Origin of the sequence: Mesorhizobium zhangyense, assembly GCF_011045115.1 — a bacterium.
GTDB classification, from domain to species: Bacteria; Pseudomonadota; Alphaproteobacteria; order Rhizobiales; family Rhizobiaceae; genus Mesorhizobium_M; species Mesorhizobium_M zhangyense.
The window spans coordinates 115,343-171,447 of the sequence record NZ_JAAKZG010000007.1; the positions used below are offsets into that span (position 1 = coordinate 115,343).

Here is a 56,105-nt window from a genome sequence, read left to right on the forward strand (position 1 = left end):
CACGAGCAGGTCATCGATTGGGTCTCGTCCGGTCGGGCCGATATCGGCTTTGCCATTCAGGCGGTCGCGAAATCAGACTTGACGGCCGTGGCGCTCGCCTCCCATCAGGCGCATTGCGTCATGCCCCGGGATCACCGGCTGGCGGCCAAGAGCGTGCTCGAACTGAAGGATTTCCATCAGGAGCCCTTTGTCAGCTTTCCGCGCGGTCAGGCTTTGCGTTTCCTCATCGACGGCCTGTTTGACCGTGCCAAAGTCGACCGCAACCTGCATGTCGAGGCCACGTCGCATCATGCGGTCTGTGCCCTTGTAGCCAATGGAATGGGCATTGCCCTTGTTAACCCCTTTGCGCCGCTGGATGACGCCGATGGTCGTCTGATCGCAAGGCCGGTTAAACGTAGCGTCGATATCGAGGTTCAGGCCATCTACAATGAGAGCGCGCTGTCGGTGACGGCCCAACGCTTCCGCGACTACATTCTCGCCGAGGGGCCGGCCATCCTGCGGGCTCGCCTGTAATCATCCAGATCGTCGATCGGACAGATCGACCTTGTCAAGAGAGCGGCAGCCAGCTTCACGCGCCCGTTCGGAGCGGATATTGCCGCGCCTGTCGCCCGCTGCCACGACAGCTTCAGCCCGTAAGACCTCAGAAGTTCACAATAATATTTAAACGATTTTCGTTTGACATTTTCCTATCATATATTATACCAAAATCATGATCCGGATTACCGCGGAGGCGAGTGATCCGAGGTCGGGTTCTTTCATAATTAAAGCGCCCGACGGAAACGGCGTCGCGACCTGGAGGAGGTCATATTGTCCAAATGATTGCCCAGCAGATTTTGAATGGTGTAATCACCGGGTCCATTTACGCGTTGTTCGCGCTGGGCTTCACGCTTGTTTTCAGTGTTCACCGGGTCCTGAACCTCGCCCATGGCGGCGTGTTCATGGTGTCCGCACTCTTTGCCTATTACCTTGTCACCTCGGGTGTCTCGATATGGGTCGCAGCGGTTGCTGCCGCGCTCGCGGGCGGGGTCGTTTCCGGCCTCATCGAGATCGTGGCGCTTCGCCGCCTGCGTCGGTTCCCGCCTCATGTGATGGAGTTCGCCGCGCTGATCACGACACTCGGTGCCGACATCGTCATCATCAATATCGGCCACAAGCTGACCGACGCTCAGACGGTACGCTTTCCCTTTGGAACCTTCCCGAATGTGTTCTTCAATCTGCTCGGGCTGAGAATATCCTTCCTGCAGATCGCGGTGCTGCTGACGGTCGGCGCGATGCTTCTGTTCCTGATGTATTATCTCTACCGGACTCCGGTTGGCCTCAAGCTGCGCGCTGTCGCATCCAGCGAGAAGGCCGCCAGGCTCATGGGCGTCAATCCGGATGCGGTCTATCTCCAGACCTTTTTCATTTCCGGCGTGATGGCGGGGATCGCCGGCGTCCTGATCGCACTGTCGTTCAATTCGATCAGCGCCCACATGGGCGAGCCTTACATGCTTAAGGCTTTCGTCATCATCGTTCTCGGTGGGCTTGGCAGCATTCCCGGCTGCGTCATGGCGGCGATTTTCTTCGGGGTCGCCCAGACCCTCTGTGTCGTCTACCTCCCGCCGGGGGCGCCCGACATTATCCTCTACTCCTTGCTGTTCCTTGTGTTGCTCGTCAAGCCGTCCGGCCTGATGGGAAGTGCCGCAGCGATCAGCATAGTGGGACGTCGCGCATGAACTATTTCAGTCAGTACCTCCCGCTTGCCGACATTTTCCTCCTGGCCCTTGGGTTTGCCTTCAGCCAGCAGGTCGTGCTTCGCGCCGGCGTCTTCTCGGTTGCAACAGCAGGATTTGCGTCGCTCGGCGCCTATTGCTCGGCAATCCTGGTCACGACCTACGGATGGCCGGCCCCCGCGGCGATCGCGGCATCACTGCTGTTCGGAACGGCTGCCGGATGGTGTCTTTCCCTGCCGCTGGCGCGGCTCCGGGGCATCTACCAGGCCATAGCGACGCTTGCCTTCGTACAGGTCGTCATCGCTGTGATGTTGTTCGCAACGTCCATCACCGGCGGGGGGCTCGGGATCAACAGCATTCCGAAGTCCGTCGGAACGGGCACGCTGCTCGCCGCCGCTATCATCACCGGATACGTCATGTTTGCGATGCAGCGATCGGGCATCGGCCGTGCGTTTGATGCGATCCAGCAGGAGGAGACGGTTGCGGCGGTTCTCGGTGTGTCGATCCGTCGCTATCACGCTCTCGCCTTCACGATTTCGGGCGCGATTGCCGGACTGTTCGGCGGACTTCAGTCGCTGAATACCTATACGCTGACGCCCAGCAGCTTTTCCTTCACCTTCGTCATCATGGTTCTCGGCTATATCGTGGTGGGTGGCCGGCGTTCCGCCTGGGGCCCGGTGGTCGGCGTCGCTTTTCTGACGCTTCTTCCCGAGCTTTCGCGGGGACTGGCAGAGTACCGGCCGATCGTTACCGGGATTGTCATGATTGCCGTCATGATCTTCCTTCCGCTCGGCCTTGCCGACACCTTCATCTTGTCCCTCAAGCGCAGGAAGCGGCAGGGCAACTTGGTAGAGGGAGGCACACATGTCCGCTCTGCGTCTTGAGGGGGTCTCCAAATCCTTCGGCGGTCTCCGGGCCGTCTCGGATATCACGCTGTCCACCCCTGTTGGGAAGATCACCGGCCTGATCGGCCCGAATGGCGCCGGCAAGACCACGGTCATCAACCTGATCACTGGCACCCTCAGTCTCACCGACGGTCGGGTCTGTCTCGGGGACAGCGACCTGACTACGGCGGAGCCCGACGCCATCGCCCGTCACGGTATTTCGCGGACGTTCCAGAATATCCGGCTGCTGGCCGAAGCGACGGTCCTCGACAATGTCATGATCGGGTTCCACCGCCACGAGAAGGCCTCGTTCGTCTCGGGTCTTTTGGGCCTTGGGGCCGCGCGTCGCGAGACGGCGGACATTCGTGCGAAGAGCGCGGAGCTGCTCCAGCGGTTCGGGCTGCTGCGTTATGCGGATATGCCCGCAGGCAACCTGTCCTACGGCCACCAGAGGCGCGTGGAAATGGCGAGAGCCGTTGCGACGGACCCGAAGATACTACTTCTCGACGAGCCGGTTGCCGGCATGAACGATGTCGAGGCGGGCGAACTCGGCGACCTTTATCAGGAGCTGGCCGCATCCGGCATAGGCCTCCTTATGATCGAGCACAATGTCCGGTTTGTCACCCGTATGTGCGAGCACGTCTATGTCATGGCGTCGGGCCGGATGATCAGCGAAGGCCGCCCCGGTGCCGTCATGCAGGACCCGAAAGTCGTTGCTGCCTACCTCGGAGACAAGCATGCTCAAGGTTGAGAACCTCGTCGCCGGCTATTCGGGAATCCGGGCGCTGCGCGGGGTCAGCATCGACGTTGCCGGCGGCGAGTTCGTTGCTGTTATAGGCGCGAACGGCGCGGGCAAATCCACTCTGCTCAATGCTATCTCCGGTATCATTCGTCCGACATCGGGAACGGTTGCGCTGGACGGCCATCAGCTCGAGGGGAAGCCGGCCCATGTCATCGCCCGTTCGGGATTGTTGCAGGTTCCGGAAGGCCGACAGATACTGCCCGACCTGACGGTCCACGAGAATCTCCGCCTGGGCGCGCTGGCCAGGCATGGCCGGACGCCGGACTTCGATATCGAAGGCATCTTGAAGCTTTTTCCCCGGCTCGAGGAACGGCTGAAGCAGCCTGCCGGCACCATGTCCGGCGGCGAGCAGCAGATGCTGGCTATCGGCCGGGCCCTGATGGGTGCGCCGAAGGTGCTGCTTCTGGACGAGCCCAGCCTCGGACTTTCCCCGCTGATGGCAGATCACGTGTTTTCGGCTCTTGTGCAGCTTCATTCGCGCGGCCTGTCGATCCTGCTGATCGAGCAGAATGTTCATCGCGCGCTGGAAGTGACCCAGCGCGGCTATGTCATTGACCAGGGACAGGTCGTGCATCAGGGCGCAAGCGCCGATCTCGCGACGGATGACAGCCTGATCCAGCATTATCTCGGCCAGGAGCCTGCAACGGCCTGAACGAGGACGACATGGCCCGTCGGGAGCAAGCGAGCCGAAATGCAACCCTAGTCCCGCAAAGGCGGGAAGGGGCAAATGGGAGGAGTGGACCATGAAATTACCAATGCTTGCCGCTATGACTGTCGTCGCTGGGACGCTTGCGTCCCAGACGGCGACTGCCGCAGAATTTCTGATTACGTCGATTACGGAATTAACCGGTAGCCTCGCTTCGCAGGGCGTTCCCCTTTCGCGCGGCATGAAGCTTGCGGCCGACGAGATCAATGCGTCCGGGTATCTTGGCGAAGACAAGATCAAGCTCGTCCAGCTCGACAACGGCAGTGACCGCGGGCAGGCAGCTCTTCTGGTGAACCAGGCCAATGCATCGGGAAGCATCGCCATAATAGGTACGGCGACCGGTTATGTTTCCCATTCGATCGCACCGCTCGCCAACGAGTTGAAGGTGCCGCTGATGGGCATGGTCTACTCGGTGGACCTCCTGAAGCCGGGGCCGTACTCGGTGAAGATCACATCTTCCGACGACAGCCACACCATCTCGCTGGCCCGGTACGTTACGGATGTTGCAAAGCCGAAGCGCTGTCTGATCATCTATGCCAATGACAATCCGGGCTTTATCGCGCAGTACAAGACATTCCGCGAATATGCCGAGAAGCAGGGCATCGAGTTTATCGGTGAGGAGGCGGTCTCGCTGCAGGATACGGACTTCTCCGCCCTCGCCACGAAAATCACCGCCCTTGCGCCAGATTGCCTCCATATCTCGATGACGGCGCCCGGCGGGGCAAACCTGATCACCCAGGCGCTGCAGGCCGGCATGGACCCGGCTACGCAGATCTTTGCCGGGGCAGGCTTTGCCAACCAGCAGCTTATGAAGGTCGGCGGCGCCGCCGTCGAGAATGTCGTGGTCTCTGCCGATTTCGTGCCGGGTGGCGTGAATGAGGAAGGCAAGAAGTTTTCGACCGACTATGAGGCCGCCTTCGAGTCGCCCGCCGAAAACTGGTCGGCCGTAGGCTATGCCCAGATGAAGCTGATTGCCTATGGCCTGAAGCAAGCGGGTTCGTCTGCGACCCGCGAGATGCTCCTGGATGCGATCCGCAACGTCAAGGATGTACCGACGATCCTCGGTGCAAAAGGCGTCATGTCGATCACCGACCGCCTTCCAGAATACGATGCGGCCATCATCAAGGTCAAAGACGGCAATTTCGTCAACGCGCAGTGATGTTACCGGTCGTCCCACGCCGATCGTTGATCAAATAGGACGGCAGTGCTGAACTGCCGTCCGGGGACACAAGCAGGTTCGAGGCGATGACCGAGTTTTCAGACTACAGTGCCAAATATCCCGAATTCGCGCTTTCTCGCGACGACGGTGTCGTTCATCTCCGCTTTCACACGAATGGCGGTGAGTGGATCTGGTCGGCCGAAGGCCACCGCGCCATCAGCGAGGTCATGCACGACCTCGATACGGACCGCGCCAACCGCGTGCTCGTCCTCAGCGCGACCGGCGACAACTGGATCAACTCGATCGACCTGCCGAGTTTCCGGGGGATCAGCTGGGACGTCATGACCTGGGAAGCGAAACGCTACTTCCGGGCCATGCTCGACCTCGAAATTCCGGTTATCGCTGCGGTTCACGGGCGTTGTACGATCCACGCCGAAATCGCACTGATGAGCGACATCGTCCTCGCCTCGCCGACCGCGACGTTCGGAGATTCCGCCCATCTGCCCCGCAACGTGGTGCCCGGCGACGGCACCCACATCATCTGGTCGGCGCTGCTCGGTCCCAACCGCAGCCGCTACCTTCTTATGGGGGAGCAGATCCTGTCGGCGCAGGAAGCGCTGGACGCCGGCATGGTGGCCGAAATCCATCCGCCGGAAGAACTTCTGGAGCGCGCCTTCGTCCATGCCCGTCGTTTGGCGGCAAAGCCTTCGGTCGTTGCCCGCAACACCCGCACCGCCCTGATCCGGCCCTTGCGCAAGGCGATAGAGGACGGCCTGGCCATGGGGCTGGCCCTTCAGGGCGCCGCCTATTCGAACAGACCTCATCGCGGAGAAGTGCCAGTCGAACTGGACGACAAATGAAAGAGTCCCGATGGGCCGGTGATATGACAAGGATTGAGACATGACAGAAACGATCTCCGTGACCTGGATCGGCAGCGACGGAAACCGAACCACCGCAGATGTGCCGCTTGGTCATTCCCTGATGGAAGCGGCGGTATACAACAGCATCCCCGGCGTGATCGGAGACTGCGGCGGCGCTCTTGCCTGCGCGACCTGTCATGTCGTTGTCGAGGAAACGCCCGTGCCGTTGGAAGAGAAATCCGGCACCGAGGCCGACATGCTGGATTTTGCCGAAGCCCCCGCCGAACCGAGCTCGCGCCTGTCCTGTCAGATCCGGGCGGCGCGTGAACTGGACGGGATCGTATTGCGCGTGCCCACCGTGAGCGCGCTTGCATAGATATTTGAGGAGAGAGCCAATGAACATGGCAGTCAATCAGGCGCCGGGCAATGAAGAGCGTCCCGGCGATCCCCGCATCCCGGTCTTGGACATCGACCCCTATGCGCTCGATGTGATCGACAATCCCTATCCGTTCGATGAGTTCCTGCGGGAAGCCGGGCCGGTCGCATGGCTCCAGAAATACGGATGCTATGCCGTTGGCCGGTTCAGCGAGGCTCAGGAGGCGTTCTCCGACGACAGCCGTTTTCTCTGCACGGCCGGAGTCGGCCTGACGGACATCCGCAAGCCGGAGTCGCTGCGCGACAAGAACCCCCTCATGGAGGTCGAGCCGGAAGTACACCGTCGCGTTCGCTCCAGCATAATGAAGATATTGTCTCCCGCCGCCATGCGAAGCTATCGCGGCCGCTTCGAGGAAAAGGCCAACGCCTATGTAGACAAGGTGATTGCCCAAGGGGTCTTCGACGGCGTTCATGAGCTGGTCGAGCCCTTCATTCTCGACGTGTTTCCTGAAACGGTCGGCATCAAGATCAATCCAGAGACCGTGCTACTGTTCGGTGACCTGAACTTCAACGCGAACGGGCCGATGAACGACCTTTATCGCGGCGCGCTGGAGCGGGTCTCTCCCTATCTCCCGGATTTCGAGAGGTCCTTCCGCAAGGAGAACATGCAGCCGGGCGGCATGGGCGCGCAACTCTACGAGGCTGAGGATGCCGGCATATTCGAGCCGGGAACGGCGCTTGGCTTCGTTCGCGTTCTCTTTCGCGGCGGCTTCGACACGACGATCGCCGGCATCAACGGCGCTCTCATGTCCCTGTCGCAGGACGAGACGGCCTGGAACTACATCAAGCAGAATCCCGACAAGGCGCTGAATGCCTTTGATGAGGCGCTCCGCCACGTTTCACCATTCCGCGTCTCGCACCGGATCACGGTTCCTGACGGTTGCGACTTCGGCGGCTATCGCCTCGATGGCGACCGGAAGGTGGCGATCTTCATGGAGGCCGCGAACCGCGATCCGCGCAAGTGGCCGCAAGCCGATCGCTTCGATCCGTCGCGCGCCGCCGTCAACGAACATCTGGCGTTCGGCCATGGTGCGCACAAATGTATTGGCCTCCTGGTCGCGCGGTACGAGGCCGAGGCCCTGATCCGCGCCGTCGTTACGCGCATGGACCGGCTGGAGTTCGTCGGAAGCGGACCTGTCGAATACCGGCGCATCAACACGTTGCGGACGCTGACGGCGCTTCCGTTGCGGGCAGTCGCTTGAGGCGCCCGCCGGCGTAAACGCGTGGCATGAGGATGGCCGACATGAACGAACAGACTATCGACCTGCCGCTCATTGCGCGTGATGAGCGGTTGAAGGGTAAGGTAGCGGTGGTGACCGGCGCGGGGTCGGCCGGCGCATTGTTTGGCACCGGTGCGGATATCTCCATTCTCTTCGCGGCCAAGGGCGCGAAGGTGGTGCTGGTCGATATCGACGAGGAGCGGGCGTACAATACGTTACGCGTGATCGAGCAACAGGGCGGCACTGCGATCGGCGCTGTTACCGACATCACGAAGGCCGATCAATGTGCCGCGGCTATCCGCCGGGCGACCGAAACGTTCGGCACAGTAGATATTCTCGTCAACAATGCCGCGATCGCTCCCGGCGAGCAGGAGAATCTCGAATCCCTCTGGGACCGGATTATGGACATCAACCTCAAGGGGGCCAAGCTGATGTCGGACGCCGTCGTGCCGGGCATGAAGTCGGCAGGCGCCGGTTCGATTGTGCACGTCTCCTCGGTCGCCGGTATGGCGGCTGGCGGCGGTATCGCCTATTCGGCGTCGAAGGGCGGCATGATCGCGATGACGAAGGCGCAAGCCTTTGAATATGGCCGGTTCGGTATCCGCGTGAACAATGTCGCGCCCGGCCATGTCGCGATCCCGATGGGGCTCAACTTCAAGGGCTGGGACGGGGCTGGAAGCGACGCCATCCGGCAAAAGCGGGCCCGCGCGAGCCTGCTCGGAACGGAAGGCACCGGCTGGCATGTCGCCTATGCCGTGCTGTTCCTTGCCAGCGACGAGGCCGGCTACGTTACCGGCCACACGCTGCCGGTGGACGGTGGCACGACTGCGGTCATGCCGATCGTCATGGCAGAGACCATCGTCGGTCGATGAATGACCGGCGATGGTTGTCCTTCAGAGGGGTTTGCCTTCGCGCGTGTAGACCCGGTTTCTGACGGAACGGAACTCATCCGTCATGGACTTCATTTCTTCTTCGCCGCCCGGAGAGACGATCTCCACTATGTGGTCCCGCACGGCCTCGGGCCCGATACCCTCGATCCGGTCTGCCATCCAGCCTGCATTGAGACCGCGATGCACACGCGCATAGCGTCCGGCCTGCGCGGAGATGCATTCGCCGGTGACGGCGCATTCCTCGCTGGCGAGGTAAAGCGTTGCTGCCGTGACGGTCTGCGGCGGCGAGCGATGTGCGATATCGCGCTGGTAGCCGACATTGGCGGCTGCATCGCGGGCTGCGATGGCCGTCGCCGGATTTTCCTGCGCCATGAGCGAGACAGCGAAAGGCAGGATGCCGTTGACCTTGATGCCGAGCGGCTCACCTTCCATCGCCAGCGCCGGAACCAGTCCAAGCATGGCGGCCTTCGCGGCGACGTAGGCGCTGTTGCCTTCCATCCCAAAGCTCGCGGCTGAACTTGTCATGACGACGCGGCCGTAGCCCGCTTTCGCCATATGCCGCCAGGCTGGCTGGGTCACGTTGAAGGCGGCATTCAGATGCACGTCGATCGTCCAGCGGGCCAGCTCGAGATCTGTGTCGGCGAACATGCTGCGCCGGAGAACCCCGGCATTGTTGATGAGGATGTCGATCCGGCCGAAGTGCTCTATGGCGAGATCGGAAATAGCCGTGGCTGCCAGTGGATCCGTGATGTCGTGCGTCGACGCGATCGCCTGCGCGCCGGCGGCGCGAATTTCGGCGGCAACGTCTTCAGCCCTGGAACTGCCCGCTGTCTCCCCTGGACCGATATCGTTGACGATGACCTGTGCGCCGCGCGCCGCCAGCGTCAGGGCATAGTCCCGGCCAATGCCACGCCCTGCGCCGGTAACGATTGCAACGCGCCCGTCGAACCGGATGTCGCTCATTGTGTTCCTCCTTGATCGCGACGGCCCGGGAAAATCCGGCGCTGTCGATTGCATCTCAGTAACCGGCATTCCGATAGGGTCCGCAGCCGCGCCGGTAAATAAGCAGGTTGCGCGTATAGGCACAGACGAGGCGGTCGCCCGCATAGGCGCGGGTATCGACGGTGGCGATTCCCTGGTCCGGGCGCGAGGACGATCCGCGTACCGCTGTGACGGTCGATTCCGCCTGCAGGCTATCGCCCGGCCGGACAGGCGAGGGCATGGAAATTCCCGTCCAGCCGAGGTTCGCCACCACGCGGCCGAATGTGCGGGTGGTGAGTGCAGTAACAGCGCCGAGAACCAGGGGCTCCCACACCATTTCGGTGAATTCGGGATGGGCAGAGCGATAATTTGGATCATGCCACCGCGGATTGATCTCCAGCGACCTCAGAGCAGCAAGCCGGCTCTCCTCCACGCTGAGACTGCGTGTCGGCCAGTGCTCGAAGGTCTCGCCGGGCACCAGATCTTCGAAAAACAGTCCCGTCTGCTCGACGAGGGCGCCGTCCTCGGCCTCATGGTAGAGGGCGAAACGGTCCTCATCCGCGATCGGCGCGGCGGATCGGTCCTCCGGATGGCGGCCTGTTCGATAGACTTCGATTCGACAGTCGATCTTGGCCGCGACCTTGCCGTCCCGGTTGCGGCCTTCGATGCTCAGTGTCGCTTCGCCGACATCGCCGTCGCAGCCCGGAGACAGGGCGATGACCTCGGATTCGGAATAGAGCGTGTCGTCGCCCCTGATCGGGGCGGTCAGCGCCAGGCTGTCGATGCCGAGGAGGGCGCGGCGGCGATACCAACTGCGCGAAATCATGCCCATGAATCTCTGCACCGTCATTGTGCTGACGGTCAGCGGGTGCTGCCATTCGGTATTGGCGGCGTAGCGGCTGTCATAGTGGAGATGGGCGTTGTTGATCAGATCGACCGCGTCGAGATGATTGTCGCGCTGCGAAACGTCGATGCCGGGCCGATGCCGGATGCGCAGGCCCGGCGTCAAGTCCTCGAAGCTCAGACCGAAGCGCTCCCGGTAACGGTTCGGGGCGATCCTCAGATATCCGCTGCGGCTCATTCTGTCCTGCCCTTCGTATCGGCTGATGTCGCGCGGCGGAGCAGCCGCTCGGCTGCGAGCGCGACCGGGCGATCAATCATGCGGCCGTCAAGGCTGCATGCTCCACCTCCTGATGACTTCCATGCCGCAAGAACAACCTTCGCGCGCATTACTTCCTCTGGAGTGGACGAGAAAGCGGTATTTATTGCCGCCACCTGCTTCGGATGGATCGCCAGCTTGGCGGAAAGACCGAGCGCGCGGGAAGCGCTGGCTTCCCGGGCCAGGGCCTTCTCGTCGGCAAGCGCCAGATGCGGAACATCCCAAGCCGGAACCCCTGCGGCCACCGCCGCCTGAACGATCCGGCTCCGCGAAAAGAGCAGGGGTTCCCAGGAAAAGTCGGCTCCGAGGTCCGCGGCGAGATCCGCGCCGCCCAGCGCGAGACCTGCAACGGCCGGATGGCTGCCGATCGCCGCAGCAGATTCCAGCCCTTTCGCTGTTTCGATGAGCGCGATCACCGGAACCGGTGTATCGCTGTCCGGCAGATGTGCCAGGAGAAGGTCGATCTCCCACACGCTCTCGACCTTCGGGAGCATGATCGCCGACAGACGCGCCGAGGACGTGCGGAGCGCTAGCATGTCGTGCAGCCCGGCCGCCGTTGTTGCGTGGTTGATCCTGACCATGACCGGGATGCCGGAAGGGATGTCCAGCGCCATCACCGTGGACCGCGCTGCGTCCTTGTCTGACGCGCCAACGCCGTCCTCAAGATCAAGGATCACGCAATCCGCGCCGCTGGCCAGAGCCTTGTCCAGGCTGGTCAGACGAGTGGCCGGCGTGAATAGCGCAGTACGGACATAATGAAAGGGCGACCAGATCGTGCTGGTTTTCATGTCAGGCAGCGCCCCGGCGAGCTGTATCGAGATAGGCGGCAATAGTGCAGGTCATTGCCCGTACTTTTTTGCCGCCGTCCAAGGAGAGGATGATATCCCTGACATCGGCCCCAGCCTGCTGTCCGACACGCATGCCGGCGCGCAAGACAAATCGTCTCGCAACGTCCGCCAGGTTAGGGAAAAGCACTGCGGACTTGTCGTCGTCGAGGACGATCTCGCTGCCGTCGGTGAGGAAGATACGGACCGAAACGGGGCCTTCATCCATGGGAACGAGATCGATCCGCCGGGTCAGTTCGACGATCGCCGTATCGGCGTGGTGCCTGTCGAAAAATTCCGGATCGTCGATCGGGTGACCGAGCAGTGCGGAGGCGGCGGTAAAGCGGGCCGACATCTGCGCCGAGAGCATGTTGGCGAACGGCGCCGAGCGCGACACGCCCGGGCTGTTCAGTCCGTTTGTGCCGACTGCTGGCCGGGTGATGGTCACGCGGGCGATGTCTTCTGCCTTGAGCGGCTGCTTCAGTCCGTCGGCGATCAGGGCCAGTGTCTGCTGGTTTTGAAGACAGGCAGCGAAACGCTTCGTGCCGACGGTTTCGATGCCGAAGCTGGGACGATCCGCCAGCATCTCGCCGAGCTTTCCCGCCGCTCCGCCATAGGTCTGGAAGAAGCCGAACTCGCCTTCCAAGGCGGCACGGGGACAGGCGGCACCCGCCATGGCCAGACGGGCCGCGACGACGCCGTTGCGCGCGGCGAAGGCGGCTTCGAAATAGGCGTCCATCGTGCCTTCGAAAATACCTTGTGTGGTACCGCCGGCAAGGTTGGCGGCGATCGCGAGCGCCGCCGCAACCTGCTCTGGCCCAGCGCCCATCAATGTCGCACTGGCCGCGGCCGAGCCGAATGCACCCATGACGCCCAGCGGCCGGAAACGCCGTTGGACGATCTCCGGCGGACCGGCAAAGCCGATGCGGCTGACCGCCTCGTAGCCGACGACCATGGCAGCCAGAAGTGCAGCGCCGTCTGCGTCGAGCTCCTCGGCAACCGCAAGGGCCGCGGGAATGACGAACGTGCCGGGGTGGCTGCCTTCGCGCAGCCCGCCCGGGCCACAGTCCTCCAGGAGGCTGCCGTGGCCGATCGTAGCGTTGATGAAAGCAGCGTCCTCCGCGCCGAGCCGCAGGTTTCGGCCAAAGGCAAAGCTTTCGCCCCGGCTGAATCCCAACGCCTTCCACGCCGTAGCCGCCGCGGGCAGATCGCTGTGGGCAATCGACACGCCGACGGCATGCAGAAGCCTCAGCCGTGCCGCCTCCATGGCTTGGGGGGAGATGCGGCCCATCGGCAGTTTGCAGAGCTTTTGCGAGAGTTGCAGGCTCCAGCCGTCTTCAGTCTCGCTCGTCATGAGCGCCTCCTTCCCCATTGCTAGCTCAGACCGGCGCGAGCGAGCACCAGTTTGGCGACACGGTAGTCCGGATTGGTGATCACCTTGCCGTTGAGAACGGCTGCCGGATCGCCCCTGCCAACGGCTGCATCATAGGCTTCGCAGACCGCCTTTGCGGAGGCAATCTCGCTCTCGCCGGGGCTCATCACGCGGTTGATGATTTCCAGGTGGGCGGGCGACAGGCCGATGCAGGCGGTATAGCCGAGATTGGCCCATATGCGGATGAATGCCTCGACCTTCGTCAGGTCACGGTAATCCGGGATCATCGACCCGCCGGTGGAAAACAGGCCATAAGCCGACGCCGCGACGGCGATCTTCGTGCGGGCGTAATAGTTGGCCGGTGCGTAGAGGTCATCGCCGGCGTCGTTGAATGGGCGAGATCCGACGTCGGCCGCATAGTCGACATAGCCGAAATGCAGGCCGAAGACGCCGTCCGCGCTAGCGATCCGGTCCAGTTCGATCATCGCCCGCGCCGTCTCGATCATGGGATAGACACCGCGGTTGGGTACCTTGCTGCGGAGCGTGCGGACGACCTCGCAGACCTCCTCCGCCGTTTCGACCTTGGGATAGCAGACGATCAGGTCGCCCTTCACGTCGGCCATGGCCTCAAGATCGTCGCGACCCCAAGGGGTCGACAGATTGTTGACCCGGACGATGATCGTCCGGTCTCCGAAATAGTCGCGGTCCTTTAGGGCCTCGAGTATCTTATCTCGGACGAGAACCTTGTTGTCGGGCGTAGCGGAATCTTCGAGGTCCATCATGATGGCGTTGGCCGGGGCGGTCGGCACCTTGGACCAGTATTTCTCGTTCAGCACCGGGACTTCGAGGATGCTCTTCATGGCGGCATAGCGGGTGCGAGGTGTGCTCATTTGCTTTCGTGCTCCGCCAGGAAGGGTTGCAGGCAATCGAGGAACTCCTGTGGCTTCTCGCGCAGGAAGTAATGTCCGCCGTCGAACCAGGTGGCGCGGGCGTTGGGCATGGTCTTCACCATCTTCTCGACAACCTCGGCGTCGATGACATTGCTGTTGCGACCGGCCATGATCTGGGTCGGCATGGACAGCCTGGCGGCCATCTTCCAGAGATATTTGACGTCCGGCAGGCTGATGGAGCCGACGATCCATTGCAGATCCGGATCCTGCTTGGGAACGAGCTTCCCCGCCCAGTTGCGACGCATCTGATACTTCACATGGAGATCGATGAATTCCGGGTCCCACTCGGGGTGGTAGCCGAGATAGAACTTGCGAAGCTCAGCTTCGTCGCGGAAGCTACGCAGGTTCGTGGTCTCGGTGATGAAGTCGCGCATCGCGATCGCGCCGGTGGCGGAATTCTGCGGGCCGGCATCGGAAAGGGCGAGCGTGCGGATCATCTCGGGCCGCTCGCCGGCAACGGCGATGCCAACGCGCACTCCGTTCGAATGCCCGACCAGATGCAGCGGGCCGTTACCCATCGCATCGATGAACTTGTGGACGTCCTGTGCGAACTGGCGGACGCGATAGCCACAGCGGGCCCAGTCGCTGTCGCCGTGACCGCGCAGGTCGAGGCAGAGCACGTGGTAATCGTTCTGCAACACCCGGGCGAAGGGATCCCAGGTGTGGCAGGTGACGTTCAACCCGTGCAGCATCAGCACCGTCGGCTTCGAAGGTGAACCCCACTCCGTGTAGTGGAACCGCAGCCCCTCCAGCGTAATCCATCCATCCTGAAAGGTGTCGTTCATGTAGTCCTCCATCTGTCGGTATTCGGGGATTTCAAAAACCTGATGCTTCGCGCAACGTTGCCGTCAGGGCGTCGCGGTCGTCCGGATGAGCCACTGCGATTAGCGCCGTGGCCCGCTCGCGCATCGAACGCCCGCGCAGATCGGCACTGCCGAACTCCGTGACGACGAAGTCGATGTCCTGCGCTGCCGAGGTAGGGCGATGGCCGTTTGGCAGCGCACCGACGATGCGACTGTCGCCCTTGCCAGTGCGCGAAGGCAGGGCGATGACCGAGGCGCCTCCCGGACTGATATGGCCGGCGCGGACGAAATCGCCTTGACCTCCACCGCTGACCAGTCGCTGCCCCTGGATATATTCGGCATTGGCCTGACCGGTCAGGTCGACTTCCAGCGCGGAGTTGAGCGCCCAGAGGCGCTCCTGCAGCGCAAGCCGCCGGGGGTCGTGGGTTTCCGACAGGGGCCGAAGCGAAAGCGCGTCTCTTATCGGGGCATTGTCCGGATGCACGCCGCCGACAAGGCCGGTAGCCACGATTTTCCCGGAATCCAGGCTCTTCGCCTTGCCGTTTATGACGCCGCTTTCAACCAGCCTTTGTATGGTGGGCGTTACGATTCCCGAGTGAATTCCGAGATCGCGCTTGTCGTCGAGCTCCAGAAGAATGGCTTCCTGGAGCGCGCCCAGACCCAGCTGCAGTGTTGCTTCATCCGGGATCAGGCTGGCGACCCGGCGTCCGATTTCGCGTTGCTGCGCCGAGAGGGATGTCGGTGCGCCCTGTCTGCGCTCCCGTGGCTCGCCTCGGATCACCCGGTCGAAACGTTTCAGGGCAATCGTCGGCGCATCGGCGACATGCGGAGTGCCGGGACGAGTCACGGCGACCGCAGTCGCGTTCGTATCCAGTGCCGCAGCCATGTAGCCGATCATGTCGCCATAGGACAGTTCATCCGGCGAGGTCCCCTCGGCGGCCTCCATGAGGATCAGGTCAAGCTTCAGCTGGCCACCGGCAATCATCCGATCAGCGTCCCATAGCGCATTCGGGAGGAAATCCACGTTACCGGCCCAGAAGCGGGGAATTGCGCCTGCCAAGGGCAGTAGCTGCAGGCGGCCGCTTCGTGCCGCCGCAAGATGTTCCGGACTCAGGAAGGCAAAAGCACCCGTCAGGTCGGCGAATATGAGTGTGAGCGGGACGTCGGCTGCCAGCGACGCATCCACGAGTGTCGTCATCAGCGACGTCGGTTGCGACGGGCCCATCGCCGCGAGCGTCGTCAGGGACGAACGCCCGGCGACAAACGAGCTGGCAAAGGCGGCTTCCTCCCCGATCATAACGCTCCTCTCAACGGACTCTCTCGAATGGCTCTTGCACAAATCTCATAACTTCAGTATTAAATCTTGTAAAGATATCTTCGCAAATGTTATGAGGAAGGCGATCGATATCGTGCTGGAAAGATCTGGGAGAGACCTCTTATGGAGCAGACAGTCACGGGGGCTCGGCGCATCGTCGATTGCGACGTTCACCCCCTGATCAAGAGCGTCAGCGCGCTAAAGCCGTACTTTTCCAAGGAATGGGCGGACTTCTTCGTTCCGAGCAGCGTCGGGCAGAGCAGCACAAACGGATTCGTCTTTGCGCGGGCCAGGGACCGATATCCCCACCCGAATACAACCTATCGGCTCGATGCGTTGCCGCCGGCCGGCGGGCCGGCCGGCTCCGATCCCGCCTTCGTTGTGCAGGACCTGATCGAGCCTTTCGGAATCACCACGGCTCTTCTGCTTCCCCAGGAGCACTACGGGGTTATCCGCTTTGCCAGTTCGGCTGCGGCTGCGGCGTTCGAAAGGGCTAATAACGAGTATCTCATCGACCATTGGCTTGAGGCGGACAGGCGTTTTGCCTTGGCCTTGACGGTTTCGGAGCATGATCCGAAAGCCGCGGCTGAAAGCATCCGCGCCCTGGGCCATCGCAACGGCGTCGTTGGCGTCCAGTTGCTGATCAACAAGAGCATGCTCGGCTCACTGGTCTTCGATCCTATCTACGAGGCAGCGCAGGAAATGGGGCTCGCCATCGTCAGCCACCAGAACGGCTCCGAGGGATGCTATTCCTATTCGCAGGTGCCGGCGGGCGGCGCGCCGCGGTTCTATGGTGAGCGGCATTCCGTCCTGCCACAGATCGGTGCGGCGAATGTCGTTGACATGATCATGTCTGGGGTTTTCGAGCGCTTCCCCGAGCTTAAGGTGGTCATGGTGGAGTGGGGCTTTTCCTGGCTCGGCTCGCTGATGTCGCGTGCCGATTACCTTTGGCACAAGAACCGCAGCGCAGCGCCGCATCTGAAGCGGCAACCGAGTGAATATCTCGTCGAGCACTTCAAGTTCGCGACGCAGCCGCTCGACGAGGCGTCAGGCATCCGCGAATTCGAAGCGATGTTCGGCATCCCCGGCCTCGACAGGATGCTGCTCTTCAGCTCGGACTACCCGCACTACGACACGGATGCACCGGACGTGATCCTGGGCAAGATCCCGGAACAGATGAAGGACGCCGTCTACTGGCGAAACGCGGTCGAAAGCTTCGGCCCTAAAATTTTCCGCCAGTAGGGGAGGAAAGAGCCATGCCGATTGATTGTTGCCGCTTTGCCGGTGTCAAGAAGTTCGAAGACCTCTTTCCGCTGATGCCCGGTGACTGGCGCCGCCATTTCGACCGGTATGAATGGACCGGTGCTGTCGATCTCGCCTCGAACCACATCCGGGTTTCCGATCGCTTCAGCCACGAGCCGCTTTCCGTATTCGACCCGATGTCGCTCGATATGGAGGCGCTCGTCCTGCCTCACCAAGGTCTGATCGTGAACGGCTGGAGTGATCTGATCGCTGCCGGTGTCTTTCTGGATGCCTTGAATGATTATGCCCTGGAGCACTGGGCGTCGCAGAAGAGCCGCGTCGTGCATGTCGTCAACCCGCATGATCCGGCTGGGTCGGCGGAGCGCATCGGGCGCTGCGCCGGGGACCGGCGGATCGCGGCCATCACCATTCCGCTCATGCCGACAATGCTGGGCTCTGTCAGTTGGGACCCGGTCTTCCGCGCAGCTACCGAGGCAGGGCTACCGGTCGTCATTCACTTCTCGGGCGTCGAAGGCTCTTATGCGGGCGCCCCGCCGCTCGCCGGCGCGCCGCACACCAACCCCCTCTCTCGCCATATTCTAATGCCGCATCTGGCGGAATCGAATGTCGCGAGCATGATCTTCGAGGGGGCTTTCTATCGGTTCCCGACTCTTCAGGTCCTGTTTGCCGGTTTCGGTTTCAAATGGCTCCCGTCGCTGCTGCGGCGACTGGATCAGGAGTGGCGCAACTTCCGGTCCGACATGCCGTGGGTGAAGGACAAGCCGAGCGCCAAGGTCGTCGACCACATCTGGGCCAGCACGTATCCGGTCGGGGAAGCGCACAACCCTGAGATCTGGCTGGGTGAGTTTTCCGAACCGCTGCTGCGTCGCGTCGTTTTCGCATCCAATGCGCCATTTGACGGCGATCCGTTTACGCAGGTCATCGATACCCTCGGTCAGGAATGGGCGCAGCGCCTGGCCGACAACGGCTCCGCCTTCGCCCATCCCGCGCTTCGCCGGGAGGTGGCCGCATGACCATCGCGCAGCAGCAGACGATGCCGGAGCACCGGATCGGTAAGCTTGAGGACTTTCCCGAGCGCAAGGTCGTCCCCGTCGAGGCTGGCGGCAAGACGATCGGCGTGCTGCGGCGCGGCGACGATGTCCATGCCTTCGCAAATCGCTGTCCGCACCACGGCGCGCCGATGTGCCGGGCACAGGTCTCGGGTACCATGCGTCCATCGGAGCCCAACCAGTTCGTCTACGACCTCGACGGCTTGATCGTGAAATGCCCCTGGCATGCCTACGAGTTCGACGTCCGCAGCGGCGAGGCGATGGGCGGCATCATTCGAGGCCGCCTGTTCGTCTATCATTGCGAAGTGCGCCACGGCGAAGTCTTCGTCCAGCTCCGCCGACCGGCTACGCCGTCGCTCAAAGCATCCCCAATCCCTGGAGAATAGAATGGAATTGACAGCCGAGCAGGAGGCAATCCTGCGCACAGTGCGAGAATTCGTCGACAAGGATGTTTTGCCTACCGTCGCGAAATACGACAGGTCGGACGAGTTTCCGCAGCCTCTCTACGAACAGATGGTGGAGATGGGCCTTTTCGGGATCACCATCCCCGAAGAGCATGGCGGCCTCGGGCTGGATCTGATGACCTATGCGCTGGTCGTGGCCGAACTGTCGCGCGGCTGGATATCGCTGAGTGGCATCTTGAACACGCATTTCATGGCGGCATGGATGATCCAGAATTTCGGAACCGAGGAGCAGAAACAGAACCTGCTGCCGCTGATGGCGACCGCCGAACTGCGTGCTGCCTATTCGATGACGGAGCCTGGCGCCGGTTCCGACGTGCAGTCAATCCGGACTACGGCGAAGCGAACGGAAGATGGCGGCTGGCGGATCGACGGCCAAAAAATGTGGAGCACAAACGGTCTGCGCTCAAGCATTATCATGCTCCTGGCCGTCACTGACGCATCGGCCAATCCCCGTCACAAGGGCATGACCGCCTTCATCGTTCGAAAGGAGCCCGGCGTCCAGCATCAGCCGGGCCTGACGATTCCGCCGAACCTCAAGAAACTCGGCTACAAGGGGGTGGAGACGACAGAGCTCGTCTTTGACGACTACCGGGTGCCCGCCTACGCGGTGCTCGGCGGTGAAGCCGGGATAGGGCAGGGCTTCAAATATTTCATGGCTGCCGTCGAGCTCGGCCGGGTCAACGTCGCAGCCCGCGCGGTTGGTGTCGCCCGTTGTGCCTTCGAACTGGCGATCCGATATGCGCAGGAACGCCAGACCTTTGGCCGCAAGATCGCACAGCATCAGGCTATCCAGATGAAGCTTGCCCAGATGGGTACGCAGATCCGTGCTGCAGAACTGCTGACCTTCGACGCTGCGCGCCGCAAAGCGTCGGGCGAGCGCGCCGACCTGGAGGCCGGAATGGCGAAGCTCTACGCCACCGAGGCGGCCCAGTTCTGCGCCATCGAGGCGATGCGCATCCATGGTGGCTACGGCTATTCGCAGGAATACATGGTCGAGCGCCTCTACCGGGACGCGCCGCTGCTGATCCTCGGGGAAGGCACCAACGAAATTCAACAATTGCTGATCGCTCGGCGGCTGCTGGAACTGCACGCTGTCTGAGCAGCGTCTGAATCAATCTTAAAGGAATGAGGAAAATGACCAAGAAATCAGGTGCCCTCGAAGGGCTGAAAGTCGTGGAATTCGCGCATGTGATTGCCGGGCCGTTGTCCGGAACGCTGATGGCAGACCTCGGTGCAACCGTCGTCCACGTCGAGGACCCAGGAATTGGCGACCCACAACGCACGGCCGGCCCGGCCAAGGACGGTGTGCATCTCTGGTGGCAGATGGCGGCGCGCAACAAGCGCTCAATCACGCTGAACCTGCGCAGCGACGAGGGCCGCGCGCTTGCCAAGGAACTGGCCGCCTGGGCAGACGTCGTGATCACCAATTTCCGTGTCGAGACGCTGGAGAAATGGGGACTGGACTTCGCATCGCTCAACAAGATCAATTCGAAGGTCATCGTTCTGCAGGTTACCGGCTTCGGCGCGACCTCCTCACGGCGCAATGAGCCGGGCTTCGGCAAGGTCGGCGAGGCCATGAGCGGCGTGGTCCACCTGACAGGCTTCCCGGATGGCCCCCCGGTTCATACTGGCTTCTCCCACGGCGATTCCGTCACGGGCCTGATGGGGGCTTATGCCGTACAGGCCGCGCTCTACCGCAAGCATACCGACCCGGATTTCAAGGGCGAGTGGATCGACCTGTCGCTTTATGACGGGCTGTTCCGCCTCATCGAATGGCAGGTAATCTTCCATGACCAGCTGGGCACGGCGCCCGAGCGGATGGGCAACAAGCTAGCAGCCGCGCCGGCGGCCGTCATCAATATGTACCAGACAGGCGACAAGCGTTGGCTGACGGTGACCTCGGGCACGCCTCGCGCCGTCTCGAACACAGCAAAGCTCGTCGGTGAGCCGGCCGAGGATTATGTCACCCGTGCCGATCAGGCCAAAAACTCGGAGCGCCTGGATAAGCTTCTCGGCGAGTGGATCGCCAAGCGCGGCATCGACGCGTGCATGGCTGCTATGAAGGAGATCGGCGTCGTCGCATCTCCGATCTATAGTATGGAAGACATTCTGGAGGACGAGACTTTCAGGGAACGCGAAAGCATCATCGAACTGGAGGTGCCTAAACTCGGTAAGGTGCGCATGCAGAACGTCGTGCCGAAGCTCGCCAACCATACCGGCGAAGTCTGGCGCGCCGCGCCGGAACTGGGGATGGATACCGATCTCGTCTACAAGGAATTCCTTGGCAAGACTGACGACGAAGTCGCCGCGTTGCGCGTCGGCGGTCATATCTGACAGGACGGAGCCGCCTGGGGCAAACTCCGGGCGGCATACACTCTTTTCACATCCAGAGTTGGTGGAATGACCAGACGTATCGTTATCGTCGGTGCGGGCCAGGCCGGCCTTGCCGTCGCCATGCAGTTGCGCCGACTTGGCTTCGATGGCGATGTGTCGCTCATCGGCGAGGAAGCCCTGCCGCCCTATCAGCGGCCGCCACTCTCCAAGGCCTACCTGCTCGGCAAGCTGGATGACGACCGGCTTCTCCTGAAGCCACTCGATTTTTACAGGGATCAGAAGATCGAGTTGCTTCTCGGCGCGCGGGTCGAAGCCGTCGACCTCGCCAAGCGGGAAGTTCGGCTGGCGGAGCGCTTGCTCCCGTTCGATGATCTTGTCCTGGCGACAGGCGCGTCGCCGCGTCCGCTGCCAGCCGAAGTGGGCGGCGGCCTTGCTGGCCTCTATTATCTACGCAACCAGATGGATGCGTTGCGTCTTGGACCCGAACTGCAGTCCGGCAGGCGGTTATTGATCCTCGGCGGCGGCTATATAGGGCTCGAAGTTGCAGCAATTGCGCGCTCGCGCGGCCTGGAAGTCACCGTTCTGGAAATGGCCGACCGGATTTTGCAGCGTGTCGCCGCACCGCAAACTTCCGACTTCTTCCGGAAGCTTCATGCGGCGCACGGCGTTCAGATCATGGAAAGCGCAGGTCTGTTGCGGCTGACCGGCAATGGCCATGTTTCCGGCGCCGACCTCATCGACGGTAGACAGCTTCCCGCCGACCTGGCGGTGATCGGCATTGGCGTTCTGCCGCGAACCGCTTTAGCCGAAGCGGTGGGGATCAACGTCGAAAACGGCATTCGAGTGGATGCCAGGGGGCAGACCTCCGCGCACGGCGTCTGGGCTGTCGGGGATTGCTGCTCACTGCCTTTCGAGGGACGGTGCATCCGGCTGGAAAGCGTCCCGAATGCCAACGACCAGGGCGCCATTGTCGCCCACAATATCCTTGGAATGGACAGGGATTATCTTCCGCAACCCTGGTTCTGGTCTGATCAGTATGATGTCAAACTGCAGATCGCCGGGCTCAACCAGGGCTATAATCGCACCGTCGTCCGCCCCGCGGCCGACAACCGTAGCCAGTCGGTCTGGTACTTCGAGAATGATCGCCTGCTGTCGGTAGATGCCATGAACGAGCCACGGTCCTACATGCTGGCGCGGCGGCTTCTGCAAAAGAATGCGTCGCCTCGCTTCGAGCAGATTGCCGATCCCGAATTCGATCCCGCCACGCTGCTTTGAAGACTTGGTTGTAGCGGAAAGGCGCGCGCACTCTTTCGTGTCACGGATGACAAGACGGGCGAACCCAGCTCCATAAGAGATAAGAGTCTGGGCTTGGTCGCCAGGTCTAACCAACGGATTTCGTTTGTTTTATTTTTGCGCCGTCGTGGTCTTGGCCGCCGCGGAATAGCGTTCGAGCTCCTTTTCCATGTAGGCCTTAAACGCTGCCGGATCGTCCGAACCTGACGTGTCGAAGCTCAACTTGTCGAGTAGTCGCTTCGAGATATCGGGGTCCGCGCGGATATCGTTGACACTCTTCACCAGCAGCTCTGTGACGGTAGCCGGCGTCCCCTTCGGAACATAGAGGCCATACCAAGCATCGACGACGAAATCCTTCAGCCCGGATTCGACAAGGGTCGGCACGTTCGGCAGGGCGGGGAAGCGTTCGACCGATGTGACGGCGAGGGCTTTCAATGCACCGCTTTGGACATACTGGCGCGCCGCCGGAAGGCTCAGCAGCATCAATTGGATTTGACCGGACATCAGATCGACAATGCCGGCTCCTTCGCCGCGGTAAGGGACGTGCGTCAGCCGCACACCGATCGCCGAGGCCAGCATTTCAAATGCGAGATGCGTCGTGCTTCCGACGCCGGATGAACCATAAGCCAGATCCGGATTCTGCTTGGCATATGCGACAAACTCCGAGAAGGAGTTCAACGGCAGCTTTGGATCGGCAGCGAGCACCAGCGTGGTTGCGCCATAGCGTGCGATAGGCTCAAGTTCCGTCAATGGGTTGAAACCGCTCTGGTCCATCGCCAGATTGACGATGCCAGAGCTTGTTCCGGTGCCGATCGTGTAACCATTTGCCTCGGCTTCCGACAATTGCCTGCTGCCGACGGACCCACCCGCCCCGGCAGCTACGTTCTCGATGAAGAACCGCCTGCCAAGTTTGTCGCCAAGGGCTTGGGCAAATATTCGCGTAACAAGATCTGTCCCGCCGCCAGCCGAAAATGGCACGATGACCCGAACCTCCCGTTCCGGGTACTGCTGTGCCGATGCCGAGTGGATCGTCATCCCCACCGCGGCAGCGAGGATAAGAGACAGCGTAAGCCGCCAATGTCTTTTGCGAAGCATGGTTTCCTCCCGTGTTCGTCGCCAAAGGCGAAGTTCAATAAATAATCAAATTATTCAGATACTTAGGATGTCTCATTCTGGAGACGTCATGACCGCACGACCAAACATCTGCCAGCCGCAGAGTTTTTGTCTTTAGCCGCTCGGGCTCGGAGCCGATCAATCCTAATATAATATTATCGAATAAAAATAGTCAAATATTTTCAATAAAGTTATTCTGGAACAAGCCTCTCCAGAGGAACCGTCACACAAGGCGATACCGACGGTCAAAGTCGCGTAAGATGCAGAAGGGAATGCGTTGGAGCCCAGGGGATGACATTCAGTGAATGTTTTTACGTACTGCGTGGTTTAGGTCGGAAATCGGTAAATCTCTACGCTCTCGATCACGATGACTTTTCTGCTTGCCCGCCGTTACCAGCGCTGAAACCGGCGCGAGGCTAGAGCCCAACGCAACCCTTCAGTTCGTAAATCATCGAGAATTCCTCCGGCGGTCTTTTTTCGCGAGGCGCTTTGGCATCATTTCAGTATCGATCATTGGGCCTAATGGTGCGGGCAAAACAACGCTCTTCAACCTTCTAACAGGTCAGCTTGCGCCTTCGTCCGGTAGCCTTGTTTATCTCGGCAAGGATATCGGACATCTGAAGCCGCACCACCGGGCACGTCTGGGTTTTGGCCGCACATTCCAAATCTCGCAGACGATGACCTCGATGACCGTGCTAGAGAAAGCGATGATTGGCGCTTTCCTGCGTCGGTCAGCAATTCGCGATGCAGCCGAACGCGCAGAGCAGACCCTCGAGATGGTGGGGCTTGCGGCATATGTTCACCGCCGCGCCGGCGAACTAACGCTTGGCGGCCGCCGTCGCCTGGAAGTCGCCCGCGCCCTCGCCATGGAACCTCGGATCGTTTTGCTTGATGAGGTGATGGCGGGTCTGAACCAGACCGAGGTGCAAGAGATCCTCGATCTGGTCGTCAATCTCAATGCGTCGGGCACCACGTTCCTGGTCATCGAGCACAATCTGAAGGTGGTACGCGCTTTTGCTCGACGGGTGCTTGTTATCAATCGCGGCCAATTGCTCGCGGAAGGCACGGCCGACGATGTGCTTGGCAACGATGCCGTGATCGAAGCCTATGTCGGAAAGAAACGCGCATGACGACGCATCTCGAACTCAGCGACATCAGCGCCGGTTATGGAGAGGCGAGCGTCTTGCACGACATCGACCTCACCATCGCGCGCGGTGAGATCGCAGCAATCGTCGGCGCGAACGGTGCCGGCAAGTCGACCCTGCTTTCCACAATCGCGGGCCTGATAAAGCCGACCAAGGGTAGTATCGACTTTGACGGGTCCGCCATCGCCGGCAGACGACCGAATGAATTGCCGGAACAGGGGCTTGTCCTGGTACCTGAAGGCGGGCGATTGTTCCCGTTCATGACGGTCAAGGAGAACCTGGAACTTGGTGCCTACAGCCCAAAATCCCGAGCAACAATCGCCACCCGCCTCAAGGAGGTCAGCGAGATATTTCCGCTCCTGCGCGAGCGCTACAGCCAACTCGCCGGACGGCTGTCAGGTGGCGAACGGCAAATGTGTGCGATTGCGCGCGCACTGATGAGCCGGCCGGAGATGCTTATGCTTGACGAACCGTCCGTCGGCCTGTCGCCGCTGATGACGGGGCGCGTTCTCGAAACGGTAGCGCATTTGGCGCGCGAGGAAGGCCTGACTGTTCTGATCGTAGAGCAGCGCGTGACAGAAGTTCTCGCGATCGCCGACCAGGCTCACATCCTCGATCATGGTCGCATTGTCAGATCCGGTGCTGCTTCGATCCTGCAAAACGACAGACAGGTTCAGGAAACCTATATGGGGATGTAAAGAAGCGATGATTCAAACTGTTTTCATGCTAGAAAAGGTCTGATAATTGGGATTGAAAGCGAAAAAGGAGATTTGATGACGAGCAGGGTCGCTTCACAGATCGTACCGATCGTCGTGCCGAAGGCGTCCGATATTCTCGCCAATCAATTGCGCCAGATGATTGTTCAGGGCGACCTGCGGCCTGGAGCACTGTTGCCGAGTGAACGGGATCTCGTCACCGAATCGGGCTTAAGCCGGTCGTCGGTTCGCGACGCTCTTCGGGTTCTGGAGTCCGAAGGTTTCGTCACGACCAAGGTCGGACGCAGCGGCGGATCGATAGTAACTCTCCCCGGCCGTGATATCGTTGCCCGCTCTGTCGAACTCTTCGTGCGGACGCACGGCATTCGCCTGGATTCACTCCTTGAATGCCGAGTTGCGGTGGAACCTACTCTTGCCCGCCTGGCGGCGCGCAACAGGAGTGAAGCCGAACTCGAAGAGATTACCGATCTTCACAAGCAATTCGAAATGTCTGTCGGCGATGTCCAACTTTACAAGCGCATCAATCTCGAATGGCATCTCGCGATCGCTCGATCGAGCGGCAACGAGCCGCTGCTTGCGCTGATGGAAGCGATAACCATGCCTATCCGCGACGCAATGGATTACCAGCATGTCACGACTCCCGAGATGCGCTCTCATGCCGTGCGCGCCCACACTGTCATCCTTAAAGCGATCCGGGATCAGGACGAAGCTTCAGCCGCACGTCGCATGGAGCGCCATGTAACTGCATATCGCGATGTAGCCACCGGCAGCGTTGGCCGGGAACCAACCCGACGCTAAGACGCTCTCGTACCGTTGCCGGACCGCTGCATGGGAGCCGGCCTTGGTCTTCCTATGCGCTCGCAGTCGTTCATGGCGGTTGCCAATCGTTCGTGGTTACTAACGATCGGCTGTGACCTCGCCCCAGCCTGATGAAATACGAATGTGCTCTTGAGCCACGGCGGTTCCATCCATTGGCGCTGTGAGAGCAGCGGCGCTCATTAATTTCAGCATGCGGCCATCTCTCTTTATCCCTAACCCGTTCAGAGGGAGCCTGCACCTGCGGAGCAGGTTCCCTCTCGCCACTTACGCAGCTAGATACTGATTGAAGAAGCTGGTCAGCTTGTCGAACGGGATCACGTCCACCTTGTCGTAAAGATCGGTGTGGTTGGCGCCCGGAATGATCATGAGTTCCTTCGGCTCCGCCGCGGCGGCGAAGGCCGTTTCGCTGAAGTAACGCGAATGGGCCTTCTCGCCATGAACGATGAGGACCGGGCGCGGCGAAATCTCGGCGATGTAAGTCAGGATCGGCATGTTCATGAAGGACAGCGGAGTCGTCAGGCTCCACGAGGCGTTTGAGTTGACCGCTCGCCGGTGGAAACCGCGGGGCGTCTTATAATAGTCAGCGTATTCCACGACAAACTGCGGCTCGCCACCTTTCAGCTCCAGCGAGACCGGACCATAAGCGGGAGTGCCTTTCTCTGCGTCCTGCCAGCGCTGCCGGCTGAGTTGCTCCAGCGTCTGTGCGCGCTGTTCGGGCGTCACACTGTCGTTGTAGCCCTTCGACATGACGCGGGTCATGTCGTACATGGTGCTGGCGGCAACGGCCTTGACGCGCTTGTCGGCAGCTACGGCGTTCAACGCCATGCCGCCCCAGCCGCAGATGCCGATGACGCCGATGCGCTCGCGGTCGACGGAAGCATGCAGGCCGAGATAGTCTACCCCCGCCATGAAATCCTCGGTGTTGATGTCTGGCGACGCGACGTTGCGGGGCTCACCGCCGCTTTCGCCGGTAAAGGATGGATCGAAAGCCAGCGTGACGAAGCCGCGCTCGGCCATGGTCTGCGCATAGAGGCCCGATGACTGTTCCTTGACTGCGCCGAACGGGCCACTGACGACAATGGCCGGCAGGCGGTTATCGGCACGGTTCTTCGGCAGATAAAGATCGCCTGACAGGGTGATGCCATAGCGGTTCTTGAAAGTGACCTTCTCGTGGTCGATCTTCTCGCTGCGCGGGAAGACCTTGTCCCATTCGTCTGTCATAATCTGAGCCTTTGCTTTGGGGGTGTTGAATAGTGAAGCTGCGCCGAATGCGGCGACGCCCGCGCCGGTCAGCTTCAGAAGCTCGCGCCGTTGAATGGCGCGTGCCGACGAGTTCGTGTCAGGGGTATCCATAGGCATTTCCGATCTCCTTCTTTGAGTTGATGTGTGTGTGTGTGGTGCGTGCCGAATTGGTCCATCCTGCCGGGTTACTCAGGCTTGAGCAGACGCTGGCCACTGCCGATGAGCGCGATTGCAAGACCGGCCAGGACCACGCTGCCAACGAAGGTCGCCACGATCGTCAGGCCGTCCAGAAGCAGGCCGCCAACGACAGCGCCTAGCAGGATCGAAGCCTGGATAGCCGCAACCATGAGGCTGCCGGCGGCCTCTGGCGCGTCGGCTGCGTTCTGTGACATCCAGGTCATCCAGATGACCGACATGGCGGTATTCATTGCGCCCCAGAGCGCGAGAAACAGGGCCGCCGCGACTACCGAGCCGCCCAGCAGCAAAAGGCCTAACGTGCAGCCGCCCATCAGCAGCGCCGGCAGTTTCAACAGCGGCGCGACGCTGCCGCTCAGGAACCGACCGGATGCCCAGGTGCCGACGAAGCCGGCGCAGCCGAGTAGGAGCAGCAGGATCGAGAGCGTCGCCACGTCCACGCGCGTCACCTGCTCCAGAAACGGGCGCAGGTAGGTGAACATGGTGAACGCCGAGCCCCATGAGAGCATTGCCGCGATAAGACCGCGCAGGAAGTATGGGCGCTTGAGCAGACCGAACATGGTGCGGAAGTCCTGGCGCCGGTGTGCGGGCAGCGAGGGCAGCGCCACCATGTGCCAGACAAGATTGCCGGCGACGATCGGCGTCAGCGCCCAGAACACCGCACGCCAACCGAACATAGCACCCAGATAGCTGCCGATCGGCGCGGCGAAAGCCGCCGCGATGGCCTGTCCGCCATACATCAGGGCGAGCGCACGCGGCACATCGCGTTCAGGAACAAGCCGCATGATGACGGCGGTAGCCAATGCCCAGGAACCGCCGATGCAGATGCCGAGCAGCGCGCGGCCAATCATGAGCACCGCGAAATTCGGCGCCGCCGCTACCAAAACCAGTGACAGCGACATCAGGGATGTCATCGCGACCAGAACCGATTTTCGGTTGAGCGTCCCGGCGGCGGTGGTGATGATCATGCTGGCGGCCACCGCGAAGAGACCGCTGATCGAAATCGCCTGTCCGGTCTGCCCGGTGGTCGCGTGTAGCCCTTCCGCCATCGGCGTAAGCAGGCTGACTGGCATGAACTCCGAAGCGATCAGCATCGCTACGCAGAGTGCCATCGAGAGAACCGCGCCCCAGGCGGCGTTCGGTTTGCTACCCGTATCTATTGTGGCGGCAATCGCCATGTTCGTGTGCTCCTGCTGAATTGTTGCAGTGCAAACCTAGTGGCTTTGCCATAAAACGATTACCCATCGAAATTGGCATGAACTAATCGACTGCATCGAATAATGTGTTGCAGGATGGCAAACGAAGGAGCGTCATGGCCAAAACCGACCTCAATCAACTGACGTGGTTTCAGGCCGTCGCCGAGGAGCGCAGCTTTACTAAGGCGGCGGCAAAGCTCGGCGTGGCGCAATCGACGCTCAGCCACGCGATCAAGCAGCTCGAAGCACGAATGGGCATACGCCTCCTGACCCGCACCACGCGCAATGTCGCGACGACGGCCGCAGGCGAACGGCTGTTACAGACGATCGCTCCGCGCATCGGCGAAATCGAGGACGAGATTGCCGCCTTGATGGCCTTTCGCGAGAAGCCGTCGGGCTCGATCAGGCTGACCTTGTCCGACCACGCATTGGAAAGCGTCGTATGGCCAAAGCTCAAACCGGTGCTGAACACCTATCCCGACATCAGCGTCGAACTGATCCTGGACAGCACGTTCCGCAACATTGTCGAGGAGGGCTTCGACGCGGGCGTCCGGCTGGGGGAGAGCGTCGAGAAGGACATGATCGCGGTCCGAATTGGCCCGGACTGGCGTTTGGTGGCTGTGGCTTCTCCCGGATATTTCGCTGCGCATGGTGTGCCTGAGCACCCACAGAATCTGGTCCGGCACGTCTGCATCAACATGCGTCATGAGACCGCCGGGGGCCTATATGCCTGGGAGTTCGAGAAGGATGGCCAGGCACTGCGCGTCAGGGTGAACGGACAACTGACCTTCAACAATTCCTACGCGATGATCGATGCCGCTGTAAGCGGCTACGGCATCGCCTATGTCCCCGAAAACATTGTGGCGCAGCACATCGCTTCGAGCTTGCTGGTGCAGGTTCTCGATGATTGGTCTCCCTTCTTCGACGGCTATTTCCTCTACTATCCGAGCCGCCGTCAGAATCTTCCGGCGTTCAAGGTCATCGTCGATGCGCTCCGATTTCGAGGATAATCGGGTTCGTAACACTTCCACAATTAAACCCAGTAGACGCCGAGGCGATCTCCTCGAAAATCCCTCACAGCTTCGGCCCGTTTGCGACAGCTGCCAAGCGCGCTGGCGGCCTGCGCGGCGGGTGTTGCGGACTAGCAGCTCAGCGATGAGTGAAGCGTCCGCTGCCGTCAGGAGTAGGCGTTCAGGCGCTGTCACAGGAATGACTTAAGGGCTCGACTCCAGGTCGGAGCGCCTACAGCCGGTGAAGGGCAGCTATCCCACTGGCACTCCCTAGAACCTGATGGTCGGCTTCGGCCCCGATGCAGATGGACATCGAGGTCTGGTTTGCCTCTTGCCACGGACGCAGTGCAACATAGGAGCGGTGGGTCCGCAGTTTCGCTTTCGCCAGAACCGACGGTGCTGTTACGCTGGCACAGGCAGTAACGGATTCACGGTAAAAGCGTTCGAACACTGTGGCCCTACTGGGCTGAGAACTTCACGCTCACGCCGCGCTGCCGAAAATAAGCCTGCATCAGCTTGCGTCCCGAACGGTTGTTTTGTGCCAGCTTGGTCGGGTCGAAAACTGCTTCTTTGGCACCCTCCCTGGACAAGGCTAGCTTGAGGGTAGCGATATGTTCATCGATGTCAGCATTGTCCGATCGGAGCGATGCATAAATGATATCGGTCGCCTCGGCAACGGTCGGCTCGCTCACGGTTTGTACTCCTTCGCTAGTAAAACCGACCGGCTACCACAAATTGGCGAACTGGCCTACTGCAATACTGCGGATGTCCATCACCACCTACGCACCGCGAGGCCTCGAAAGTAGTCTCCCTGCTTTCGTTCCCATGCAGCTATCCACCCCTGGCACCTGAAGCAGCCTGTTCGGGATCGGCCCCGAAGCCGACTTACGTATTGAATTGGAAATCGAAGGCGCTGCATCTGCAAGATGCAGAGTGGAACTGAGATGCCAGGAAGCTGAAGATCGTCAGTGCGATTTCACTCAGTATTTAGTCTAGCCATCGGCAATCTACTGAAGAGCCTTCATTAGCCGGGTTGCAGCTTCGCGGCAGAGCCGCGCGACGGTTGCGGGGCCAAGTTCGGCTGTCATGCGTTCCATCGGAACCTCGAGCCCGATCGGCAGGTCGGCAGGCATAGCAGACAGGAAACCTGCCAGATCCAGTCCGCCATCGCCCGGCGCCAGACGTTCGGCACGGGCGGCAAGAAGCAGCCCCTCGAGTGAGCCGGGATGGTCCGCGGATGCGTCGCAGAGATGAAGATAGTTGTATCGGTTTGCCGGGCTCGCACGCAGTTCAGCAAGCGTGGTCGAAGATCGTGCCAGGTGCAGGGCGTCGACCAGAATGCCTGCGTTGGCAGCATCTGAGGCGGCAACCACGCGTTCGGCATCTGCAAGACAAGAGACCACCGTCCAAGGATAGAACTCCAGATTGACGGTCAGTCCCAGCGGATGTGCCAGGTCGGCCAGGGCTGCGACGTTGTGAACGAGCCGTGACTCGTCGGGATCATATGCAGCCAGGAGAACTTGTGAAGCGCCAAGTTCGGCTGCCGTTTCCAGGACGGGCAGGAATTTTGCCGGTTCTGTCGTTGGCTCCAGCCGCAGGAACTCCACATCGAGAATGCGGATGCCCGTATCGGCAAGGGCAGCGCGGGTTTCGCGCAGGCCCATCGGGTCGTCCATCAGTGGATAGGAGGGTGTTTCAGGCGTGACCGCCACCAATCGCAAACCGACGGCCTGATAACCGGTCTCGGCTGCAACGCGGATTAGCTCCGGCGGTGTCAGCGACAAGGCCGTCAGATGGGCGAGGGACAAGAGACGGGTCATTGCGGGCTGCCTTCGGAATATGCGTCGCGCGTCAAGAAACGTCCGGCGACAAAACCGAAGGTCATTGCCGGACCAAGATTGATGCCACCTGCAGGATATGTGCCGCCCATGATGCTTGCCATGTCGCTGCCGACGGCATGAAGGCCGGGGATGATATCGCCGGCAGCGTCCAGAACGCGGGTCGCGGCATCCGTGCGCAGACCGGCAAAGGTGCCCATGCTGCCGGGCAGGATGCGCACGGCGTAGTAGGGCGGCTTGCAGATGGGTGCGACGCAAGGGTTAGGCCCGACCTGCGCGTCGCCGCCGGCGCGGTTGAAAGCGGAAGTGCCACGGCCAAAGGCATTGTCCTCGCCGCTCTGCGCGCCGAGATTATAGGCCGCCACCGTTTCCTCCAGCCCGGCCGGATCGATCCCGCAAAGACGGGCAAGCGCGCCGAGCGACTTCGCGCGCTTCAGATAGCCGGCCTTGATATGCCAGCCGATCGGCACGGGTGCCGGACGCACATGGCCAAGGCCGTAGCGGCGCAGGAAATGATGATCGCAGATCAGCCATGCCTGCGGCTGCTCGGCCTCGGGCGTTGCCTGCAGCAATGCGGCCAGCACATCGTGATAACCGTCCGCCTCGTTGACGAAACGGCGTCCGTCGGCACGCACGGCAATGACGCCGGGCTTGGCGCGGTCGATGAAATGCGGGAAGGGATGAAGGGTGCCGTCGCGTCGCGGTACCAGCGACACTGGCACCCACGCGCCCGGAGACACCAGATCCCGGCGCAGTTCCGCGCCTTCGGTCCGCGCTATCCGTATGCCGTCGCCGGCATTGCCATGCGGCGCGACCGACCAGTGTTCGTGCCCGGTGGGAACGTGCGGGAACAGCGACCGCCGCAATTCCGGATCGTGCGGGAAGCCGCCTGAAGCGAGCACCACGCCGCTTTTGGCATAAATCGTTTCCCGGGTACCGTCCTTGCGCAGCACATGGACGCCGGTGACGCGGCCGCTTTCGCGGATCAGCCCGGTGACGCGGCTTTCGCTGCGCAAATCCACGCCGGCATCGAGAGCCGACCTGACAAGCCGCGCGGCCAGTGCATTCCCGTTGACGAGGTGCATGCCCCGTCCATGAATCGCGAGATCCAGTAGATGCCTTCCGAAACGCCGAATGACATGGATCGCGGAGCGCAGGGACCGTGTCATCGACATGAAGCGCGCAAGATCGACGCCCGAAGCGATCCCCATCCCGAAGAATGCCGTTTCGGGAAGCGGTTTGCGCAGCAGGTTAATGGCGCACCCCAACTTCCTGCCGTCATAAGGGGCTGCACAGACCGAACGGCCTCCGGTTCCTGCCCCCGGCATATCACCATGCATGTCGGGTATCCGGTTGCCATCGACGAATTGAAGCGCGGTCCTGTCCTGAAAGAAGGAGACCATCTGCGGACCGGCTTCCAGAAAAGCCTCGATCAGGCGTTCATCATAAGCGGAGCCAAAATTGGCGCGAAGATAGGACCGGATCGTCTCGGCATCCTCATCGATGCCTGCCTGACGCGCCAGTAGATTGCGGGGAATCCACATCCAGCCGCCAGACCATGCCGTGGTACCGCCGAAGACGGCCTCCTTTTCCAGAACGATCACCTTGCCGCCGCGATGCGCGGCGGTGACGGCGGTGGAGAGCCCGCCTGCGCCCGACCCGACGACGAGAATGTCGCAGTTCTCGGTCTCGTTTCCGCGTGGTGCGGGGGAACCGCCGGTGGTCACGCCAGCCCGTCCTCTCCCGCAATTCCGGCCGACTGGAGAATTTCGGCGCACTTCACGATACGGCCCTCACGAAGGGACCTGTCGGCCGCTGCCGCAATGATCTGCGCCTGCAGACCGTCTTTCACACCGGGCACGGCTTCCCGGCCAAGCGCGCTGCGCGCGAAGTCGATGAAAGCGTTGATCGAGGCGCTGTAGCTTGGCGCCATCCGCACCATCGGATCCTTGGGCAGCCCCTCGGTGAGGATCTTGTCGTCGATGATGCGCATGACCGACCCTTCGGTGATGCGCGACGATTCGATCAAGCCGCCGGTTCCGAGCACCTCAATGCGGTCGTCATAGCCATAGACCGCGCGGCGCGTGTTCTCGATCTGGCAGAGCGCGCCGCTCTTCATCCGCAGCGTAACCATGCCGGTGTCGATGTCGTTCGCCTCGGCAAAGACCGGGTCAGCAATGACCGAGCCGAAAGCCACCACATCGACGGGTTCCTCGCCGGTGAGCCAGCGGACCATGTCGAAGAAGTGGATCATCTTGTCGAAGAAGAGGCCGCCTGAAACCTTGAGATAGTCGAGGCTGGGTATCGTGTTGGGGCCGCGCGAGGTGATCTGCACTGTCTGGACCTTGCCCAACCGTCCGGCAGCCAAATCCGCCTGAACGGCGGCGTGGTTGCGGTCGAAGCGGCGGTTGAAGCCGACCATGACGGCGTCGGCCGCGGCCCCGAGCGCAACATAGGTCGAATAGGCCTCTGCAAGCGTCGAAGCCAGCGGCTTCTCGCAATAGACGCGCTTGCCGGCTTTCGCCGCCGCCAGCATCAAGGGGCAGTGCGTATCGGTCGATGATGCGATGATCACCGCATCGATGGCGGGGTCGGCGATGATCTCTTCGGCTGACGCAGCGACGCGCGCGCCGTGCTCGCCGGCAATCGCAGCAGCATTCGGCGCATGCGGATCGGCCACGGCCACGATCCGTGCGAAGTTATTGCCACGCAGATGACGTGCATGGACCGAGGCAATGCGCCCCGCTCCGATCAGTCCAACGGAAATCATTCCAAAACTCCGGTTCCAGTATCAGCCGACAGCGATCGGCAAGGTGTCGTCTGCGGCCCATTCCGAGAGCGAGGCATCGTAGATCGCGACGTTCTCATAGCCGAGCATTGCCAGCACGAACGCATCCGCGCTGGCGGCGATGCCATGGCCGCAATAGGCAATGACGCGCTTGCCTTCGATGGGCAGGTGGGCGAAGCGTTGGCGCAAGGCGTCGATCGGCAGGTAGGTTTTCGTTTCCGGGTCGATGAGGCTCGCAGCTGGAACATTGACGCTGCCCGGCACGCTGCCCGGCCGGCCGTAGCTATTGCCGTCGATGCCCACGAATTGCGACGGCAGGCGCCCGCTTATGGTGCAGACCGCGCCGTCGCCGATGGCGGCAAGAACCTCGGCCCGGTCGGCGACCATATGGCTGCGCAGAATGGGCTGAAACCGGCCGGCAGCGCGCATTCGGGCAGGCCCTGTCTCAAGCGCCCGGTTTTCGCGGGCCCATTTGTCGAAGCCGCCGTCGAGAACGGCAACATTGTCGAAGCCGAAGACCCGGAACAGCCACCACACCCGCGTTGCCCACCAGGGATCCATGGTGGAATAGAGGATCACCTTCTTGCAGTCCGCGACGCCGAAGGCTGCTGCCTTCTCGGCAAACTGCTCTGCCGGAGGCAGCATGAACTTGTAACGGTGGGTATTGTCGGAAAAATCCTTCTGCACGTCGATGAACTGCGCGCCCGGAATATGCCCTTCCACGAACCGGTCGATCACCGGTTCCGTGCGGTAGATCGTCTTCGCATCCGGCACGATCCGCGTCGTGCAGTCGAACACCAGGACGTCAGGGTCCGAAATATGGGCTTCGAGCCATTCCGTCGAGACGAGATATTCGGGATGGATTTGTCTGCTCATGTCTTGTGCCCGTTCAAAGAACCTTGTCGAGGAACGCCTTGGTGCGGTCATCCTGCGGGTTCTCGAAGAAATCCTTCGGATTGTTGCTTTCCACGATCCGGCCCTGGTCGGTGAAATAGACGGTGTCGGAAATCTCGCGGGCAAACCGCATCTCGTGGGTGACGAGAATGCAGGTCATGCCTTCTGCGGCGACGTCGCGTATGGTGGTCAGAACCTCTTTCACGGTTTCCGGATCGAGGGCTGCAGTGACCTCGTCGAACATCATGACTTCGGGGTTCATGCACAGGCTGCGCGCGATGGCGACACGCTGTTGCTGGCCGCCGGAAAGCTCGCCCGGATAGGCGTTTTCCTTCTCTGAAAGCCGCACTTTCGCAAGCAAAGCGCGAGCCCGCTGTTCCACGTCGGCGCGGTTCTGCTTCAGCACCTGCAACGGGGCCATCATGATGTTTTGCAGAACGGTCCGGTGCGGAAAGAGATTGTAGCTCTGGAACACCATGCCCACGCGCCGCCGCAATGCGCGCTCGTCAAGCTTCGGATCGTTTACCTCTATGCCGGCGACGTTGATTGAACCGGCGTTGACCGGCGCCAGCGCATTGATGCAGCGCAGGATGGTCGATTTGCCCGATCCCGACGGCCCGATGATAGAAACGATCTCGGATCTGTTGACCGACATCGATATGCCCTTGAGGACTTCGAGTTGACCGTAGGATTTGCGGACATCTTTCAGGATGACCTGGGGAGTGGCGTTTTCTGCTTTCATCTCTGAATTCCTTTGCCCCAGATCTTCTCCAGCCGGCGGGACAGAAGCGAGATTGGAAAGACGTAGAGGAAGAACAAGACCAGCGTGGTGCCATAGGCAGGCAGGATCAGGCCGGGCTTCGTCTCCGTCGTGAGAATGGTTTGCGTGACGGTGATGACCTCCTGCACGCCAACGATGTTGGCAAGCGAAGTCGCCATGGCAACCGAGCAATAGAGGTTCATTGTCGGCGGCAGCATCTGCCGGAACGCTTGCGGCAGGATCACCGAAAAAGCTGTTCTTACCGGGCCGAACGCGAGGGCTGCCGCGGCTTCCCATTGCGTGGTGGGAACGGAGCGCATGCCGCCGCGGACGATCTCGGAAATGTAACCCGTGACCGGCAGGGAGAAGGCGACCACTGCCTTTACCCAGTCGGGGAACGAGATCCAGTGCGAACCTATGCGCATTTCGAACGGCATCAGGAACATCACATAGAAGACGATGACCAGCCAGGGACTGTTTCGCAGGAACAGCGTCAGAAATCGCGCGGGCGCGCCGATGGCCTTGATCTTCGACATCTGTAACGCGCCGAGAACCGCACCGGCAAAGATGCCGATCAGCATGCTGAGGGCCGAGATGGCGATGTTGAGGCCGAAGCCTTTCAACATCAGCGGGAACCACGGGATAAGAATCGCCCAGACACTTCCCGGATCGAACCAGGACACAATAGTCGTCATCTTCCCATCCCCGGCACATGCAGCCAGCGCTCGATCAGCCTGACGATCAGCGTGAATATCCACATCATCCCGAGGTAGGTGAGGAGGACGACATTCATCATTTCGATCACGTTGAAATGCTCGGTCCAGATTTCATGCGCGACATAAAGAGCTTCCGGAACCGCGATGGCATAGGCCATTGCAGTGCTCTTCACGATCTGCGCCATGTTGTTGCCCAGGGCCGGAAGACTGATCCGGAAAGCCAGCGGCATGACGATGTGATAGAGCGCAGCCCAGCGACCGTAGCCCAGTGCTTCGGCAGCCTCCTTCGTCGTTTTCGGGACCGCCTCGATGCCGGCGCGCAATATCTCGGCGACGAATGCGCCATATTGCAGAGACAGGCCGATCACCACGAATTTGAAAGGACTGAGGAATGGCGGCTCGCCGTTTTGTCCATAGGTACTCAGTTGAAAGTAGGAACCGAGTCCGAAGAACAGGAAATAGAGTTGCGCCAGACCCGGTGTGTTCCTGAAGAACTCGATATAGGCGGTAACCAGCCAGCGCAGGGGCGCGAAACGCACCAGCCTAAGAAAACAGCACAATGCGCCAATGATCATCGCGCCGAGCAGGCCCCAAAGGGCCAGCTCCAACGCGATGTAGATGCCATTGACGTATTTCTTGGCTTCCCAGGCATTGTATAGGACCGAGAAGTTCCACCCCGTGCGGTGGTAGAGCTCCTCGAAGAATTGAGCGATCAATTCCATTGTCCGCTCATTGCTTTTTGTATTTGTCTTGCATGTCGTAGGAGAACTTCGGCGGCGTGAAGCCCCACTTCTTGGCGGTGTCGATCACCTTGCCGGAAGCGTGCCATTCGGTGGTGATGTCCGAGAGCGCCTTCTGAAGGTCGGCATCGCCGAATTTGACCGCCAGACCCCAGGGGCCTTCCGAGAAAGCCGGCAGCTTCTGGATCTCGAAGTCTTTCCACACGCCGTCCTTGTCGGTCAGGAAGCGGGCCTGGAGATAGCTGTCGTCGGAAACGAGGGCGATGCAGCGGCCGTCGCGAAGCGATTGATCGACTTCCTGCTGGGTCTGAAAGGCCACGATGGTGACGCCGTAGTCACGCTCCAGCGGCACGTTCCAGCTCGAGCCCTGATTGCTGCAGATCGGCTTGCCGCGAACGTCGTCCCAGCTTTTCAGCTCGACGCCCTTCTTGGTCTGAAGGCCAGGGCCGGCGGCGTAGTAGTAGGGCTCCACGAACTGGATCAGCTTCTGGCGCTCCGGCGTGACCGTCAGCGACGTGAAGATCATGTCGCACTTGCCACGGTCGAGAAATTCGACGCGGTTGGCCGGCAAGGTCGGCACCAGTTCGATGGCGAGGTCCTTGCCGACGACCTTGCCGAGTTGGCCCTTCATGTCTTCCATGAGGTCGACCTGCATGCCCTTGGCCGTGCCGGAGGAGTCGAGAAAAACGTTGGGGGGATTGTTCACATTGGTGCAAACGGTGACACGCGCCCGGTCCTTGATCTTGTCGAGAACCTCGCCTGCATGTGCAGACGGTGCAGCCAGCCCACTGACCAGAGTTGCAGCAATAGCAACAATTCCGGTAGATTTCGAATAATTTAGCATCATATAACTCCCCTTGAGACAGTTTTGGTGCATTCTTGCTCCCGGTGTTGCACGTAATGGCACTGGGGGCGGGGAGTCAAAAGAAAAATGCAACAAACAATAATATTTGCAAATATAGCAACAATGTGGAATGAATTCCTGAGAATTGGGCTGCAAGGAGAGCAATAAATGCGGGCAAAGCGTGATATCGCGGATGAGACGGGTGAATCTTCGGCGCAGCCCGAGGTCAAGACCCTTGCGCGAGGCCTCGCCGTTCTGGACTACCTGATGAAGCATGGCTCGGTCCGGACCACGGCGCTGGCTTCGCATCTCGGTGTCGACAAGGGCAGCGCCTCACGGCTGCTTCAGACGCTGTGCGTGTCCGGATATGCCAGGCCGGGCGAGGGGCGTTCCTTCGAGCTTGGCGAAAAGCTTGTTGGCAGATCAAGTGTGCAAAGGCCGGATCGCAGCCTGCGCGAAAGGGCAAGGCCGCTGTTGATGCGGCTTGCAGCCGAAACGGGTGAGGCCGTACATCTGTCGATTCCCGCCGACGAGCATGTGCTTTATGTAGATACGATCGACGCGCAGTCGCCGCTCCGGGTTGATCGCCCGGCTGGAACCCTGGCCCCGCTCGATTGCACCGCCATGGGAAGAGTGCTTCTGGCGACGACGCTGACGCCGATACCCCGGCAGTTGCAGCAGAGAACCGAGCATACGGTGACGGACCCCAAAAAATTCGCCGAGCTTCTGCAACTGATCAAATCGCAGGGATATGCCCTCGACGATGAAGAGTATCACATAGGTATCAGATGCGCCGCCGCGCCGTTGCGGGACAAGGAGGGTATGGTCGTGGGTGCTATCGGCGTTTCAGGCCCGACCGTGCGGATACAGCGTGAGGAATTGCCCGATCTCGGCCGGAAACTGAAAGAACTGACGCAGTCATTCATCTAGGCGAGGGATAATGCGCGTCTTTGACCCGACGCGCTGAACGACGGGCCTTTGTGTTATTAGCAACAATGACACCCCGCATTGTCAGACTTCACCGTACATTCGCAGGCGCGGCAATCGGATCGGAGCTTTTCGACGGCCGCAAGATCGCGGATTGAGGCGATCGCCAGCAGTTTGTTGTGATATATGGAACTAGTCATATTAATCACAACAAAAATGGAGAATCTTGTTGAACTTGATGGGGCGGTATGAAAAGTTCCGGCGCACTGCTGAAATTGGAATTATGAAATGCTCCGCTACAATCTCACTTACATCACTGTGCCACCGACAGGCATGCAACAGGCTCTTGCCGGCATTGAACAGTGGCTCAAGTCGTCGCCACTCAAGGGTGTTTTCCTTGCCTGCTGGGTAGCGGAAATCGGCGAACTCTCGCGCATTCTCTTGGTTCACGGCTATGATGTGATCGCGGATATCCCCGCCGATCGCGAAGCCATTCTCTACAGCGACAACCCGCTTGGCATTGGAAGCCTCATCGTTTCGATGGAAACCGATGCCTATACGCCGCTCAAGGGATTGCCGGATATCCTGCCGGGCGCCGCGGGCCCGATCTTCGAGGTCCGTACATACAAGCTCAAGCCGGGCGGGCTCACTCCGACCTTGGACGCCTGGACCAATGCCGTCGGCCCGAGGTCGGCCTATTCGCAACTCCTGTCCTTCATGTATGCGGTCGGCGGCGAAATCCCGCGCATCGTCCACATCTGGCCTTACAAGAGCCTTGATGAGCGCCTTGCAATCCGTGCGAAGACGGTCGCTGAAAAAGTCTGGCCTCCGGTGGGCGCGCCGCCGCACCTGGCGTCGATGCGGTCGGAAATTTTCGTGCCCGCCAGTTTCTCTCCGGTGAACTAGGACTTCTGCCATGGCCGGTGCCGTTCAACGTCAGCTTTCCGTTGCGCATCTGACGGCGCTCGAGGCCACTCCTTCCGAGTTGATCGCCGGAGCGGCGGGCGCTGGCCTCGATGCCGTTGGCTTGAGGATCATCGCGCCCCGCCCCGGCGATGTCGTGGCCCCCGTTTCCGGCAATCCCCTAGCGATACGGGAGCTGAAAGACGAGTTGGGCGCCCGCAACATCCGGCTGAACGACATTGAGGCGATTATCATCCGCGAGGACACCGATTTCGCGGTCTTCGAGCCGGCGCTAGCGGCCGGTGTGGAGCTGGGCGCGGCCCATGTGATCGCCAACATGTATGTTGAAGAGCCGGTCCAGGCGGCAGAGCAGTATGCGAAACTGTGCGAACTGGCGGCGCGACACGAGCTCTGCGTAGCGCTGGAATTCATTCCACTGTCGCTGCTCAAGACGCTCGACCAGGCGCTCAATATACTAAAGTTGGCCGATCAGCCGAATGGTCGGCTCCTGATCGATGCGATCCATCTGAGCCGGTCGGGCGGGCACCCGCGCGACCTTGCCGGGGTCGATCCGAAGCTGTTCGCATTCGCGCATTTCTGTGATGCTCCCCTGAAGCAACCCAGCCTCGAGAATCTTCCTTTGGAAACACGCCAGCAGCGCATGCTGCCGGGCGAAGGTGAATTGTGGTTGCCTGAATTCGTTGCCGCACTCCCCGGAAATCTGACACTCGGTATCGAGACGCCAAGTCTTGCGACAGCCGGCCTTCCGGTTGCGGAGAAAATTGCCCGCGGCGCGGCCGCCATGCGCCGCGTGCTGGAAAGATGCGGCGAGAAATCAGCCTGATGAACCCGGTAAGAGATACAGGAAGTACCATCCTATGAAAGACGATACCCGTATTGTCCATGCCGGCCGTCATCCCGAAAACTTTCGCGGTGCGGTGAATACGCCGGTCTATCGAACCTCCACCGTTATCTCCCAGAACATGGACGAGTGGGATCGCAAGCATCGCGAACAGGCGTCGACCTACGAGCCGGACCTGTTTTATGGCCGTTACGGGACGCCGACCAGCAAGGCGCTGCAGGAAGCCATGGCCGAGCTCGAGGGCGGGTTCAAAGCCTTCGTCTACCCTTCGGGCGTTTCAGCTTGCGTCACCGCCATTCTCGCCTTCGCCGGGCAGGGCGACCATGTCCTCGTTCCCGACTCCGTCTACGGTCCGGTCCGGCGTATTTCAGGAACGATGTTCAAGCGCTTCGGCATTGAAGTCGAGTTCTACGATCCCGGCATAGGCAGCGGCATAGAAGCCAGGATGCGGCCGCAGACCCGTGTCGTTTACACGGAAGCTCCCGGCTCGATGACCTTCGAGATGCAGGATATCCCTGCTATCGCCGCCGTCGCGCACCGTCATGGTGCGGTGGTCGTCATGGACAACACCTGGGCGACGCCGCTTCTTTACCGCGCCTTCGATCATGGTGTCGACGTTTCGGTTCATGCCGCCACGAAATACGTAACCGGCCATTCCGATGCCATGCTGGGCGTCGCGACCACGACCGAGGCCTGCTATGAACGCCTGAAGGCTGCGACGCTGGATCTGGGGCAGGTCGCCAGCCCGGACGATTGCTATCTTGCCCTGCGCGGCCTGCGCACGCTCGGTGTGCGGCTGAGGCAGCAGGGCGGCGCAGCGATCAGGGTTGCCGAATGGCTCGAGACGCGGCCGGAAGTGACGCAGGTCATGTCTCCCGCGCTGCCGGGCGATCCGGGTCATGCAATCTGGAAACGCGACTTCCTTGGCGCATCGGGATTGTTTGCATTCGCGCTCAAGCCGGAATTTGCGGGATCGCGCCGGACCTTCATCGACGCGCTGAAACTGTTTGCTCTCGGCGGCTCGTGGGGTGGCTACGAAAGCCTCGTCATGCCGATCGACCCGCCGCGGACTGTCACCCAATATGCCTATCCGGGCGCCGGCGTCCGGCTGCATGTGGGCCTTGAAGATGTCGATGATCTGATCGCCGATCTCGACCGCGCCTTTGCAACTGTTGCCTCCTGAAGATGAGATGAACATGAACAAGAACGATCATCACGGAAAGATCGCCGTCATCACCGGCGGCAGCGGCGGCATAGGCATGGCGATCGCCCTTCGCCTCGCTTCGGAAGGTGCACAGATCATCCTTTGGGATTTCGATGCAACAAGGCTAAGTGCGGTTATCACCGAACACGCAGATTGGCGCAGTGCTGTCGTCGATGTCACGGACAACGCCAGCGTAGTGGCTGCAACCAAGGCCGCGATCGCCGAATTCGGCAGGATCGACATCCTCGTCAATTCGGCAGGTTTTTCCGGATCGAACCATCGGATGGAGGACTATCCTCTCGATCTCTGGGACAAGGTGATCGCCATCAATCTGACTGGCGTGTTTCTGACCTGCAAGGCGGTTGTGCCGGAGATGGCAAGGACCGGATACGGACGCGTCGTCAACATCGCATCGATGGCCGGCAAAGAGGGCGTTCCGACCGTATCCTGCTATTCGGCTGCAAAGGCTGGCGTGATCGCCTTCACCAAGGCCATCGCACGCGAGTATCTGGAGCAGAACATCTGCATCAACAGTGTCGCGCCCTCGGCTGTCGAGACCGAGCTTCTCAAGCAGATGGCGCCGGCGACACTCGAAATGGCCAAGTCGAAAATCCCCATGGGCCGCTTCGGCCGGCCTGATGAAGTCGCGGCCATGATAAGCTTTCTGTCGTCGGATGACTGCTCATTCTCGACGGGAGCGGTTTTCGATCTGTCGGGCGGCCGCGCTACCTACTGATCGCACAGCCAGATCCGTGGCAACGGAAATACAATCAGGACGAATTCCATGGCCGCAACCACGACCGGTTTGAAGCTTTACGGCATCGCGCGCTCGCGTGCGATGCGCAACCTTTGGCTGCTGGCTGAACTCGGCATACCGTTCGAACATGTAAAAATCGTCCAGACCTACAACAAGACTTTGCCTGACGAAGTGACCTCCCGCGACACGGAATTCCTGGCGATCAATCCGAACGGCCGCATTCCCGCACTGATCGACGGTGATGTGACGATCTGGGAATCGATGGCGATAAATCTCTATCTCGGCCGCAAATACGGCGGACCGTTGGGGCCGGTCGATCTGGGCGAGGAGGGGCAGATGACCATGTGGTCATTCTGGGCAACCAACGAGTGCGAAGCCTACGCCATCACCGTTCACGAGAGCAGCATGGCGAAGAGTGAGGACTGGCAGCAAACGCCGAAGGCACAGGCTGCCGTCGAACATCTCGATGCGCCATTCTCGGTACTGGAAACAGCTTTGTCGAAAACCGGCTATCTCGTCGGGTCTCGCTTCACCGTGGCCGATGTCAATGTTGCCATGGTGATCTTTTATGCGCGCAACGCATCCGCGCTATTCGAGCGGTATCCGTCGGTCGCCAGATGGTATGCTGCGGTAACGGCGCGACCGCATTTTCAGTTGGTCATGAAAATGCGCGAGGGATAACGCAAGCGCCAGGCTAGAGGACCGAATGTGCAGTCAAAAATGATCAGCATTCAGGTCCACCGGTGAATCCATGCCAAAGTGCAACGTCTGCGCGTGAAGGGTAGGGCATCAGTCATCGTCGCGCAAATACGCATTGATGACTTCTTTTACCGTCATCGACTATCAATGTCCTTCGATAGAACCTTCAATCCGCTGCAGAGCACGCTCGTTTGTCGCAATCGGTTTCATCTCGCCGCATACAGAAGTCGTATAAGATGCAAAGGAATGCGATTACGGCAGGCTGGGATTTTGGGCGTGCCTGGGAACCTGCCGCAGAGTGATAGCGAGTGGACGTCCCGCATCATTATGGTCGTCCATCGCGCATTGCTCGAAGCTCGGCTGGGGGACGTGATGGCCCGACTTAGGACAGATCCGAGAGCCCGTCCCGCAGCTCCGCAGCATGCGCGGTGGCCAGCGGAAAGGCGAAGCTCGCGGCAAGTGCCGAGGCAGAGATTAGGGCATCGCGACGGCTGAGCAGCAAGCTTGGGACGGAGGTGGGAGGCATGGAGGAGTTCATCCCAGTTACGGAGCCGAGCCCTAGTTGGTCTTCAACTGCCCAATGCGGTTTTCGGCGATCCAGCGCGCGGCAAGCACCAAGGCCCCCATGCTGAAATCCTTGCCGTGCTTGGCCACCATCTCTTCCGACAGTTCGGCCAGCCTTTCGAAGAAGACGTCCTTGCTCTTCTCTTCGGGAGTAAGTTCGGTCTGCATTTCATCCTCCTGTTTGATGTGGCGTGCTTCCGCTATTTGAACATCTGCGTTGGAAAGGTGACGATCGCGGCGGTGCCGTCGACAGTGCCCATCGCCAGATGATGCCCGTCGCCGGACCAGGCAAGTGCTGTCACCGCGCTGCCCAACGGCCTGACGAGAAGTTCATCACGCGTGCCGATCTGGGCGATGGTGATCTGGCCGTTGGCACAACCTGCGGCGACGAGTTTTTTCTCCGGATGCGCCGCTATCGTTTCGAGCAGCACGAGCCCGGCGCGACCCGTCTCCAGCGCGCCCGAAGTTTCTCCATCGAACGGCGGCGCCGCCATCGACCAGCCGGCGATGCGGAACGCGCCCGACGCAAACAGGGCACTAGCCGGTGAACTCCAGCACACGTTCCTTACTGGCGAAGGAAATCCCGCGACGATGCCGTTGCGGCCATCGACCAAGCCGACCAGAGAAAAGCCTCCTGTTTCGAGCCCGCAGGCCAGCCACGAGCCGTCGCTGCTCCAGCGGATCGAAACCGGGGGCACGGAAAGGGAGATGTGGCGCATCGGCGCGGCGTTGCCTTCGATCGACCAGATCGACAGCCCATTACCGGAACCGCAGGCCAGATGCTGCCCCTCGGGCGAAAAGGAGAGTGTACCTGTGGGCGATGCCTCGCGCTGTTCGAGTTTCACGGCATCGTCGTGACCGCGCGACAGGTAGATATCGTGTCCATTGCTGACGGCTGTCATACCCGCGCCGGCGCTGTGGTCGATGGCCACGATCGGACCGTCGATCTTGAACAGGGTCTCCGCGATTTCGCCGCCGGCCGTCAGATGCAGCACTTCGCCTGCAGGCGTGCCAATCAGAAACCCTGAGTCCAGATAGGCAGTGAGCGGCACATCGCCATCGGCCAGTGCTGCAGTAGCGACCAACGGCACCGGCGGCTTTTCGCGCGGGCGGATGGTCGTCTGGCCGAGATCGTTGCTCACCCTGATCCGCGATTCCGGCGGTTCCTGGTCTGCCACTGTGGCGATGGCGACGGTTCCGTCTACGCATGTGAAGGCAACAGTTGCGCCATCGGTGCTGAAGCACAGGTCGGAGACGGCCGATGAACGCCGCCAGCTTCGGGCCAGCAGATCGAACAAGGTCAGATTTTGCATCGCCTGCTGGTTCATGGCCATTCCCTTTGTCAGTCCGCCTCTGTCGCTGCGAGCCTGCGATCCACGTCCTCGACGTCGCTCTCGGCAGCAATGATGCGTTCCTCGCACGCCGCGCATTCCTGCATGATCGCCTCGGCGCTCTCTTGTGCCTCATGCAAATCCCGCACCAGTTGCTCGCTGGTACCGTTCTTGCCGATTTCAAGTTCCAGGCGCAGCACATCCATATCGATGCCGGCGCGCTTCTGGTTGAGCCGCAGCGCCTCGGCGGTGAGTGCGGAGACATTGGCGACGAGAGCCAGCCGGCGAACCAGCAGTGCTTCACGCGCGGCAGTTTTATCCTCCATCTAGACCTCCTCTTACTTCTTCCCGGGCATCGGCCCGTCCGGCTTTTCGAAAGCCGTCAGCAGGCCGGGCAAGCCGTCAGCCTGCGACTGGAACTGCTTTTCTGCCGTTTCGATGTGGCTCTTGAGCTGGTCCCAAATGTCGACGCGGATCATCGATGTGGTGTCGCCGGTGAGCCGCTCGATTTCGTCGACGCGGAACTGGCGCGACAGCGAAACGCCGGAAAACACGAAGTCGCGCAACAGGATCGCATGGCTCTCTATGAAAAGATGGATCATCGGATGCGTCTCGGCCGTGACGCCGCCGGCGGCCAGTTCGGCGCGGATGAAGTCCTGAAAGTGGCTTTGAAGGCGGTACTGACTCTCGCCCATGAAACGCATGACGAAGACCAGGTCGCGCGGCATCAGCCTGACAAGATCGCCGGTGACCCCATTGGCCTGATCCGACATGGGAGAGGGCGGCCCTCGGCTGTCCTTATTGTTCGGCATGATTTCTCTTTCTTGCGCAGCGACGCCTCAGGGCTTCACCTTCAAATAGTAGAGAAACACGCTGAATTGAATATATGATTTATAATTTCAATTATATTGCACATGCTAATTAATATATCGCATATGCGAAAAGGCTGTTTGCAGTTACAAGCGTAATATACAAATGTAAAATAACGTTACAGTTGACTGAATTATTGTTTGCAAAAAGAGTTGCGAATTCATCGCGGGTGTCGGGCTGCGGCGCGATTTGAAACTGGCACGGCCTTTGCTTCACCAATTTGCATAAGAAGCCCACCGCGTTTTACGCGGTGCCACAAGAACGAAGGAATGGAGGGAGCAGGGGTAAAGACTATCCGCTTCGATACGCCCGCAGCAATGTGCGGCGCCCGGCGGACCTCCTGCAAAACGCCTCGAATACCTTTGCCGCGATCCACTTGAATGGCCGGACGCAAGTCGTGCCTGAAGGCGCGATCCATTGTCATGCCGCTCGCACTTTCACTGGCGGTGCCGTGCACCGCTTCATGCCGGGGTCGACAGGCCCGCGGCTTAAACCTGGTGGAGGCTTATGACTATGACGTCTCTGACGCTCAACAAGATTACCTCGCAGCGCGGAATATCCGTCGGCGAGGCAACCAAGAAGATTTCCGATCTCGGTTGGAACCCTTCTTACGTCCAGGAAGCGATGACGTTTCCGACGGACTACAAGATCAACAAGACACCGCGCGACCCGATGAAGCAGGTTCTGCGGTCCTATTTCCCGATGCAGGAAGAAAAGGACAATCGCGTCTACGGCGCGCTCGATGCGGCGTTGCGCGGCGACATGTTCCGCAACGTGGAACCGCGCTGGGTCGAGTGGATGAAACTCTTCCTGGCCATCATTCCCTTCCCGGAAATTTCCGCGGCCCGCTCGATGGCGATGGTCGCGCGTATCGCACCCGGCGAAGAGCTGCGTACCGGCTTCACCATGCAGATGATCGACGAGTTCCGGCACTCGACGATCCAGATGAATCTGAAGAAATGGTACATGGAGAACTACATCGATCCGGCCGGCTTCGACATCACCGAGGAAGCCTTCGGAAAATGCTACGCAACGACCATCGGCCGTCAGTTTGCCGAGGGGTTCATCACCGGCGACACCATGACCGCCGCCTGCATGTACCTGACCGTGGTGGCCGAGACGGCATTCACCAACACGCTGTTCGTCGCCATGCCTTCGGAAGCCGCCCGCAACGGCGACTATGCGCTGCCGACGGTCTTCCTGTCGGTGCAGTCTGACGAAAGCCGGCATATCGGCAACGGCCACTCGCTGCTGATGGCTGCACTCAAGGAGCCGGAAAACCACCTGCTGCTCGAGCGCGACCTGCGTTACGCCTTCTGGCAGAACCACGCGATCGTCGATGCCGCCATCGGCACCTTCATCGAATACGGCACCACCAACCGCGACAAGAACAAGGAGTCTTACGCGGAGATGTGGCACCGTTGGATCTATGAGGACTACTACCGCACCTACATGCTGCCGCTCGAGAAATACGGCATCAAGGTCCATCACGACGATGTCCAGGCTGCCTGGGAACGCATCACCAAGAAGAACTACGTCCACAAGGTCGGGCAGTTCTTCGCGGTCGGCTGGCCGGTCAATTTCTGGCGCATCGAAGCCCAGACCGACAAGGACTTCGAGTGGTTCGAGCACAAGTATCCGGGCTGGTATGCCGAATTCGGCGATTTCTGGAAATGGTACGCCAAGCTCAGCCACAAGGGCGAGAAGGTGCTGCTGTTCAACAGCGACGTCGGCTACGTCTACCCGCACCGTTGCTGGTCCTGCCTCGTTCCCTGCCTGATTCGCGAGGACATGGTGGTCGGCGAGATCGACGGCCAGCTTCACACCTTCGCCCACGAACTCGACAAGTGGACCGCCACAGTGGCCTTCGCAGACGAGTATGAGGGCCGTCCGACGCCCGCGATGGGCCGCTTCAGCGGCAAGCGCGAGTGGGAGACGCTCTATGACGGCTGGGATCTGGCCGATGCGATCAAGGACCTGAACTTCGTCCGTTCCGACGGCAAGACGCTGGTTCCGCAGCCGCATCTGCGCTTCGACGACAAGGAGATGTGGACGCTCGACGACGTGCGCGGCAACACGCTCGGATCGCCGCTCAACGCGCTTCGCGCCATGTCGCCGGAGGACCGCGAGAAGCACCTGGCTGAATACCGGGCCGGCTTCACGATCAACCCCTGCAACTGATCAGACAGAAGGGGGCGGGCCTCACCACCCCCTTCCTTTCACTGGAGGTCCGTATGTCGGAAACCCACACGGTCAGGCTCAGCCCGGTCAACGTCGAATTCGACGTCGAGCATGGCGAAACGGTGCTCAACGCCGCGTTCCGCCAGGGCATCGCCCTGCCGCATGGCTGCAAGGAAGGGCAATGTTCGGCCTGCAAAAGCGTGTTGCTCGATGGTGAAGTCGACATGCTGAAATACTCTACCTTCGCGCTGAACGACATGGAGAAGGAGAGCGGGCACATACTCTTGTGCCGCTGCATCGCCTACTCCGACCTGGAAGTCGAGCTTCTCAACTATGACGAGGAGATCTTGGCGAAAGCGATCGCCGTGAAGACCTACAAGGGCCGGATTGCTCAGATCGAGCATCTCACCCACGACATTCGCGGCATCGAAATCGAACTCGGGTCCCCAATGAAGTTCTGGGCGGGGCAATATGTCGACATCACGGTTACAACGCAAAAAGGGGAGACGATTACGCGCTCGTTCTCCATGGCAAATACGCCGGACCAAACCCAAAAACTTTCCTTCATCATCAAAAAATACCCTGAGGGAAAATTCTCCGGCGAACTCGATTCAGGAGGAATCGATGCCGGCGCCGAAGTCACCGTCGTCGGACCCTACGGAACCTGCTTCCGCCGGGATGAACGGCAAGGACCTCTGATCCTGGTCGGTGCCGGATCCGGCATGTCGCCGATCTGGTCGATCCTCAACGACCATCTGAAAAGCGGCGAAAAGCGTCCCGTCTACTTCTTCTACGGCGCCCGGACCCGCAACGACCTGTTCTATCTCGACAGGATTGCCGAACTCGTCGGCCAGAATTCGGATGTCACCTTCATCCCCGTGCTGTCGCACGCGGCTGACGACGCCGAATGGCAAGGCGAGCGCGGTTTCGTCCACCAGAGCGTCGATGCCACGCTCAAGCAACTGGCGGTCGATGGGCAAGGTGATGTCCACGCCTGTGGTCCGCCTCCCATGATCGACGCGCTTCAGCCGGTCCTGTTCATGAACGGGTTTGAGACGGAGCGGATCTTCTTCGACAAGTTCACCACATCGGCAGGTGCAACGCCGGCTCATTGAGGGCTGCCCGCGCAACCGCAACCAAACTGCAACAAGGGAGTGAAGACTATGCCTGCAACCTCGAGTTCAGTCGGATCCGGAGCCGCCGGCGCGGCGATTTTCGCCGACTCCGACAGCCGGAAATACCGGTACTTCGATCCGAAAGGCCAGCGTGCCACGCATTATGAGGACATGACGGTCGATGTTCAGCCCGATCCGGAGCGTTATCTGATCCAGAACTGGATCATCTCCTTTGCTGACGGCAACGGCGCTTATGTCAAACAAAACACCGCCGCTCAAAGCTCCGACTGGCACGCTTTCCGTGCGCCCGATCAGGAATGGGAACGCACGCACTATCAGCGCCAGTCGAAGATCGAGACGATGGTGCAGAGCGTCATCAACAACGCCCGCAAGTCGGGCACGCCGAAAACCTTCGACCAGGCCTGGGTCAAGATACTGCAGACGCAGCTCGGCGCCTGGAAACATGCGGAATTCGGGCTCGGCACTTCGTTGATGCAGGCGCAGCGCTACGGCTACACCCAGATGATCAACAACGCGACGCTGACCAATTCGTCCTACAAGCTGCGGCTTGCCCAGGACATCACGCTCTATCTTGCCGAGATCGGCATGGACCTGCCCGGCTGGGACGACGAACTTGGCAAGAAGGCCTGGCTCGAGGACAAGAACTGGCAGGGCACGCGCGAAGCCGTCGAAACCATCATGGGCGCGACCGACTATCTCGAGCAGTATTTCGCCATCAACATCGTCTTCGAACCGCTGGTCGGCGAAGTGTTCCGCTCAGGCTTCCTGATGCAGATCGCAGCCGCCAACCATGACTTCATCACGCCGGCGGTGATTTCGGCAGCCGAAGCCGACTACGAGCGCAACCTCGCCAACACGATCGACCTCATGCACATCCTCGCCAATGACGAGAAGCATGGCGCGGCCAACCGCAAGCTTTTCCAGGGCTGGGTCAAGAAGCATGGCGCGCTCGCCGACAAGGCAGCCACCGGCCTGCAGCCGATCTGGTCGATGCCGCATTCAAAGCCGGTTGCGTTCGCGGATGTCCGCGCCAAATCCGAGGAACGGATTGGCCAGATCCTCGGCGAACTCGGCCTCAAGCGCTGACACAGGAGAAATTGTCATGTCACTAGCAGCACGCGACGCAACCCATTCCAACATCTTCAAGGCGATGAAGGACATCACCTTCGAGCAGACGATTTCGCACCAGTGCGGCGTCACCATGAACGACTCCGTCGAGGCCAGGGCGATCGCCGAATTCATGGGCCAGAAGCCGGGGGTGACGATCACCTATCAGCCGGCGCTGATTCGCATCGATGGCACCGGCAAGCTGATCTTCGAGATGGACGCGATCAGCGAATATCTCGGGCGCGAGATGACGGCGGAAACCTTCGAGGTCAACACCTCCACCCACTACGGACGGATGGTGCGCGTCGACGACAACACCGTGATCCTGTTCGGCGATATGGGCGAGATGTTCGAGTACATCGAATAGCCGCCAGAAAATCGGGCGCGCTGCTGATCTGCGGCGCGCCGCGTCGATCAATCCGATTGTTGCGGAGGAAACAATGTACAGAACACCGGAAGGCAAGGACATTTTCGTGGTCGACGGCCACACCCATTTCTGGGACGGCAGCCCGGAGAACCAGAAAAATATCCATGGCAAGCAGTTCGTCGAGTGCTTCTACGCCTACCACACCGCACTCAGCCCCAAGGAGCAGCTGTGGGAGAAGAGCAAGTTCGAAAAATACAGCGCTGACGACCTTTATCGCGACCTGTTCATCGACGGACCGGACGATGTTGCCATCATTCAGTCGACCTATCTGAAGGACTTCTACAAGAACGGCTTCAACACGATCGAGCGCAACGCCGAGGTCGCCAAGCGGTATCCGGAACGCTTCATCGTCAATGGTTCATTCGATCCGCGCGACGGCGAAAAGGCGCTGGAATACATCCACTACATGAAGGAAACCTACGACATCAAGGGCGTGAAAATGTACACGGCCGAATGGAACGGGGATTCCAAGGGCTGGAAGCTCAACGACCCAAGAGCCTATAAATGCTTCGAACTCTGCGAGAAGCTCGGCATCAAGAACGTTCACGTTCACAAGGGCCCGACGATCATCCCGCTGAACAAGGATGCGTTCGATGTCCACGACGTCGACTACGCGGCAACGGATTTCCAGAACCTCAATTGGATCGTCGAGCATTGCGGCCTGCCGCGCCTCGATGATTTCTGTTGGATCGCCGTCCAGGAAACGAACGTATATGCCGGACTGGCGGTGGCGCTGCCCTTCATCCATTCGCGTCCGCGTTATTTCGCCGAGGTCATGGCGGAACTGCTGTTCTGGTGTGGCCCGGACAAGATCCTGTTCGGCTCGGACTATGCCATCTGGACGCCGCGCTGGCTTGTCGAGCGGCTGTGGGCCATGGAACTGCCGGAAGACATCGCCCGCGAGCGCGGCGTCGAACTGACGCCGGAGATCAAGGAGAAGATCCTCGGGCTCAACGCCGCGCGCCTCTACGATATCAATATCGAAGCCAAGAAGAAGGCGCTCGCCAGTTCGCCCTTCAGCATCGCGGCGGAGTAGGGCGATGACTACCGCCAGTGTTTCCGGCAGCCGCGAGAGGGAACTCTGGCGGCGCCTCGGCGAGGTCAACGATCCCGAACTCGACGAACCTATAACCGAGATGGGTTTCGTCGAGCGGGCGGAAGTGGCGGGCGACGGTGGCGTGGAAGTCGATTTCCGCCTGCCGACCTACTGGTGCTCGCCCAACTTCGCCTTCCTCATGCTGGACGGCGTGCGCAAGGTGCTCGACCGGCTATCCTGGTCGCCTGTCTATCGGGTCACGCTTCACGACCACATGTTCGCCGAAGAGGTGAATAGCGGCATGGAAGCCGGCAAATCCTTCGGCGACATATTTGGTGAGCTGGCCGGCGACCTCGATCTTGGCACCTTGCGCGAAACGTTCGCGATGAAGGCGTTCAAGCGGCGGCAGGAAGCGGTGCTGCTCAGCCTGAGACAGTGTGGTCTGCCGGATCAGGAAATTCTCGGCATGGATCTGGTTGCCTATGACCGCGCCCGATTCCGAATGGAAGAAACAGCCAAGCAGAAGGCGAGATACCGGGCAGCGCTTCTGGAGCGTTTCCCCGCGCGGCGGGCTAGCGACCCTGTTTTCCTGACGTGGGAAGGACAAAAAATCCCGGTTTCCGCCTTGGGCGCGCATCTCGCCGAACTGCGCGGCGTGCGTATCAATATGGAGTTCAACGGCGCGCTTTGCCGTGGGCTCAAGCACACGAGATACAAGGAATTGGATGTGGTCGATGGTGAACCGACGCTGGTCGATTTCATCATGGACCGGGTGCCGGTCGAGCCCGCTCCAAACATCTGAACTGCGCTGAAACAACGGCCTCCCTCGCACGAGGCCCCAAACCAACAACCCGCCCGTAAGGCGGAAGGAGGAATCATGCCCAAAATTATGCTTCACAATTCCGAGGCCCGTCGTGCGCTTGCCCGCGGTGTCTTCCGGCTGGCAGCCGCCGTCGAGCCGACGCTCGGTCCCAAAGGCATGAACGCCATGATCGACCGGCCGATCGGCACGCCTATAGTGACCCGCGACGGCGTCAGCATCGCCTCCGAGATCGAACTGCACGACCGCTTCGAGAATATGGGCGCGCAGGTGGTCCGTGAGGTGTCGATGCAGACCAACGAGGTTGCCGGCGACGGCACGACCACGGCCATCGTGCTGGCCAACGCGCTCATCCAGGGCGGCATCGAGGCAAATGAACACGGCGCCAAATCGGTCGATCTCTGCAAGGGGATAGATATTGCCGTGGCGGCAGTGGTGGCCGCGCTCAAGGGCTCGGCCAAGCCGGCCAAGGGCAACGGCATCCTCGCCTCGGTCGCCAACATTGCCGCGACCAACACCAAGCTCGGCGCGCTGGTGGCGGAAGCGCATGAGCGGGTGGGTGCCGAAGGCGTCATCACCACCGACTTCAGCGTGACCACAGAGACCACGCTGGACGTGGTCGAAGGCATGTCCTTCGAACGCGGCTATCTCTCGCATCACATGGTGACTGACCAGGAGAAGATGGAGGCTGTTCTTGAGCGGCCTTACATCCTGATGACCGACCTCAAGATCAAGGAGCCCGAACAGCTTGAAGCGGTGCGCCGTATTGCCGATCAGGATGGACGGCCACTGCTGATCGTGTCCGAGGAAATGTCGCCTGAGGTGGTAGTGACGCTGCTCGGCAAGCAGGGTCCGGGAAAGTACCTCGTCGTGCATCCGCCGGAATACGGCCATTGGCGCAAGGCGATGATGGAGGACCTGGCGATCATCACCGGCGGCAAGGTGATCGCGCGCGATCTCGGCGGCCGGCTCGAGGACATTACCGTCGAGGATCTCGGAACGGCCGATCGGGTCAAGACGAGTTCGTCGTATACCTCGATCATTCGCGGCGGCGGTGACCACGACGCGATCGCATCGCGACGCGCCCAGGTGCAGCGGCAGTATGAAGCCTCGCCGCCGAACATCGATCAGGACAAGCTGCGCGAACGGCTGGCCAAACTGTCCGGCGGTACTGCAATCCTTTATGCCGGCGGCGTGACGCCGGTGGAGCAGAAGCGGACCATTCAGCTGATCGAGGATTCGCTGAACGCGGTGCGCGCCGCTTCCGAAGAGGGCGTGGTCGCCGGCGGTGGCTCGGCGCTTGCCCAGATTGCACCGCTGCTCGACAAGGTGGCGGCCGGCGTGGAAGGCGATGTCGCCGAAGGCGTGCGCCTGGTTAAGTCGGTGCTTTCGCGGCCGCTCTGGCGCATCGCAGTCAATGCCGGCGCCGATCCCGATGCCGTCGTGGCCGAGGTCACACGCATCAATGGCGGCTACGGCTACAACGCCTCCACCGGCAGCTACCAGAACATGTTCGAGGCGGGGATCATCGATCCTGTTCGCGTCACCTACACCGCGCTCGCCAATGCGGCTTCGGTGGCAACGCTGATCCTGACCACCGAAACGCTCATCGGCGATCTCGCCGAGGACGAAGATCCGACCGCCGGCCCTGCGCGCGGCGGTGGTTCGGAAAAGCTCGGCCGCGCCTGAAGCGGCAAATCCACGGGAACGATTTCGACGTTGAAAGGATACGACGATGAAAGCTGCCAGACTCTACGAATACGATCCGCACATGAACGTCCAGCTCAAGATCGAGGAGGTCACAGCACCCACGATCACGGCTCCGGACGAGGTGATAGTGCGGGTGGGGGCTGCCGGTCTCTGCCGCACCGACCTCCATATCATCGAAGGCATCTGGAAACCGACAATGGACCCGGAAGGCACGCTCCTGCCTTACATCATGGGCCATGAGAATGCCGGCTGGGTCGAGGAAGTCGGCGGCGGCGTCCGGTCGGTAAAGCGTGGTGACGCGGTGATCTGCCACCCGTTCCGCTCCTGCGGCATCTGTCTCAACTGTCGTCACGGCGAAGACATGTATTGCGACAACGGGCAATTTCCGGGCCTCGGCATGAACGGTGGTTTCGCCGAATACTTCATCACCAGCGAACGCTCGCTGATCAAGCTCAACCCCAACATCACGCCGATCGAGGTCGCGCCGCTGGCCGATGCCGGCATAACCGCCTACCGTGCCGCCAAGCGCGCCGCGAAACTGCTGCGGCCCGGCAGTTATTGCGTCCTGCTCGGCATTGGCGGGCTCGGCCACATCGCGCTGCAATCGCTGCATGCGATCTCGGGTTGCCGCATCATTGCAGTCGATCGCGAGCCGGCCGCGCAGCTGCTGGCCAAGGACCTTGGCGCGGATTTTGTTCTCGATGGAGGCCCGAATATCGTTGAAGAAGTCAGCCAGATCACCGGCGGCGGCGCGCATGTGGTGATCGATTTCGTTGGTGAACTGGGCGTCGAGAACATCTGCTGGAAGATGGTGCGCAAGGGCGGGCAACTGTTCGTCGTCGGCTATGGCGGCAACATCAATGTGCCGACCGCGCACCTCGTCATCGAGGAAATCAATATCGGTGGCAGCCTTGTCGGCAATTTTACCGAGCTGGTCGAGTTGATGGAGCTGAACGCCGACGGCAAGGTGAAGATGCACTACACCGAATACAATCTCGCCAGCATCAACACCGCACTCGACGATTTCAAGAACCGGCGGTTCACGGGCCGTGGCGTCATCGTGCCGTAAGGCCAGCCCGA

At 60.8% G+C, this 56,105-nt stretch carries 57 protein-coding genes (1 of these 57 cut by a window edge); 34 read left to right on the forward strand and 23 right to left on the reverse strand.

The features are described from left to right. The 10 genes from G6N74_RS17980 to G6N74_RS18025 all read left to right on the forward strand — a co-directional run. Positions 1-513, forward strand: the 3' portion of a protein-coding gene (locus tag G6N74_RS17980) for a LysR substrate-binding domain-containing protein (RefSeq protein ID WP_281354001.1). The gene continues 393 nt to the left of window position 1, outside the view; only the last 513 of its 906 coding nucleotides appear in the window; its start codon lies off the left edge, out of view; its stop codon occupies positions 511-513. 302 nt (positions 514-815) lie between these two features. Next, positions 816-1,715: a branched-chain amino acid ABC transporter permease gene (locus G6N74_RS17985; RefSeq protein ID WP_165119327.1), complete on the forward strand. Its 900-nt coding sequence runs from the start codon at positions 816-818 to the stop codon at positions 1,713-1,715. Continuing rightward, positions 1,712-2,596 (forward strand): branched-chain amino acid ABC transporter permease, encoded by an 885-nt coding sequence (locus G6N74_RS17990; RefSeq protein ID WP_165119328.1) that lies wholly within the window; start codon positions 1,712-1,714, stop codon positions 2,594-2,596. Before G6N74_RS17985 ends, G6N74_RS17990 begins: the two co-directional genes overlap by 4 nt. Further along, positions 2,577-3,347, forward strand: a complete 771-nt coding sequence (locus G6N74_RS17995) for an ABC transporter ATP-binding protein (protein ID WP_165119329.1) — start codon at positions 2,577-2,579, stop codon at positions 3,345-3,347. The genes G6N74_RS17990 and G6N74_RS17995 overlap by 20 nt, the downstream gene beginning before the upstream one ends. Then, positions 3,334-4,050, forward strand: a complete 717-nt coding sequence (locus G6N74_RS18000) for an ABC transporter ATP-binding protein (RefSeq protein ID WP_165119330.1) — start codon at positions 3,334-3,336, stop codon at positions 4,048-4,050. Before G6N74_RS17995 ends, G6N74_RS18000 begins: the two co-directional genes overlap by 14 nt. A gap of 91 nt (positions 4,051-4,141) precedes the next feature. Further along, the gene (locus G6N74_RS18005) at positions 4,142-5,263 is read left to right on the forward strand and encodes an ABC transporter substrate-binding protein (protein ID WP_165119331.1); all 1,122 of its coding nucleotides are present in this window, start codon (positions 4,142-4,144) and stop codon (positions 5,261-5,263) included. An 86-nt stretch (positions 5,264-5,349) separates the two neighbouring features. Continuing rightward, positions 5,350-6,123: an enoyl-CoA hydratase/isomerase family protein gene (locus tag G6N74_RS18010; RefSeq protein ID WP_165119332.1), complete on the forward strand. Its 774-nt coding sequence runs from the start codon at positions 5,350-5,352 to the stop codon at positions 6,121-6,123. A gap of 40 nt (positions 6,124-6,163) precedes the next feature. Further along, a complete protein-coding gene (locus G6N74_RS18015; RefSeq protein WP_165119333.1) occupies positions 6,164-6,499 on the forward strand; it encodes a 2Fe-2S iron-sulfur cluster-binding protein in 336 nt (111 codons plus the stop codon). A 19-nt stretch (positions 6,500-6,518) separates the two neighbouring features. Next, positions 6,519-7,760, forward strand: coding sequence for a cytochrome P450 (locus G6N74_RS18020; RefSeq protein ID WP_165119334.1), 1,242 nt, complete (start codon positions 6,519-6,521; stop codon positions 7,758-7,760). Between the two features lie 41 nt (positions 7,761-7,801). Beyond that, positions 7,802-8,650 carry an SDR family NAD(P)-dependent oxidoreductase gene (locus tag G6N74_RS18025; protein WP_165119335.1) on the forward strand — a complete coding sequence of 283 codons (849 nt, stop codon included), beginning with the start codon at positions 7,802-7,804 and terminating at the stop codon, positions 8,648-8,650. Positions 8,651-8,671: 21 nt separating this feature from the next. Here G6N74_RS18025 and G6N74_RS18030 read toward each other — a convergent pair whose 3' ends face one another. From G6N74_RS18030 to G6N74_RS18060, 7 genes are read right to left on the reverse strand one after another with little or no spacing between them, the layout of a single operon-like run. After that, entirely contained in the window at positions 8,672-9,631 is a 960-nt protein-coding gene (locus G6N74_RS18030; protein ID WP_165119336.1) for an SDR family NAD(P)-dependent oxidoreductase, read from the reverse strand. 55 nt (positions 9,632-9,686) lie between these two features. Further along, positions 9,687-10,730, reverse strand: a complete 1,044-nt coding sequence (locus G6N74_RS18035; RefSeq protein ID WP_165119337.1) for a MaoC/PaaZ C-terminal domain-containing protein — start codon at positions 10,728-10,730, stop codon at positions 9,687-9,689. Further along, entirely contained in the window at positions 10,727-11,596 is an 870-nt protein-coding gene (locus G6N74_RS18040; RefSeq protein WP_165119338.1) for an HpcH/HpaI aldolase/citrate lyase family protein, read from the reverse strand. The genes G6N74_RS18035 and G6N74_RS18040 overlap by 4 nt, the downstream gene beginning before the upstream one ends. Position 11,597: 1 nt before the next feature. Continuing rightward, the gene (locus tag G6N74_RS18045) at positions 11,598-12,986 is read right to left on the reverse strand and encodes an MmgE/PrpD family protein (RefSeq protein WP_165119339.1); all 1,389 of its coding nucleotides are present in this window, start codon (positions 12,984-12,986) and stop codon (positions 11,598-11,600) included. Positions 12,987-13,006: 20 nt separating this feature from the next. After that, entirely contained in the window at positions 13,007-13,894 is an 888-nt protein-coding gene (locus G6N74_RS18050) for an HpcH/HpaI aldolase/citrate lyase family protein (protein WP_165119340.1), read from the reverse strand. Next, positions 13,891-14,739: an alpha/beta fold hydrolase gene (locus tag G6N74_RS18055; protein WP_165119341.1), complete on the reverse strand. Its 849-nt coding sequence runs from the start codon at positions 14,737-14,739 to the stop codon at positions 13,891-13,893. The genes G6N74_RS18050 and G6N74_RS18055 overlap by 4 nt, the downstream gene beginning before the upstream one ends. 31 nt (positions 14,740-14,770) lie before the next feature. Continuing rightward, a complete protein-coding gene (locus G6N74_RS18060; RefSeq protein WP_165119342.1) occupies positions 14,771-16,054 on the reverse strand; it encodes an acetyl-CoA hydrolase/transferase C-terminal domain-containing protein in 1,284 nt (427 codons plus the stop codon). A gap of 141 nt (positions 16,055-16,195) precedes the next feature. Between G6N74_RS18060 and G6N74_RS18065 the strand changes: the two genes are divergently transcribed. The 6 genes from G6N74_RS18065 (at position 16,196) to G6N74_RS18090 (ending at position 22,457) form a co-directional block, all read left to right on the forward strand. Beyond that, a complete protein-coding gene (locus G6N74_RS18065) occupies positions 16,196-17,314 on the forward strand; it encodes an amidohydrolase family protein (RefSeq protein ID WP_165119343.1) in 1,119 nt (372 codons plus the stop codon). Positions 17,315-17,388: 74 nt separating this feature from the next. Beyond that, on the forward strand, positions 17,389-18,348 hold the full coding sequence (locus G6N74_RS18070) for an amidohydrolase family protein (RefSeq protein ID WP_165119344.1): 960 nt from the start codon (positions 17,389-17,391) through the stop codon (positions 18,346-18,348). Next, a complete protein-coding gene (locus tag G6N74_RS18075) occupies positions 18,345-18,770 on the forward strand; it encodes a Rieske (2Fe-2S) protein (RefSeq protein ID WP_165119345.1) in 426 nt (141 codons plus the stop codon). The genes G6N74_RS18070 and G6N74_RS18075 overlap by 4 nt, the downstream gene beginning before the upstream one ends. 1 nt (position 18,771) lies before the next feature. Continuing rightward, positions 18,772-19,947 (forward strand): acyl-CoA dehydrogenase family protein, encoded by a 1,176-nt coding sequence (locus G6N74_RS18080; protein WP_165119346.1) that lies wholly within the window; start codon positions 18,772-18,774, stop codon positions 19,945-19,947. Positions 19,948-19,982: 35 nt separating this feature from the next. Further along, positions 19,983-21,182, forward strand: coding sequence for a CaiB/BaiF CoA transferase family protein (locus G6N74_RS18085; protein WP_165119347.1), 1,200 nt, complete (start codon positions 19,983-19,985; stop codon positions 21,180-21,182). Between the two features lie 66 nt (positions 21,183-21,248). After that, positions 21,249-22,457, forward strand: coding sequence for an NAD(P)/FAD-dependent oxidoreductase (locus G6N74_RS18090; RefSeq protein ID WP_165119348.1), 1,209 nt, complete (start codon positions 21,249-21,251; stop codon positions 22,455-22,457). Positions 22,458-22,586: 129 nt separating this feature from the next. On the opposite strand, the gene G6N74_RS18095 is transcribed toward G6N74_RS18090, so the two are convergent. Beyond that, on the reverse strand, positions 22,587-23,570 hold the full coding sequence (locus tag G6N74_RS18095; RefSeq protein ID WP_165119349.1) for a Bug family tripartite tricarboxylate transporter substrate binding protein: 984 nt from the start codon (positions 23,568-23,570) through the stop codon (positions 22,587-22,589). A gap of 398 nt (positions 23,571-23,968) precedes the next feature. Between G6N74_RS18095 and G6N74_RS18100 the strand changes: the two genes are divergently transcribed. The 3 genes from G6N74_RS18100 (at position 23,969) to G6N74_RS18110 (ending at position 26,247) form a co-directional block, all read left to right on the forward strand. Further along, a complete protein-coding gene (locus G6N74_RS18100; protein WP_205826748.1) occupies positions 23,969-24,718 on the forward strand; it encodes an ABC transporter ATP-binding protein in 750 nt (249 codons plus the stop codon). Beyond that, positions 24,715-25,431 carry an ABC transporter ATP-binding protein gene (locus G6N74_RS18105; protein ID WP_165119350.1) on the forward strand — a complete coding sequence of 239 codons (717 nt, stop codon included), beginning with the start codon at positions 24,715-24,717 and terminating at the stop codon, positions 25,429-25,431. Before G6N74_RS18100 ends, G6N74_RS18105 begins: the two co-directional genes overlap by 4 nt. Before the next feature lie 75 nt (positions 25,432-25,506). Continuing rightward, a complete protein-coding gene (locus tag G6N74_RS18110) occupies positions 25,507-26,247 on the forward strand; it encodes a FadR/GntR family transcriptional regulator (protein ID WP_165119351.1) in 741 nt (246 codons plus the stop codon). Between the two features lie 285 nt (positions 26,248-26,532). On the opposite strand, the gene G6N74_RS18115 is transcribed toward G6N74_RS18110, so the two are convergent. Further along, entirely contained in the window at positions 26,533-27,627 is a 1,095-nt protein-coding gene (locus tag G6N74_RS18115; protein WP_165119352.1) for an alpha/beta hydrolase, read from the reverse strand. A 68-nt stretch (positions 27,628-27,695) separates the two neighbouring features. Then, a complete protein-coding gene (locus tag G6N74_RS18120; RefSeq protein WP_165119353.1) occupies positions 27,696-28,883 on the reverse strand; it encodes an MFS transporter in 1,188 nt (395 codons plus the stop codon). Between the two features lie 134 nt (positions 28,884-29,017). Between G6N74_RS18120 and G6N74_RS18125 the strand changes: the two genes are divergently transcribed. Continuing rightward, positions 29,018-29,911: a LysR family transcriptional regulator gene (locus tag G6N74_RS18125; protein ID WP_165119354.1), complete on the forward strand. Its 894-nt coding sequence runs from the start codon at positions 29,018-29,020 to the stop codon at positions 29,909-29,911. 458 nt (positions 29,912-30,369) lie between these two features. On the opposite strand, the gene G6N74_RS18130 is transcribed toward G6N74_RS18125, so the two are convergent. The 9 genes from G6N74_RS18130 to G6N74_RS18170 form a co-directional block, all read right to left on the reverse strand. Continuing rightward, the gene (locus G6N74_RS18130; protein ID WP_165119355.1) at positions 30,370-30,603 is read right to left on the reverse strand and encodes a hypothetical protein; all 234 of its coding nucleotides are present in this window, start codon (positions 30,601-30,603) and stop codon (positions 30,370-30,372) included. Positions 30,604-30,918: 315 nt separating this feature from the next. Then, entirely contained in the window at positions 30,919-31,731 is an 813-nt protein-coding gene (locus G6N74_RS18135) for a sugar phosphate isomerase/epimerase family protein (protein ID WP_165119356.1), read from the reverse strand. Beyond that, the gene (locus G6N74_RS18140) at positions 31,728-33,476 is read right to left on the reverse strand and encodes an FAD-dependent oxidoreductase (RefSeq protein WP_165119357.1); all 1,749 of its coding nucleotides are present in this window, start codon (positions 33,474-33,476) and stop codon (positions 31,728-31,730) included. The genes G6N74_RS18135 and G6N74_RS18140 overlap by 4 nt, the downstream gene beginning before the upstream one ends. Beyond that, positions 33,473-34,519, reverse strand: a complete 1,047-nt coding sequence (locus tag G6N74_RS18145) for a Gfo/Idh/MocA family oxidoreductase (RefSeq protein ID WP_165119358.1) — start codon at positions 34,517-34,519, stop codon at positions 33,473-33,475. Before G6N74_RS18145 ends, G6N74_RS18140 begins: the two co-directional genes overlap by 4 nt. A 21-nt stretch (positions 34,520-34,540) precedes the next feature. Continuing rightward, complete coding sequence (locus G6N74_RS18150; protein WP_165119359.1) at positions 34,541-35,413, reverse strand: sulfurtransferase; 873 nt, start codon at positions 35,411-35,413, stop codon at positions 34,541-34,543. A gap of 13 nt (positions 35,414-35,426) precedes the next feature. Then, positions 35,427-36,173 carry an amino acid ABC transporter ATP-binding protein gene (locus G6N74_RS18155; protein ID WP_165119360.1) on the reverse strand — a complete coding sequence of 249 codons (747 nt, stop codon included), beginning with the start codon at positions 36,171-36,173 and terminating at the stop codon, positions 35,427-35,429. Continuing rightward, positions 36,170-36,886: an amino acid ABC transporter permease gene (locus G6N74_RS18160; RefSeq protein ID WP_165119361.1), complete on the reverse strand. Its 717-nt coding sequence runs from the start codon at positions 36,884-36,886 to the stop codon at positions 36,170-36,172. Before G6N74_RS18160 ends, G6N74_RS18155 begins: the two co-directional genes overlap by 4 nt. Then, complete coding sequence (locus G6N74_RS18165) at positions 36,883-37,629, reverse strand: amino acid ABC transporter permease (protein WP_165119362.1); 747 nt, start codon at positions 37,627-37,629, stop codon at positions 36,883-36,885. Before G6N74_RS18165 ends, G6N74_RS18160 begins: the two co-directional genes overlap by 4 nt. A gap of 7 nt (positions 37,630-37,636) precedes the next feature. After that, positions 37,637-38,494: a transporter substrate-binding domain-containing protein gene (locus tag G6N74_RS18170; RefSeq protein WP_205826742.1), complete on the reverse strand. Its 858-nt coding sequence runs from the start codon at positions 38,492-38,494 to the stop codon at positions 37,637-37,639. A 165-nt stretch (positions 38,495-38,659) separates the two neighbouring features. Between G6N74_RS18170 and G6N74_RS18175 the strand changes: the two genes are divergently transcribed. The 6 genes from G6N74_RS18175 to G6N74_RS18200 all read left to right on the forward strand — a co-directional run bounded on the left by G6N74_RS18175 (position 38,660) and on the right by G6N74_RS18200 (position 43,825). Next, the gene (locus G6N74_RS18175) at positions 38,660-39,421 is read left to right on the forward strand and encodes an IclR family transcriptional regulator (protein ID WP_165119363.1); all 762 of its coding nucleotides are present in this window, start codon (positions 38,660-38,662) and stop codon (positions 39,419-39,421) included. A 285-nt stretch (positions 39,422-39,706) separates the two neighbouring features. Then, positions 39,707-40,324, forward strand: coding sequence for an NIPSNAP family protein (locus G6N74_RS18180; RefSeq protein WP_165119364.1), 618 nt, complete (start codon positions 39,707-39,709; stop codon positions 40,322-40,324). A 79-nt stretch (positions 40,325-40,403) separates the two neighbouring features. Continuing rightward, positions 40,404-41,165, forward strand: a complete 762-nt coding sequence (locus tag G6N74_RS18185) for a sugar phosphate isomerase/epimerase family protein (protein ID WP_165119365.1) — start codon at positions 40,404-40,406, stop codon at positions 41,163-41,165. 34 nt (positions 41,166-41,199) lie between these two features. After that, the gene (metC, locus tag G6N74_RS18190; protein WP_165119366.1) at positions 41,200-42,366 is read left to right on the forward strand and encodes a cystathionine beta-lyase; all 1,167 of its coding nucleotides are present in this window, start codon (positions 41,200-41,202) and stop codon (positions 42,364-42,366) included. A 13-nt stretch (positions 42,367-42,379) separates the two neighbouring features. After that, positions 42,380-43,123, forward strand: a complete 744-nt coding sequence (locus G6N74_RS18195; protein WP_165119367.1) for an SDR family NAD(P)-dependent oxidoreductase — start codon at positions 42,380-42,382, stop codon at positions 43,121-43,123. 48 nt (positions 43,124-43,171) lie between these two features. After that, positions 43,172-43,825, forward strand: coding sequence for a glutathione S-transferase family protein (locus G6N74_RS18200; protein ID WP_165119368.1), 654 nt, complete (start codon positions 43,172-43,174; stop codon positions 43,823-43,825). Positions 43,826-44,401: 576 nt separating this feature from the next. Here G6N74_RS18200 and G6N74_RS18205 read toward each other — a convergent pair. Genes G6N74_RS18205 through G6N74_RS18220 form a run of 4 tightly spaced genes read right to left on the reverse strand, consistent with a single transcriptional unit; the run spans position 44,402 to position 46,550 of the window. Further along, a complete protein-coding gene (locus G6N74_RS18205) occupies positions 44,402-44,575 on the reverse strand; it encodes a hypothetical protein (protein WP_165119369.1) in 174 nt (57 codons plus the stop codon). Positions 44,576-44,607: 32 nt separating this feature from the next. Beyond that, positions 44,608-45,735, reverse strand: coding sequence for a WD40 repeat domain-containing protein (locus G6N74_RS18210; protein ID WP_165119370.1), 1,128 nt, complete (start codon positions 45,733-45,735; stop codon positions 44,608-44,610). Between the two features lie 14 nt (positions 45,736-45,749). Then, a complete protein-coding gene (locus tag G6N74_RS18215) occupies positions 45,750-46,064 on the reverse strand; it encodes a hypothetical protein (RefSeq protein WP_165119371.1) in 315 nt (104 codons plus the stop codon). 12 nt (positions 46,065-46,076) lie between these two features. Then, positions 46,077-46,550 (reverse strand): hypothetical protein, encoded by a 474-nt coding sequence (locus tag G6N74_RS18220; RefSeq protein ID WP_205826743.1) that lies wholly within the window; start codon positions 46,548-46,550, stop codon positions 46,077-46,079. A 565-nt stretch (positions 46,551-47,115) separates the two neighbouring features. On the opposite strand from G6N74_RS18220, the gene G6N74_RS18225 reads away from it, so the two are divergent. The 8 genes from G6N74_RS18225 (at position 47,116) to G6N74_RS18260 (ending at position 56,094) form a co-directional block, all read left to right on the forward strand. After that, positions 47,116-48,789: an aromatic/alkene/methane monooxygenase hydroxylase/oxygenase subunit alpha gene (locus tag G6N74_RS18225; RefSeq protein WP_197716844.1), complete on the forward strand. Its 1,674-nt coding sequence runs from the start codon at positions 47,116-47,118 to the stop codon at positions 48,787-48,789. 53 nt (positions 48,790-48,842) lie between these two features. Next, positions 48,843-49,904 carry an NADH:ubiquinone reductase (Na(+)-transporting) subunit F gene (locus G6N74_RS18230; protein ID WP_165119372.1) on the forward strand — a complete coding sequence of 354 codons (1,062 nt, stop codon included), beginning with the start codon at positions 48,843-48,845 and terminating at the stop codon, positions 49,902-49,904. A gap of 48 nt (positions 49,905-49,952) precedes the next feature. Then, positions 49,953-51,011: an aromatic/alkene monooxygenase hydroxylase subunit beta gene (locus G6N74_RS18235; RefSeq protein WP_165119373.1), complete on the forward strand. Its 1,059-nt coding sequence runs from the start codon at positions 49,953-49,955 to the stop codon at positions 51,009-51,011. A gap of 16 nt (positions 51,012-51,027) precedes the next feature. Further along, positions 51,028-51,399, forward strand: a complete 372-nt coding sequence (locus tag G6N74_RS18240; protein WP_091913101.1) for an MmoB/DmpM family protein — start codon at positions 51,028-51,030, stop codon at positions 51,397-51,399. A 73-nt stretch (positions 51,400-51,472) separates the two neighbouring features. Next, positions 51,473-52,495, forward strand: coding sequence for an amidohydrolase family protein (locus G6N74_RS18245; protein WP_165119374.1), 1,023 nt, complete (start codon positions 51,473-51,475; stop codon positions 52,493-52,495). 4 nt (positions 52,496-52,499) lie between these two features. Further along, the gene (locus G6N74_RS18250) at positions 52,500-53,297 is read left to right on the forward strand and encodes an iron-sulfur cluster assembly protein (protein ID WP_165119375.1); all 798 of its coding nucleotides are present in this window, start codon (positions 52,500-52,502) and stop codon (positions 53,295-53,297) included. A 75-nt stretch (positions 53,298-53,372) separates the two neighbouring features. Then, positions 53,373-55,004 (forward strand): molecular chaperone GroEL, encoded by a 1,632-nt coding sequence (locus tag G6N74_RS18255; RefSeq protein WP_165119376.1) that lies wholly within the window; start codon positions 53,373-53,375, stop codon positions 55,002-55,004. Between the two features lie 46 nt (positions 55,005-55,050). After that, positions 55,051-56,094 (forward strand): NAD(P)-dependent alcohol dehydrogenase, encoded by a 1,044-nt coding sequence (locus tag G6N74_RS18260; protein ID WP_165119377.1) that lies wholly within the window; start codon positions 55,051-55,053, stop codon positions 56,092-56,094. Positions 56,095-56,105 lie beyond the last annotated feature (11 nt).

Excerpts from the sequence above, each read along its gene's own strand:
- G6N74_RS18085 (WP_165119347.1), top strand. The coding sequence starts at position 19,983 with ATGACCAAGAAATCAGGTGCCCTCGAAGGGCTGAAAGTCGTGGAATTC.
- G6N74_RS18235 (WP_165119373.1), top strand. The coding sequence starts at position 49,953 with ATGCCTGCAACCTCGAGTTCAGTCGGATCCGGAGCCGCCGGCGCGGCG.
- metC (WP_165119366.1), top strand. The coding sequence starts at position 41,200 with ATGAAAGACGATACCCGTATTGTCCATGCCGGCCGTCATCCCGAAAAC.
- G6N74_RS18115 (WP_165119352.1), bottom strand. The coding sequence starts at position 27,627 with ATGCCTATGGATACCCCTGACACGAACTCGTCGGCACGCGCCATTCAA.
- G6N74_RS18095 (WP_165119349.1), bottom strand. The coding sequence starts at position 23,570 with ATGCTTCGCAAAAGACATTGGCGGCTTACGCTGTCTCTTATCCTCGCT.
- G6N74_RS18200 (WP_165119368.1), top strand. The coding sequence starts at position 43,172 with ATGGCCGCAACCACGACCGGTTTGAAGCTTTACGGCATCGCGCGCTCG.
- G6N74_RS18215 (WP_165119371.1), bottom strand. The coding sequence starts at position 46,064 with ATGGAGGATAAAACTGCCGCGCGTGAAGCACTGCTGGTTCGCCGGCTG.
- G6N74_RS18005 (WP_165119331.1), top strand. The coding sequence starts at position 4,142 with ATGAAATTACCAATGCTTGCCGCTATGACTGTCGTCGCTGGGACGCTT.
- G6N74_RS17990 (WP_165119328.1), top strand. The coding sequence starts at position 1,712 with ATGAACTATTTCAGTCAGTACCTCCCGCTTGCCGACATTTTCCTCCTG.
- G6N74_RS18225 (WP_197716844.1), top strand. The coding sequence starts at position 47,116 with ATGACTATGACGTCTCTGACGCTCAACAAGATTACCTCGCAGCGCGGA.
- G6N74_RS18110 (WP_165119351.1), top strand. The coding sequence starts at position 25,507 with ATGACGAGCAGGGTCGCTTCACAGATCGTACCGATCGTCGTGCCGAAG.
- G6N74_RS18065 (WP_165119343.1), top strand. The coding sequence starts at position 16,196 with ATGGAGCAGACAGTCACGGGGGCTCGGCGCATCGTCGATTGCGACGTT.
- G6N74_RS18205 (WP_165119369.1), bottom strand. The coding sequence starts at position 44,575 with ATGCAGACCGAACTTACTCCCGAAGAGAAGAGCAAGGACGTCTTCTTC.
- G6N74_RS18165 (WP_165119362.1), bottom strand. The coding sequence starts at position 37,629 with ATGGAATTGATCGCTCAATTCTTCGAGGAGCTCTACCACCGCACGGGG.
- G6N74_RS18120 (WP_165119353.1), bottom strand. The coding sequence starts at position 28,883 with ATGGCGATTGCCGCCACAATAGATACGGGTAGCAAACCGAACGCCGCC.
- G6N74_RS18045 (WP_165119339.1), bottom strand. The coding sequence starts at position 12,986 with ATGACGAGCGAGACTGAAGACGGCTGGAGCCTGCAACTCTCGCAAAAG.
- G6N74_RS18010 (WP_165119332.1), top strand. The coding sequence starts at position 5,350 with ATGACCGAGTTTTCAGACTACAGTGCCAAATATCCCGAATTCGCGCTT.
- G6N74_RS18125 (WP_165119354.1), top strand. The coding sequence starts at position 29,018 with ATGGCCAAAACCGACCTCAATCAACTGACGTGGTTTCAGGCCGTCGCC.
- G6N74_RS18260 (WP_165119377.1), top strand. The coding sequence starts at position 55,051 with ATGAAAGCTGCCAGACTCTACGAATACGATCCGCACATGAACGTCCAG.
- G6N74_RS18255 (WP_165119376.1), top strand. The coding sequence starts at position 53,373 with ATGCCCAAAATTATGCTTCACAATTCCGAGGCCCGTCGTGCGCTTGCC.
- G6N74_RS18195 (WP_165119367.1), top strand. The coding sequence starts at position 42,380 with ATGAACAAGAACGATCATCACGGAAAGATCGCCGTCATCACCGGCGGC.
- G6N74_RS18250 (WP_165119375.1), top strand. The coding sequence starts at position 52,500 with ATGACTACCGCCAGTGTTTCCGGCAGCCGCGAGAGGGAACTCTGGCGG.
- G6N74_RS18150 (WP_165119359.1), bottom strand. The coding sequence starts at position 35,413 with ATGAGCAGACAAATCCATCCCGAATATCTCGTCTCGACGGAATGGCTC.
- G6N74_RS18000 (WP_165119330.1), top strand. The coding sequence starts at position 3,334 with ATGCTCAAGGTTGAGAACCTCGTCGCCGGCTATTCGGGAATCCGGGCG.
- G6N74_RS18160 (WP_165119361.1), bottom strand. The coding sequence starts at position 36,886 with ATGACGACTATTGTGTCCTGGTTCGATCCGGGAAGTGTCTGGGCGATT.
- G6N74_RS18035 (WP_165119337.1), bottom strand. The coding sequence starts at position 10,730 with ATGAGCCGCAGCGGATATCTGAGGATCGCCCCGAACCGTTACCGGGAG.
- G6N74_RS18050 (WP_165119340.1), bottom strand. The coding sequence starts at position 13,894 with ATGAGCACACCTCGCACCCGCTATGCCGCCATGAAGAGCATCCTCGAA.
- G6N74_RS18060 (WP_165119342.1), bottom strand. The coding sequence starts at position 16,054 with ATGATCGGGGAGGAAGCCGCCTTTGCCAGCTCGTTTGTCGCCGGGCGT.
- G6N74_RS17985 (WP_165119327.1), top strand. The coding sequence starts at position 816 with ATGATTGCCCAGCAGATTTTGAATGGTGTAATCACCGGGTCCATTTAC.
- G6N74_RS18090 (WP_165119348.1), top strand. The coding sequence starts at position 21,249 with ATGACCAGACGTATCGTTATCGTCGGTGCGGGCCAGGCCGGCCTTGCC.
- G6N74_RS18245 (WP_165119374.1), top strand. The coding sequence starts at position 51,473 with ATGTACAGAACACCGGAAGGCAAGGACATTTTCGTGGTCGACGGCCAC.
- G6N74_RS18070 (WP_165119344.1), top strand. The coding sequence starts at position 17,389 with ATGCCCGGTGACTGGCGCCGCCATTTCGACCGGTATGAATGGACCGGT.
- G6N74_RS18105 (WP_165119350.1), top strand. The coding sequence starts at position 24,715 with ATGACGACGCATCTCGAACTCAGCGACATCAGCGCCGGTTATGGAGAG.
- G6N74_RS18240 (WP_091913101.1), top strand. The coding sequence starts at position 51,028 with ATGTCACTAGCAGCACGCGACGCAACCCATTCCAACATCTTCAAGGCG.
- G6N74_RS18015 (WP_165119333.1), top strand. The coding sequence starts at position 6,164 with ATGACAGAAACGATCTCCGTGACCTGGATCGGCAGCGACGGAAACCGA.
- G6N74_RS18075 (WP_165119345.1), top strand. The coding sequence starts at position 18,345 with ATGACCATCGCGCAGCAGCAGACGATGCCGGAGCACCGGATCGGTAAG.
- G6N74_RS18135 (WP_165119356.1), bottom strand. The coding sequence starts at position 31,731 with ATGACCCGTCTCTTGTCCCTCGCCCATCTGACGGCCTTGTCGCTGACA.
- G6N74_RS18180 (WP_165119364.1), top strand. The coding sequence starts at position 39,707 with ATGCTCCGCTACAATCTCACTTACATCACTGTGCCACCGACAGGCATG.
- G6N74_RS18155 (WP_165119360.1), bottom strand. The coding sequence starts at position 36,173 with ATGAAAGCAGAAAACGCCACTCCCCAGGTCATCCTGAAAGATGTCCGC.
- G6N74_RS17995 (WP_165119329.1), top strand. The coding sequence starts at position 2,577 with ATGTCCGCTCTGCGTCTTGAGGGGGTCTCCAAATCCTTCGGCGGTCTC.
- G6N74_RS18220 (WP_205826743.1), bottom strand. The coding sequence starts at position 46,550 with ATGCCGAACAATAAGGACAGCCGAGGGCCGCCCTCTCCCATGTCGGAT.
- G6N74_RS18230 (WP_165119372.1), top strand. The coding sequence starts at position 48,843 with ATGTCGGAAACCCACACGGTCAGGCTCAGCCCGGTCAACGTCGAATTC.
- G6N74_RS18040 (WP_165119338.1), bottom strand. The coding sequence starts at position 11,596 with ATGAAAACCAGCACGATCTGGTCGCCCTTTCATTATGTCCGTACTGCG.
- G6N74_RS18030 (WP_165119336.1), bottom strand. The coding sequence starts at position 9,631 with ATGAGCGACATCCGGTTCGACGGGCGCGTTGCAATCGTTACCGGCGCA.
- G6N74_RS18175 (WP_165119363.1), top strand. The coding sequence starts at position 38,660 with ATGCGGGCAAAGCGTGATATCGCGGATGAGACGGGTGAATCTTCGGCG.
- G6N74_RS18020 (WP_165119334.1), top strand. The coding sequence starts at position 6,519 with ATGAACATGGCAGTCAATCAGGCGCCGGGCAATGAAGAGCGTCCCGGC.
- G6N74_RS18170 (WP_205826742.1), bottom strand. The coding sequence starts at position 38,494 with ATGATGCTAAATTATTCGAAATCTACCGGAATTGTTGCTATTGCTGCA.
- G6N74_RS18210 (WP_165119370.1), bottom strand. The coding sequence starts at position 45,735 with ATGAACCAGCAGGCGATGCAAAATCTGACCTTGTTCGATCTGCTGGCC.
- G6N74_RS18055 (WP_165119341.1), bottom strand. The coding sequence starts at position 14,739 with ATGAACGACACCTTTCAGGATGGATGGATTACGCTGGAGGGGCTGCGG.
- G6N74_RS18025 (WP_165119335.1), top strand. The coding sequence starts at position 7,802 with ATGAACGAACAGACTATCGACCTGCCGCTCATTGCGCGTGATGAGCGG.
- G6N74_RS18145 (WP_165119358.1), bottom strand. The coding sequence starts at position 34,519 with ATGATTTCCGTTGGACTGATCGGAGCGGGGCGCATTGCCTCGGTCCAT.
- G6N74_RS18080 (WP_165119346.1), top strand. The coding sequence starts at position 18,772 with ATGGAATTGACAGCCGAGCAGGAGGCAATCCTGCGCACAGTGCGAGAA.